Source organism: Hydrogenophaga sp., from assembly GCF_019264445.1.
GTDB lineage: Bacteria > Pseudomonadota > Gammaproteobacteria > Burkholderiales > Burkholderiaceae_C > Hydrogenophaga.
Window position 1 is genome coordinate 1 of record NZ_JAHVAB010000068.1, and the last position, 46,405, is coordinate 46,405.

At 66.2% G+C, this 46,405-nt stretch carries 47 protein-coding genes; 31 read left to right on the forward strand and 16 right to left on the reverse strand.

All coding sequences use genetic code 11. From position 1 onward, the window contains the following. Positions 1 to 3 precede the first annotated feature (3 nt). From KXJ60_RS14715 to KXJ60_RS14730, 4 genes are all read left to right on the forward strand, one after another. Positions 4 to 408, forward strand: coding sequence for a GreA/GreB family elongation factor (locus KXJ60_RS14715; RefSeq protein WP_291129568.1), 405 nt, complete (start codon positions 4 to 6; stop codon positions 406 to 408). Positions 409 to 608: 200 nt separating this feature from the next. Then, entirely contained in the window at positions 609 to 1,400 is a 792-nt protein-coding gene (locus KXJ60_RS14720) for a hypothetical protein (protein ID WP_291129448.1), read from the forward strand. A gap of 569 nt (positions 1,401 to 1,969) precedes the next feature. Further along, positions 1,970 to 3,094 carry an MBL fold metallo-hydrolase gene (locus KXJ60_RS14725; RefSeq protein ID WP_291129450.1) on the forward strand — a complete coding sequence of 375 codons (1,125 nt, stop codon included), beginning with the start codon at positions 1,970 to 1,972 and terminating at the stop codon, positions 3,092 to 3,094. Next, complete coding sequence (locus KXJ60_RS14730; RefSeq protein ID WP_291129452.1) at positions 3,091 to 3,990, forward strand: delta(1)-pyrroline-2-carboxylate reductase family protein; 900 nt, start codon at positions 3,091 to 3,093, stop codon at positions 3,988 to 3,990. The genes KXJ60_RS14725 and KXJ60_RS14730 overlap by 4 nt, the downstream gene beginning before the upstream one ends. A 15-nt stretch (positions 3,991 to 4,005) precedes the next feature. Here the strand turns inward: KXJ60_RS14730 and KXJ60_RS14735 are convergent, their stop codons facing one another. Genes KXJ60_RS14735 through KXJ60_RS14745 form a run of 3 tightly spaced genes read right to left on the reverse strand, consistent with a single transcriptional unit; the run spans position 4,006 to position 7,138 of the window. After that, a complete protein-coding gene (locus KXJ60_RS14735) occupies positions 4,006 to 5,532 on the reverse strand; it encodes a cryptochrome/photolyase family protein (RefSeq protein WP_291129454.1) in 1,527 nt (508 codons plus the stop codon). Beyond that, a complete protein-coding gene (locus KXJ60_RS14740; RefSeq protein WP_291129455.1) occupies positions 5,529 to 5,690 on the reverse strand; it encodes a DUF2256 domain-containing protein in 162 nt (53 codons plus the stop codon). Before KXJ60_RS14740 ends, KXJ60_RS14735 begins: the two co-directional genes overlap by 4 nt. Further along, positions 5,687 to 7,138 carry an FAD-binding domain-containing protein gene (locus KXJ60_RS14745; RefSeq protein WP_291129457.1) on the reverse strand — a complete coding sequence of 484 codons (1,452 nt, stop codon included), beginning with the start codon at positions 7,136 to 7,138 and terminating at the stop codon, positions 5,687 to 5,689. The genes KXJ60_RS14740 and KXJ60_RS14745 overlap by 4 nt, the downstream gene beginning before the upstream one ends. A 339-nt stretch (positions 7,139 to 7,477) precedes the next feature. On the opposite strand from KXJ60_RS14745, the gene mutS reads away from it, so the two are divergent. The 4 genes from mutS to KXJ60_RS14765 are packed head-to-tail and all read left to right on the forward strand — an operon-like array spanning position 7,478 to position 13,815. After that, complete coding sequence (gene mutS, locus KXJ60_RS14750; protein ID WP_291129459.1) at positions 7,478 to 10,132, forward strand: DNA mismatch repair protein MutS; 2,655 nt, start codon at positions 7,478 to 7,480, stop codon at positions 10,130 to 10,132. Further along, positions 10,129 to 10,956, forward strand: coding sequence for a proteasome-type protease (locus KXJ60_RS14755; RefSeq protein ID WP_291129461.1), 828 nt, complete (start codon positions 10,129 to 10,131; stop codon positions 10,954 to 10,956). Before mutS ends, KXJ60_RS14755 begins: the two co-directional genes overlap by 4 nt. Positions 10,957 to 10,989: 33 nt before the next feature. Next, complete coding sequence (locus KXJ60_RS14760; RefSeq protein ID WP_291129463.1) at positions 10,990 to 11,865, forward strand: alpha/beta hydrolase; 876 nt, start codon at positions 10,990 to 10,992, stop codon at positions 11,863 to 11,865. A 27-nt stretch (positions 11,866 to 11,892) separates the two neighbouring features. Then, positions 11,893 to 13,815: a PAS domain S-box protein gene (locus KXJ60_RS14765; RefSeq protein WP_291129466.1), complete on the forward strand. Its 1,923-nt coding sequence runs from the start codon at positions 11,893 to 11,895 to the stop codon at positions 13,813 to 13,815. A 15-nt stretch (positions 13,816 to 13,830) separates the two neighbouring features. On the opposite strand, the gene KXJ60_RS14770 is transcribed toward KXJ60_RS14765, so the two are convergent. From KXJ60_RS14770 to KXJ60_RS14780, 3 genes are read right to left on the reverse strand one after another with little or no spacing between them, the layout of a single operon-like run. Next, entirely contained in the window at positions 13,831 to 15,063 is a 1,233-nt protein-coding gene (locus KXJ60_RS14770; RefSeq protein ID WP_291129468.1) for an ABC transporter permease, read from the reverse strand. After that, complete coding sequence (locus KXJ60_RS14775; RefSeq protein WP_291129471.1) at positions 15,060 to 15,770, reverse strand: ABC transporter ATP-binding protein; 711 nt, start codon at positions 15,768 to 15,770, stop codon at positions 15,060 to 15,062. Before KXJ60_RS14775 ends, KXJ60_RS14770 begins: the two co-directional genes overlap by 4 nt. Before the next feature lie 9 nt (positions 15,771 to 15,779). Then, positions 15,780 to 17,087: an efflux RND transporter periplasmic adaptor subunit gene (locus KXJ60_RS14780; protein WP_291129474.1), complete on the reverse strand. Its 1,308-nt coding sequence runs from the start codon at positions 17,085 to 17,087 to the stop codon at positions 15,780 to 15,782. Positions 17,088 to 17,265: 178 nt separating this feature from the next. On the opposite strand from KXJ60_RS14780, the gene KXJ60_RS14785 reads away from it, so the two are divergent. From KXJ60_RS14785 to KXJ60_RS14800, 4 genes are read left to right on the forward strand one after another with little or no spacing between them, the layout of a single operon-like run. Beyond that, positions 17,266 to 17,697 carry a DUF2306 domain-containing protein gene (locus KXJ60_RS14785; RefSeq protein ID WP_291129476.1) on the forward strand — a complete coding sequence of 144 codons (432 nt, stop codon included), beginning with the start codon at positions 17,266 to 17,268 and terminating at the stop codon, positions 17,695 to 17,697. 25 nt (positions 17,698 to 17,722) lie between these two features. Then, on the forward strand, positions 17,723 to 18,862 hold the full coding sequence (locus KXJ60_RS14790; protein WP_291129479.1) for a dienelactone hydrolase: 1,140 nt from the start codon (positions 17,723 to 17,725) through the stop codon (positions 18,860 to 18,862). Beyond that, positions 18,859 to 19,941: a histidine kinase gene (locus KXJ60_RS14795; RefSeq protein WP_291129482.1), complete on the forward strand. Its 1,083-nt coding sequence runs from the start codon at positions 18,859 to 18,861 to the stop codon at positions 19,939 to 19,941. Before KXJ60_RS14790 ends, KXJ60_RS14795 begins: the two co-directional genes overlap by 4 nt. Continuing rightward, positions 19,938 to 20,738 (forward strand): LytTR family DNA-binding domain-containing protein, encoded by an 801-nt coding sequence (locus KXJ60_RS14800; protein ID WP_291129483.1) that lies wholly within the window; start codon positions 19,938 to 19,940, stop codon positions 20,736 to 20,738. Before KXJ60_RS14795 ends, KXJ60_RS14800 begins: the two co-directional genes overlap by 4 nt. A gap of 9 nt (positions 20,739 to 20,747) precedes the next feature. Here the strand turns inward: KXJ60_RS14800 and KXJ60_RS14805 are convergent, their stop codons facing one another. Further along, a complete protein-coding gene (locus KXJ60_RS14805) occupies positions 20,748 to 21,149 on the reverse strand; it encodes a hypothetical protein (RefSeq protein WP_291129486.1) in 402 nt (133 codons plus the stop codon). A 135-nt stretch (positions 21,150 to 21,284) separates the two neighbouring features. Here KXJ60_RS14805 and KXJ60_RS14810 point away from each other — a divergent pair, with 135 nt between their 5' ends. Together KXJ60_RS14810 and KXJ60_RS14815 are read left to right on the forward strand one after the other, a co-directional pair. Continuing rightward, positions 21,285 to 21,902 carry a DUF924 family protein gene (locus tag KXJ60_RS14810; RefSeq protein ID WP_291129488.1) on the forward strand — a complete coding sequence of 206 codons (618 nt, stop codon included), beginning with the start codon at positions 21,285 to 21,287 and terminating at the stop codon, positions 21,900 to 21,902. 88 nt (positions 21,903 to 21,990) lie between these two features. Further along, positions 21,991 to 23,874 carry a choice-of-anchor I family protein gene (locus tag KXJ60_RS14815; RefSeq protein WP_291129490.1) on the forward strand — a complete coding sequence of 628 codons (1,884 nt, stop codon included), beginning with the start codon at positions 21,991 to 21,993 and terminating at the stop codon, positions 23,872 to 23,874. A gap of 150 nt (positions 23,875 to 24,024) precedes the next feature. Here the strand turns inward: KXJ60_RS14815 and KXJ60_RS14820 are convergent, their stop codons facing one another. Then, entirely contained in the window at positions 24,025 to 25,311 is a 1,287-nt protein-coding gene (locus KXJ60_RS14820; protein ID WP_291129493.1) for a DUF2157 domain-containing protein, read from the reverse strand. Between the two features lie 127 nt (positions 25,312 to 25,438). Between KXJ60_RS14820 and KXJ60_RS14825 the strand changes: the two genes are divergently transcribed. After that, complete coding sequence (locus KXJ60_RS14825) at positions 25,439 to 27,271, forward strand: glutamine--tRNA ligase/YqeY domain fusion protein (protein WP_291129496.1); 1,833 nt, start codon at positions 25,439 to 25,441, stop codon at positions 27,269 to 27,271. A gap of 54 nt (positions 27,272 to 27,325) precedes the next feature. Here the strand turns inward: KXJ60_RS14825 and KXJ60_RS14830 are convergent, their stop codons facing one another. The 3 genes from KXJ60_RS14830 to KXJ60_RS14840 all read right to left on the reverse strand — a co-directional run bounded on the left by KXJ60_RS14830 (position 27,326) and on the right by KXJ60_RS14840 (position 32,974). After that, positions 27,326 to 28,741, reverse strand: a complete 1,416-nt coding sequence (locus KXJ60_RS14830; protein WP_291129499.1) for a DUF2130 domain-containing protein — start codon at positions 28,739 to 28,741, stop codon at positions 27,326 to 27,328. A 132-nt stretch (positions 28,742 to 28,873) separates the two neighbouring features. Then, positions 28,874 to 31,096, reverse strand: coding sequence for an AAA family ATPase (locus KXJ60_RS14835; protein WP_291129505.1), 2,223 nt, complete (start codon positions 31,094 to 31,096; stop codon positions 28,874 to 28,876). A gap of 63 nt (positions 31,097 to 31,159) precedes the next feature. After that, the gene (locus tag KXJ60_RS14840; RefSeq protein ID WP_291129511.1) at positions 31,160 to 32,974 is read right to left on the reverse strand and encodes a 3'-5' exonuclease; all 1,815 of its coding nucleotides are present in this window, start codon (positions 32,972 to 32,974) and stop codon (positions 31,160 to 31,162) included. A gap of 98 nt (positions 32,975 to 33,072) precedes the next feature. On the opposite strand from KXJ60_RS14840, the gene KXJ60_RS14845 reads away from it, so the two are divergent. The 6 genes from KXJ60_RS14845 (at position 33,073) to KXJ60_RS14870 (ending at position 36,617) form a co-directional block, all read left to right on the forward strand. Then, complete coding sequence (locus KXJ60_RS14845) at positions 33,073 to 33,381, forward strand: nucleotidyltransferase domain-containing protein (protein ID WP_291129513.1); 309 nt, start codon at positions 33,073 to 33,075, stop codon at positions 33,379 to 33,381. After that, entirely contained in the window at positions 33,371 to 33,715 is a 345-nt protein-coding gene (locus KXJ60_RS14850) for a HepT-like ribonuclease domain-containing protein (protein ID WP_291129516.1), read from the forward strand. The genes KXJ60_RS14845 and KXJ60_RS14850 overlap by 11 nt, the downstream gene beginning before the upstream one ends. Positions 33,716 to 33,984: 269 nt before the next feature. After that, entirely contained in the window at positions 33,985 to 34,392 is a 408-nt protein-coding gene (locus KXJ60_RS14855) for a phage holin family protein (RefSeq protein ID WP_291129519.1), read from the forward strand. A 173-nt stretch (positions 34,393 to 34,565) separates the two neighbouring features. Then, a complete protein-coding gene (locus tag KXJ60_RS14860) occupies positions 34,566 to 35,309 on the forward strand; it encodes a hypothetical protein (protein WP_291129522.1) in 744 nt (247 codons plus the stop codon). An 89-nt stretch (positions 35,310 to 35,398) separates the two neighbouring features. Then, complete coding sequence (locus KXJ60_RS14865; RefSeq protein ID WP_291129525.1) at positions 35,399 to 35,914, forward strand: helix-turn-helix transcriptional regulator; 516 nt, start codon at positions 35,399 to 35,401, stop codon at positions 35,912 to 35,914. Next, positions 35,907 to 36,617, forward strand: a complete 711-nt coding sequence (locus tag KXJ60_RS14870) for a nucleotidyl transferase AbiEii/AbiGii toxin family protein (RefSeq protein ID WP_291129527.1) — start codon at positions 35,907 to 35,909, stop codon at positions 36,615 to 36,617. The genes KXJ60_RS14865 and KXJ60_RS14870 overlap by 8 nt, the downstream gene beginning before the upstream one ends. A gap of 26 nt (positions 36,618 to 36,643) precedes the next feature. Here the strand turns inward: KXJ60_RS14870 and KXJ60_RS14875 are convergent, their stop codons facing one another. After that, entirely contained in the window at positions 36,644 to 37,054 is a 411-nt protein-coding gene (locus KXJ60_RS14875; protein ID WP_291129529.1) for a RidA family protein, read from the reverse strand. Between the two features lie 126 nt (positions 37,055 to 37,180). Between KXJ60_RS14875 and KXJ60_RS14880 the strand changes: the two genes are divergently transcribed. Both KXJ60_RS14880 and KXJ60_RS14885 read left to right on the forward strand, forming a co-directional pair. Then, positions 37,181 to 38,104 carry a LysR family transcriptional regulator gene (locus tag KXJ60_RS14880; protein ID WP_291129532.1) on the forward strand — a complete coding sequence of 308 codons (924 nt, stop codon included), beginning with the start codon at positions 37,181 to 37,183 and terminating at the stop codon, positions 38,102 to 38,104. A 26-nt stretch (positions 38,105 to 38,130) separates the two neighbouring features. Then, on the forward strand, positions 38,131 to 38,454 hold the full coding sequence (locus KXJ60_RS14885) for a hypothetical protein (protein WP_291129534.1): 324 nt from the start codon (positions 38,131 to 38,133) through the stop codon (positions 38,452 to 38,454). 22 nt (positions 38,455 to 38,476) lie between these two features. Here the strand turns inward: KXJ60_RS14885 and pcp are convergent, their stop codons facing one another. Together pcp and KXJ60_RS14895 are read right to left on the reverse strand one after the other, a co-directional pair. After that, a complete protein-coding gene (pcp, locus tag KXJ60_RS14890; protein ID WP_291129537.1) occupies positions 38,477 to 39,145 on the reverse strand; it encodes a pyroglutamyl-peptidase I in 669 nt (222 codons plus the stop codon). Between the two features lie 9 nt (positions 39,146 to 39,154). Beyond that, positions 39,155 to 39,943: a tRNA-uridine aminocarboxypropyltransferase gene (locus KXJ60_RS14895; protein WP_291129540.1), complete on the reverse strand. Its 789-nt coding sequence runs from the start codon at positions 39,941 to 39,943 to the stop codon at positions 39,155 to 39,157. Between the two features lie 118 nt (positions 39,944 to 40,061). Here KXJ60_RS14895 and KXJ60_RS14900 point away from each other — a divergent pair, with 118 nt between their 5' ends. Together KXJ60_RS14900 and KXJ60_RS14905 are read left to right on the forward strand one after the other, a co-directional pair. Beyond that, the gene (locus tag KXJ60_RS14900; RefSeq protein WP_291129543.1) at positions 40,062 to 40,442 is read left to right on the forward strand and encodes a hypothetical protein; all 381 of its coding nucleotides are present in this window, start codon (positions 40,062 to 40,064) and stop codon (positions 40,440 to 40,442) included. A gap of 105 nt (positions 40,443 to 40,547) precedes the next feature. Beyond that, the gene (locus tag KXJ60_RS14905) at positions 40,548 to 41,810 is read left to right on the forward strand and encodes a 7TM diverse intracellular signaling domain-containing protein (RefSeq protein WP_291129546.1); all 1,263 of its coding nucleotides are present in this window, start codon (positions 40,548 to 40,550) and stop codon (positions 41,808 to 41,810) included. On the opposite strand, the gene KXJ60_RS14910 is transcribed toward KXJ60_RS14905, so the two are convergent. Together KXJ60_RS14910 and KXJ60_RS14915 are read right to left on the reverse strand one after the other, a co-directional pair. Further along, positions 41,773 to 42,453 (reverse strand): SOS response-associated peptidase family protein, encoded by a 681-nt coding sequence (locus KXJ60_RS14910; RefSeq protein WP_291129548.1) that lies wholly within the window; start codon positions 42,451 to 42,453, stop codon positions 41,773 to 41,775. The genes KXJ60_RS14905 and KXJ60_RS14910 overlap by 38 nt on opposite strands. A gap of 10 nt (positions 42,454 to 42,463) precedes the next feature. Then, positions 42,464 to 43,108, reverse strand: a complete 645-nt coding sequence (locus tag KXJ60_RS14915; protein ID WP_291129551.1) for a hypothetical protein — start codon at positions 43,106 to 43,108, stop codon at positions 42,464 to 42,466. A 46-nt stretch (positions 43,109 to 43,154) separates the two neighbouring features. On the opposite strand from KXJ60_RS14915, the gene KXJ60_RS14920 reads away from it, so the two are divergent. The 6 genes from KXJ60_RS14920 (at position 43,155) to KXJ60_RS14945 (ending at position 46,155) form a co-directional block, all read left to right on the forward strand. Next, positions 43,155 to 43,769, forward strand: a complete 615-nt coding sequence (locus KXJ60_RS14920) for a DUF938 domain-containing protein (protein ID WP_291129554.1) — start codon at positions 43,155 to 43,157, stop codon at positions 43,767 to 43,769. A gap of 49 nt (positions 43,770 to 43,818) precedes the next feature. After that, positions 43,819 to 44,313 (forward strand): TerB family tellurite resistance protein, encoded by a 495-nt coding sequence (locus tag KXJ60_RS14925; protein WP_291129556.1) that lies wholly within the window; start codon positions 43,819 to 43,821, stop codon positions 44,311 to 44,313. A gap of 107 nt (positions 44,314 to 44,420) precedes the next feature. Next, complete coding sequence (locus KXJ60_RS14930) at positions 44,421 to 44,867, forward strand: RcnB family protein (protein ID WP_291129559.1); 447 nt, start codon at positions 44,421 to 44,423, stop codon at positions 44,865 to 44,867. 140 nt (positions 44,868 to 45,007) lie between these two features. Continuing rightward, positions 45,008 to 45,616 (forward strand): thioredoxin fold domain-containing protein, encoded by a 609-nt coding sequence (locus KXJ60_RS14935; protein ID WP_291129561.1) that lies wholly within the window; start codon positions 45,008 to 45,010, stop codon positions 45,614 to 45,616. A gap of 106 nt (positions 45,617 to 45,722) precedes the next feature. Then, the gene (locus KXJ60_RS14940; RefSeq protein WP_291129564.1) at positions 45,723 to 45,863 is read left to right on the forward strand and encodes a hypothetical protein; all 141 of its coding nucleotides are present in this window, start codon (positions 45,723 to 45,725) and stop codon (positions 45,861 to 45,863) included. 10 nt (positions 45,864 to 45,873) lie between these two features. Further along, positions 45,874 to 46,155 carry a DUF427 domain-containing protein gene (locus tag KXJ60_RS14945; RefSeq protein ID WP_291129565.1) on the forward strand — a complete coding sequence of 94 codons (282 nt, stop codon included), beginning with the start codon at positions 45,874 to 45,876 and terminating at the stop codon, positions 46,153 to 46,155. The last annotated feature ends 250 nt before the right edge of the window (positions 46,156 to 46,405 follow it).

The window sequence follows — 46,405 nt, forward strand, 5'->3', positions numbered from 1 at the left end:
CTCATGCACCACACCCCCCTTGCCCACGAGCGCCTGCTCACCGAACTCGACTTCGCCCGCCTGAACCACCTGCGCGGCGCCCACATGCCGGCCGAACTGGCGCACGCGCTGGATTCGCTGGACCTCGTGCCCTCGCGCGAGGTGCCGCCCGATGTCGTCACGATGTACTCGCAAGTCATCGTGGAAGACGTGACCACCGGCCGGCGCCAGAAGCTCACCCTGTGCTACCCCGCAGACGCCGAGCCCCACAACGGCTTCATCTCGGTGCTCTCGCCGGTGGGCGCGGGCCTGATTGGCCAGCGCCTGGGCACCACTGCGCGCTGGCGCACACCCAACGGCGACGAGGTGGCCGCTGTGATCGTGTCGCTGCTGTTCCAGCCCGAAGCCAGCGGCGACTACACGACCTAGACGGCCATCACAACGTTTCTTCGAGAAGGCTCGCACCTTTGGTGAAAGTGTCCGAGCCTGCTAGCACCGATGTCAAAATGTCACAAACTGCAACTCAGGGATACCTCGTGCGCCGTCTTCTGCTCGCCCTCCTACCGTGTGCCTTCATGCTCTTCGGATGCGGATCCTCATCTCACAAGAGCTACTTGGAGAACGCCGAAATGGCGATCGCGCAACGCAACTGGGAAAGGGCATATCTGTTCCTGGAGGATGGGCTCATTACCGAAAACTTGGCGAACAGGGAACGCGCATTGGCGCTGGTAAAGGCCAATCCACAGGTGCTTGTTGGCGCTGCAGCGACCTTCAACACCGACCGTCTCGTACGCATGATCGATGCCAACGGTCTGGTCGCAGGACCTAGGCAAGAGCTCAAGCGGCTGGACATGTACCGCGTGGTCGCGACGCCCGCGGCTGCTCTGCAAGCGGAACAGAATATCGCCGAGGCGTTTGCCCAAGTGAAGAGTAAGCGCGACTTGGAAGAGTTCAGGAGTTCAGAGAATCTCGCTCGGATTGAGCGGGAAAAGGCAGATGAGCTCGCCAGAATGGAGAAGGCCAAGGCTGATGAGCTCGCTCGCCAGGCGCAAACAGAGAAAGACCGTGAGGCACTTCTGCTGCGTATTGCGCAGGCGATTCCGATGGCCAAGGTCTCTTGCAAAGACGCGCTCGAGTGCAGCAAGACGTTTGCACTCACCCAGATCTACATCGTGGAGAACTCCAAGATGAAAATTCAGTCGGCTAACGACACGATCATCGAGACATTCACTCCAACGGATCCCCGAGCAATTGGCGTACGCGCAACCAAGATTCCGCGCTCAGGCACAACAGCTTTGATCTCTCTAGAAGTCTTCTGCAGCAGCCCAAGAGCTCAGGCAGATATCTACGGATGCATGAGTGCCTCTGTTGGCGTCTACGAAGGCTTTGCACCCTTCATTCAGCGCATGCTCGTCAAGTGAATCCGGCGTCCACCCGATTGGAATTTCGGTCTGCGAGCTGATCATCAGAACTACAGAAAACTATCAAGTTCGTGGCAATTTTTGTGCTTGTGTAATTGATAATCAGCAGCAACATTCAAGCAGAAATGACATGGGCCGATTCGAAGAGTGGCCACAGGAGTTAGCGGTCAATAGAAAGAAATCCTGCGACTCGTCGACGTATCAATCGCGTCCTAAAAATTTGCGGTCAGGGATCCTGCGAGACGCGAACTTCAAAAGACAGACCCCGGATGCCAGATAGTTGCTCAACGGCATCATTGACACTGCGTGTCGGAAACAATCAGACCCTCTGAGCCACCGCCAGCTTCGCAGCATCGAGATGGGGCCAGATCAGCGACTCATCGGCTGCCGCGGTCGCAATCAGAGTTCACGTGACCGAGGAAAACTTCTCCTGTGGATGAAAAGAACTCCATAGAAGGTCGCCCTGCCAAGAGCAGCTGAGAGTTCGGTTTTGATCGCTTAGTCTGTGCCTAGCGCAGCGCCACCCGGGGGCGACAGCGCCGCGCAGACCCTTCTGAAATAATCCGCCGATGCCAGAAGCCCCCACTTCCGACGGCCGCCCGGACGAGCCGGCCACCCCCTCCGACACCCCGTATTCGCTGCAGTACCCCTGCGGCGAACCGCCCGCGCCGGGCGAGGTGCGCGAGGTCGCGCCCGGCGTGCTGTGGCTGCGCATGCCGCTGCCGTTTGCCCTCAACCACATCAACCTGTGGGCCGTGGCCGACGAAGACGAACACGGCACCGGCTGGGCGGTGGTGGACACCGGCACCAAGACGCCCGAAGCCCTCGCCGCCTGGCGCCACCTGATTTCGCCCGAAGGCCCGCTGGCCGCCACCCCGCAAGGCGCGCGCATCACCCGCGTGTTCTGCACCCACATGCATCCTGACCACGTCGGCATGGCCGGCTGGCTCACGCGCAAGTTCCAGTGCCGGCTGTGGATGACGCGGCTTGAATACCTCACCTGCCGCACGCTGGTGGCCGACACCGGCCGCGAGGCGCCCGACGACGCCATCGACTTCTACCGCCGCATGGGCTGGAACGAAGCCGCGCTGGACATCTACCGCACCCGCTTCGGCGGCTACAGCAAGTACATGCACACGCTGCCCGACAGCTTTCGCCGCCTGAGCGACGGCGAGACCGTGCGCATCGGCGCGCACGACTGGCGCGTGATCATCGGGCGCGGCCACTCGCCCGAACACGCCTGCCTCACCAGCGAGTCGCTCGGTGTGTTGATCTCGGGCGACCAGGTGCTGCCGCGCATCTCGTCCAACGTGAGCGTGTTTCCCACTGAGCCCGACGCCGACCCGCTGGGCGACTGGATCGAGAGCATCGCGCGCCTGCGCCAGACGCTGGGCGACGAGCTGCTGGTGCTGCCCGCGCACGGCGAGCCCTTTCGCGGGCTGCACGCGCGGCTGGACCGCCTGGCCCATGGCCACGAGCGCGGCCTGCAGCGCCTGCGGCGCACGCTGGCTGAGTCGCCCAAGCGCACGGTGGACGTGTTTGGCGCCCTGTTCGCGCGCTCGATCGACAGCAACGGCGAGCTGCTGGGCATGGCCACCGGCGAAGGCGTGGCCCACCTCAACCACCTGCTCACGCGCGGTGAAGCACTGCGCGAAACCGATGCGGACGGCGTGTACCGCTACCGGATGAAATGAACGCCAGCGCGACAGGCGAAGCCCTGCCCTACCCCGCGCTGGCCGACGAGATCGAAGCGCTGCTGCGCGATGCCTCGGTGGTGGTGCCGCCGCGCATCGTGCAGGCGCTGCCCGGTGGCGGCAGCCTGTTCGTGATGCCGGCCACCGACGCGCGCGTGGCCATCACCAAGCTCATCACCTTCGTGCCCGACAACGGCACGCGCGGCCTGCCCAGCATCCAGGGCGATGTGGTGGTGTTCGATGCCGTCACGGGCGAGCGCACGGCGCTGCTGCATGGCCCCACCGTGACGGCGCGCCGCACCGCTGCGGTGTCGCTCCTGGCCGCGCGCCTGCTCGCGCCGCGACGCGACGGGCCGCTGCTGATCGTGGGTGCCGGTGTGCAGGGCCGCGCGCACCTGGAAGCGTTCGCCGCCGGCCTGGGTGTGCAGGAATGCTGGGTGCACTCGCGCAGCCCGGCCAGCGCCAACACGCTGGTGGCCCATGCGCAGGCGCTGGGCCTGAGCGCGCGCCGCGTCGACGACGCCAACGCCGCGCTGGCCGACTGCCCGCTGGTGGTGAGCGCCACACCAGCACAGCAGGTGGTGCTGCGGCACGCGCCGCGCGACGACGCCTTTGTGGCTGCGGTGGGTGCCTTCACGCCGCACATGGTCGAGTGGGCGCCCGGGGTGTGCCGCGAGCTGGCCGCGCGCGGCACGCTGGTGGTGGACACGCGCGACGCCGACCACGAAGCGGGCGATCTGCTGCAGGCGGGCATTGACGTGAGCGCCCTGCCCACGCTGGCCGACTGCGTGGCCTCGCCCCGCGCGGTGCGCGGGCCCGTGTTCTTCAAGAGCTGCGGCTGGGCCGGCTGGGACCTTGCCGCAGCGCGGCTGGTGAGCCGCCACACACCCCGCTGAACCGCGCCGGGGCCATCACCCCAGTTGACCGGTGCGCACCTCGTTCGCGCGCGCCACGATCGCGCTGCGCTCGGCGGGCTCGATGCGCGCCAGGTTCTTCACCTGCAGCGCCAGCCGCGGGTGCTTGGCAAACCGCGCCTCGTGGCGGATCAGGAAGTCCCAGTACAGCGTGGTGAACGGGCAGGCGCGCTCGCCGGTGCGCTGCCCCGGATCGAAGCGGCAGCCCCGGCAGTGGTCGCTCATGCGCTCGATGTAGCGGCCGGTGGCGATGTAGGGCTTGCTGGCGAGCAGGCCGCCATCGGCGTACTGGCTCATGCCCAAGGTGTTCGGCAGCTCCACCCACTCCACCGCGTCCACATACACGCTGAGGTACCAGCCATGCACCTGGCGCGGCTCCACGCCGTAGAGCAGCGCGAAGAGCCCGGTCACCATGAGCCGCTGGATGTGATGCGCGTAGCCGTGCTGCAGCGTCTGGCCGATGGCATCGGCCATGCAGCGCATGGGTGTGTGGCCCGTCCAGTAACACGCGGGCAGGTCGTGCCGTGCGTCCAGCGCGTTCTGCTCGGCGTAGTCGGGCATCTGCAGCCAGTAGATGCCACGCACGTATTCGCGCCAGCCCAGGATCTGGCGGATGAAGCCCTCCACCGCCGGCAGCGGCGCGCGGCCTTCGCGCCACGCGGCTTCGGCTGCGGCAATCACCTCGCGCGGGTGCAGCAGCTTCAAGTTCATGGCGGCAGCCAGGTGCGCGTGGTACAGCCAGGGCTCGCCGGTCCACATGGCGTCCTGCCAGTGGCCAAAGTTCGGCAGGCGTTCGTCGATGAACCCTTGCAGCGCCTGCAGGGCCTGCGCGCGCGTCACCGGCCAGCCAAAGGGCGCGGTCTGGCCCGGGTGGTCGGCGAAGCGGGTGCGCACCAGGTCCATCACCTGCTGCGTGAGCCCGTCGGGCTCGAAGCGCGTGGGCGGCGGTACAAAGCCCGGGCCGTTCGGGCCGAAGGCTTCGCGGTTGTCGGCGTCAAAGTTCCACTCGCCGCCTGCGGGCTGGTCGCCTTCCATGAGCACGCCGTGCTCGCGCCGCATCTCGCGGTAGAAATACTCCATGCGCAGCTGGCGCCGCCCGCGCGCGTGCCGGGCAAAACGCGCCGTGCTGCAAAGAAAGTGCCGGTCTTCCAGCACGTCCAGTGGTGTGTTGCCGGCGGCCTCGCTCAAGCTCTGCAGCACGCGCCAGTCGCCGGGCTGGGTGAGCCGCACGCGCGCTGGCCGGCATTGCGCAATGGCCTCGCGCAGCGCATCGCCCAGGCCGCCTTCGCGCAGCGTGTCGTAGTGCAGCGGCAGGCCTTCGGCCTGCAGCGCCTGGGCAAAGTGGCGCATGGCGGCGAGGAACTGCACGATGCGCTGCTGGCTGCTCCACACATGGGTGCTCTCATCGGATGCTTCGCACATCCACACGCGGTCCTGCGCCGGGTCGAAGCCGTCGAACGCGCTGGCGTCGCGGTCCAGCTGGTCGCCCAGCACCACCACCAGATGGCGGCACGACGCGCTCATGGCGCGCCCTTGCGGCGGCGGCAGGCTTCAGAGCAGTAACGCACCTCGTCCCAGTTTTTGGCCCAGGCGCGGCGCCAGCTCATGGGCCGGCCACACACCGCGCACGGCTTGCTCGGCAGCGCGCGTTTGTTGCCCTTGAAACCCTTGTCATCGTTCATCGAAACAGCTCCTGTTGTTCGGGGGCGGCCACGGGGGCAGCGCGCTCCCGTGCGCGCCGGCCGGTGGGCGGCAGGCCGGCCTTGCGCGAGCCGTGGCGCTGTTGCACGGCCTGGGCCTGCTCGCGCGCCTCGGGCGTGGCGCGCAGCGCATACAGGCGCTCCTTGGCCTGCGCCACGGCCGCGCGCTCGTTGACGATGGGCGCGGGATAGGCCGGTGTGCCGAACTCGGGCACCCAGCGGCGGATGAAGATGCCTTGCGGGTCGTGGTCCAGCGCCTGCTTGGTCGGCGAATAGATGCGCAAGGTGTTGATGCCCGTGGTGCCGCTTTGCATCTGCATCTGGCTCCAGTGAATGCCGGGCTCGTAGTCCAGAAACTGCCGCGCCAGAAACTGCCCGGGCTCGCGCCAGTGCAGCCACAGGTGGTAGGCCGCAAAGCTCACCAGCATGGCGCGCATGCGGAAGTTCAGCCAGCCCGTGGCGCGCAGGCTGCGCATGCAGGCGTCCACCATGGGGTAGCCGGTGCGGCCCTCGCACCAGGCCTCGAAGCGCTCGCGGTCAAAGTCGTTTTCGCGCAGGCCGTCGCACACGCTGGCGAAGTTGCGTTCCTCGATCTGCGGCTCGTCTTCGAGCTTCTGCATGAAGTGGCAATGCCAGCGCAGCCGCCCGGCAAAGCCGCGCAGGGCGTGCGACAGCGCGCGGTCGGGCGCGTGCGCGATGGCGGATTCGGTGGCCTGGTGAACGCTGCGCATCGACACCGTTCCAAAGGCCAGGTGCGGGCTCAGGCGGCTGCAGCCGTCGGCGGCGGTGAGCGGGCTGGAGAGCGCGCGGCGGTAGTCGCGCCCGCGGCCACCCAGGAAGTCGTCGAGCAAGGCCTGGGCGGCGCTTTCGCCCGCCGCCGGCAAGGGGCGCGACGCCGCCACGCCCAGCGAGGCCAGCGTGGGCAGATCGCCCAGCTCGGCCTGCACACCCGAAAAGCCGGCCGGCATGGCCACCTCGGGCGCGTCCATGCGCGCGCTCCAGCGCGACGCCCAGCCGGTGCGCTCGCGCAGGCGGCGCACCACCCCGGTCTGCGGCCATTCAAGCCAGGCCACCCCATGCGCCCGGCACCACCCCGCCACCGCCTTGTCGCGCGCGTAGCTCCAGCCCTCGCCGGTTTCTTCGTGACTGAGCAAAAAGCGCATGCCGTGCTCGCGCTGCAGCTGCGTCAGCACCTCCACCGCTTCGCCCACGCGCACCAGCAGCGGCAAGCCGCGCGCGGCCAGTTGCGCGCGCAACTCGGCCAGGCAGGCGAGCGTGAAGGCCAGGTGCTGCGGATCAAAGCTCGGGCTGGCCAGCCAGGTGGGCTCGATCACGTACAGCGCCAGCGCTTCTTCGTGCGCAGCGGCGGCCGCCAACGGCGCGTGGTCGCGCCAGCGCAGATCGCGTTTGAACCAGACAACGGCGGGCATGCGGCGGGCGCCTTCAGCGTGCGAAAGCGAAGACGCGCAAGACAACGGGGGGCGGGGTCCGCATGTCGATCTCCGGAACAAGTGGGCGCCGCAGCGGGCTGCGTGCGGTCGCGAGCCACGAGTTTATCCGCCGAAGATCAAAACAATACCGTTTGGTAACTTTTTTAACCGAAAGGTTTTTGAGCAGTGGGCAGCGCAGGCGATCACCCGCCGCCCCCGAATGGCGCCCATGACCATCCCATAAGATAGAGCCCGCCACGAGACCGGGCTGGGGAGACACGTCCTGGTGCACGCCGGCATGGGTGGCGCACCGCCCCAATTCGACCTTCAAGCCCCCAGATGGACACGGAAATCGCTCCCCACACCGCCCCGCGGCCCGACCTGTCTGCGCACACGCCCATGATGCAGCAGTACCTCGGCCTGAAGGCCGGGCACCCGAACACGCTGCTGTTCTACCGCATGGGCGATTTCTACGAGCTGTTTTTTGCCGACGCCGAAAAGGCGGCGCGCCTGCTCGACATCACGCTCACCCAGCGCGGCCAGTCTGCCGGGCAGCCGGTGGTCATGGCCGGTGTGCCGTTTCATTCGGTCGACACCTACCTGGCGCGCCTGATCAAGCTGGGCGAGTCCGTGGCCATCTGCGAGCAGGTGGGCGATGTCGCCACGTCCAAAGGGCCGGTGGAGCGCAAGGTGGTGCGCGTGGTCACCCCAGGCACGCTGACCGACAGCGAACTGCTGTCCGACAAGACCGAGGCCGTGCTGATGGCGGTGCACGCCGGCGCGCGCACGGGCTGCGGCCTGGCCTGGATGTCGGTCACGCAGGGCATCGTGTTTTTGGCGCAGTGCGCCAGCGACGAGCTCGCCGACTGGGTGGCGCGCGTGTCGCCGGGCGAGCTGCTCTACAGCGCCGACGCCACGCCCGCGTTTGAAAAATCGGTGCAGGCGCTGGCCAGCCAGAGCGCGGGCCAGGGCGTGCGGCTGGTGGCGGTGCTGCGCCCGGCCTGGGCCTTTGATGCCGCGCTGGGCCAGCGCAAGTTGCTGGAGCAACTGCAGGCCGCCAGCCTGGCCGCCTGGGACGCGCAAGACATGCCCGACGCGCACGCCGCCGCCGCCGCGCTGCTCAACTACGCCGAGCACACACAGGGCCGCGCGCTCACCCACGTGGCCAGCCTGCAGGTGGCGCGCAGCGGCGAGCGCATCGACCTGCCCCTGAACACCCGGCGCAACCTCGAGCTCACGCAGACGCTGCGCGGCGACACCAGCCCCACGCTGTTTTCGCTGCTCGATGTGTGCTGCACCGGCATGGGCAGCCGCACCCTGCGCAGCTGGCTGCTCGAACCCCGGCGCGACCGCGCACAAGCCCGCGCGCGCCTGGCCGCCATCGAGGCCTTGCGCGGCGGTCTGTGGCAAAGCCTGCGCGCCGCGCTCAAGGGCGCAAGCGACGTCGAGCGCATCACCGCGCGCACTGCGCTGCGCCAGGTGAAGCCGCGCGAACTCGTGGGCCTGGGCCAGACGCTGGAGCGGGCCCACCAGCTCGCGCTGCAGCTGGGCCCGCAGCCTGCCGGTGGGCTGCTGCATGGCGTGGCCGCCCAGCTCACACCGCCCGAGGGCTGCGCCGACCTGCTGCACGCCGCGCTGCTGCCCGAGCCCGCTGCGCTGGTGCGCGACGGTGGCGTGATTGCCGATGGCTTTGACGCCGAGCTCGACGAGCTGCGCGGCATCCAGAACCACAGCGACGCCTTCCTCATCGAGCTCGAGCAGCGCGAGCGCGCGCGCACCGGCATTGCCAACCTGCGCGTGCAGTTCAACAAGGTGCACGGTTTCTACATCGAGGTCACGCAAGGCCAGGCGTCCAAGGTGCCCGACGACTACCGCCGCCGCCAGACGCTGAAGAACGCCGAGCGCTTCATCACGCCCGAACTCAAGGCCTTCGAGGACAAGGCGCTCTCGGCACAAGACCGCGCACTGGCCCGCGAGAAATGGCTGTACGAACAACTGCTCGACCAGCTGCAGGCGTTCGTGGCGCCGCTCACACAACTGGCGCGCGCCATGGCCGCGCTCGATGCGCTGTGCGCACTCACCGAGCGCGCGCTCACGCTGAACTGGTGCGCGCCGCAGTTTGTGCCCGAGCCCTGCATCGACATCCGCGGCGGCCGCCACCCGGTGGTGGAAGCGCGCCTGAACGAAACCTCGGGCGGCAGCTTCATCGCCAACGACACCGTGCTCGGTGCGAAGCAGCGCATGCAGGTGATCACCGGCCCGAACATGGGCGGCAAGAGCACCTACATGCGGCAGGTGGCGGTGATCGTGCTGCTGGCCAGCATGGGCAGCCACGTGCCGGCCACGTCGTGCCGGCTGGGGCCCATCGACGCCATCCACACCCGCATCGGCGCGGCCGACGACCTGGCCAACGCGCAGTCCACCTTCATGGTGGAGATGACCGAGGCTGCGCAGATCCTGAACGCCGCCACGCCCGAGAGCCTGGTGCTGATGGACGAAATCGGCCGCGGCACCTCCACCTTCGACGGCCTGGCACTGGCAGGCGGCATCGCCAAGCACCTGCACGACAAGTCGCGCGCGTTCACGCTGTTTGCCACGCACTACTTCGAGCTCACCGAATTCCCGGCCCACCACCACGCGGCGGTGAACGTGCACGTGAGCGCGGTGGAGGCCGGGGGCAAGGGCGGCGGCATCGTGTTCCTGCACCAGATCGAGCCAGGGCCTGCCAGCCGCAGCTACGGCATTCAGGTGGCGCGCCTGGCCGGCGTGCCGGCGGGTGTGGTGCAACATGCGCGCCACGCGCTCGCGGCGCTCGAAGCCCAGAGCGAAGAAAGCCGAACGCAGGTGGACCTGTTCGCACCGCCACCTGCCACACTCGAGCCTGAAGCGCACCCGCTGCAGGCCGCCATGGAACGCATCGACCCCGACACCCTGAGCCCGCGCGAAGCGCTGGAACAGCTCTACACCCTCAAGAAACTCGCCGCCTCATCATGACTTACTGCGTCGCCGTCAAACTCAATGCCGGCATGGTGTTCCTCTCCGACTCGCGCACCAACGCGGGCCTGGACCAGATCAGCACCTTCCGGAAAATGATCGTCTACGAGAAGCCCGGCGACCGTTTCATGTGCCTGCTCTCGGCCGGCAACCTGAGCATCTCCCAGTCGGTGCGCGAGATCCTGCAGGTCGAGCAGCTGGTGGACCAGGAAGGCGGCGAGCCCATCACCATCTGGAACGCCAAGAGCATGTTCGATGCCGCGCGCGTGCTGGGCTCGGCGGTGCGCCACGTGTACGAGCGCGACGGCGAATCGCTGCAGCGCGCGGGTGTCGACTTCAACGCTTCCATGATCTTCGGTGGCCAGGTGCAGGGCGAAGGCATGCGCCTGTTTCAGGTCTATTCGGCGGGCAACTTCATCGAAGCCACGTCGGAAACCCCGTTCTTCCAGATCGGCGAATCCAAATACGGCAAGCCCGTGCTCGACCGCGTGATCTCGCCCGACACCCCGCTGGACGAGGCCGCCAAGTGCGTGCTCGTGTCGATGGACTCCACGCTCAAGTCCAACCTGTCGGTCGGTCTGCCGCTGGACCTGGCGGTGTACGAAGTCAACCGCCTGCAGTCCGACAAGATCACCTGCATCGACAACGACAACCCCTACTTCCGCATGCTGCACGACACCTGGGGCCAGAAGCTGCGCGAGGTGTTCGACAGCATCGAAGACCCCACCTGGAACGGCGCGCACACCGAGGTGCCCCTGCTCAGCGACAACCCGCGCAGCCAGCCCCTCAAGAAGATCACCAACGCCAACGAAAAGCTGATCTGAAAAACAAGCGGCGGGCCGCACCGGCTGTACTCCATGTCATTGATCGTCTTTTCCCACGCCAACAGCTTCCCTGCCAGCACCTACAGCCTGCTCTTCAAGTCGCTGCGCGCGCGCGGCCACGCGGTGCGAGCGGTCGACCGGTTCGGCCACGACCCGCGCTACCCCGTGAGCAGCAACTGGCCGCATCTGGTGCAGCAGCTCGCCGACTTTGCCGCCCCTGAAATCGAGCAGCACGGCCGGGGCGCGTGGCTCGTGGGCCACTCGCTGGGTGGCTTCCTCAGCATGATGTGCGCCGCGCGCCACCCGCAGCTGGGCGGACACCCGGTGCGCGGCGTGCTGCTGATCGACTCGCCCATCCTGGGCGGCTGGCGTGCCCGCACGCTGGAGCTGATCAAGCGCACGCAGCTGGTGGGCTCGGTGTCGCCCGGCAAGGTGAGCCGCTACCGCCGCCGCGCCTGGCCGGACACGGCCGCCGCACTGGAGCACTTCCGCCGCAAGAAGGTGTTTGCCGACTGGGAGCCGCAGGTGCTGAGCGACTACATCGAGCACGGCACGCTCGACGCGGTAGACCCGCAAGGGCGGTCACAGCGCGTGCTCGCCTTCGACCGCGAGATCGAAACCGCCATCTACAACACGCTGCCCCACAACCTCGACCGGCTGCTGCGCCGCCACCCGCTGCAGTGCCCGGTGGCCTTTCTGGGCGGCACGCGCTCGCTCGAAATGAAGCAGGTCGGCATGTCGATGACGCTGCGCCTGGTGGGCAAGGCCCACCCCGAACGCCTGCGCATGATCGAAGGCACCCACCTCTTCCCCATGGAGCGCCCACTGGAAACCGCCGCAGCCATTGACGAGATGCTCGGTGCCCTGGGCTCGACAGAACGACCGCCACCCCGGCGCGGCACGGTGTAAGCTGGACGCTCAAGCCCCACGCCCCGCATGACCACACCACAGCCCGTCAGCCCCTGGTATCAGCGGGTCTGGCTGCGCGTGATGAACTGGCAACCGCAAGAGCACAACCTGTGGTGGCGCTGCGCGGCAGCGGTGCTGCTCACGTTGGCAGCCGTGTGGTTGCGCATGGCGCTTGCACCGGCCGAGTCTGGCGGGCGCTTCATCACCCTGTCACTGGCCGCGGCGCTGGCTGCCCTGTACGGCGGATTTGCCGCCGGCATGATCAGCACGCTGCTGGGCATGCTGCTGGTCAACTTCTTCATGATCGAGCCGTACGGAAGCCTGGCGTTCGAGAAGCCGCTGGAAGCGCTCTGGCTCAACTTCTGGCATGCCTCAACGCAGCTGGTCGTGGTGGGTGCCATCGCCGCCATGCAACGCCAGAACCGCCACCTGCGCACCGCAACCGACCTCATCCGCCAGGGCAAGCAACAGCTGGAAGACACCTTCGAGCAAGGCGCTGCCGGCATGGCGCACAGCGAGCTCGACGGCCGCTGGATCCGCGTGAACCAGACGTATTGCGACATCGTCGGGTACACGAAGGAGGACATGCTGAAGATGCATTTCCGCGACTTCACGCACCCCGAAGACCTGGAGCTGGACATGCGCCAGCTCAAGCGCACGCTGGATGGCGAGATCACGCACTACAGCTTCGAGAAGCGCTACATCCACCGCCTGGGCCATGTGGTGTGGGTGCACCTCACCATCTCGCTGGTGCGCGCGGCCAATGGTCAACCCAGCTACCTGATCGCCGTGGTGCAGGACATCAGCGACCGCAAGAAAACCGAACAGGCGCTGCGCACCAGCGAACACCTGCTGCGCCAGGCGCATGGCATTGCCGGGCTGGCCAGCTGGCGCGCCGACCTCAGCACCCTGCGCTTTGTCACGCTGGCGGGTTCGCACCGGCTGCTGGGTCTGCCCCTGGCCGAGTTCAGCGTCGACGACATGATCGCGCTGACCCACCCCGACGACTACCCGTGGGTGCTCAAGCAGTGGTCGCTGGCCCTGCAGGGCAAGGCGGAGTACCGGCTCGAATACCGCATGCTGTTTGGCGGTGAGGAACACTGGTTTCTCGTGCAGGCCGAATTCGAGCGCGACGCCAACGGACGCGCGGTGAGTGCGCTGGGTGTGATCCAGGACGTGACCCCGCGCAAGCGCGCCGAGATGGAAATCCAGCAGCTCAACACCTCGCTGGAGCAGCGCATCCAGCGGCGCACCGAAGCCCTGAAGGCCGCTTACGACGAGCTGGAGAGCTACTCGTACGCCGTGGCGCATGACCTGCGCTCGCCGCTGCGCATCATCAACGGCTTTGCCCAGGCCCTGCACGAAGACAACCCCGGCATGAGCGGCGAGAGCCTGTCGCACCTGCAGCGCATCACCGCGGCGAGCAAGAAGATGGGCGAGCTCATCGACGGCCTGCTCAAGCTGTCGCAGTTTGCGCGGGGCGAGCTGCAGCGCACCTCGGTCAACCTCAGCGCCATTGCCACACGGCACCTGGAAGACCACGCCCGAGCCGAGCCCGAGCGCCAGGTGACGTGGACGATCGAGCCCGGGCTGCACGCCATGGCCGACGCCGCGCTGGTGGAGGCGCTGCTGCAGAACCTGCTGCACAACGCCTGGAAGTATTCCGCCCTCACGCCGCACGCGCACATCCGGGTGTACTCGGAGCACAGGAACGGGCAGCAGTGGTTCTTCGTGAGCGACAACGGCGCCGGGTTCGACATGGCGCGCGCGGCCAAGCTGTTTCAGCCGTTCCAGCGGCTGCACATGCCCCACGAATTCAGCGGGCTGGGCATCGGTCTGGCCACCTCGCTGCGCATCGTGCAGCGCCATGGCGGTGAATTGCAGGCCGACGCCGCACCCGGCCAGGGCGCCACCTTCCGCTTCACGCTGTCGGCCAGGCCCCTGGGCTGATCGCGCTGGCCGCGCTCACTCGTGGCGCAGGGCCTGAATCGGCAACAGCAGCGAAGCGCGCCGCGCCGGGTAAAAGCCGAAGAACACGCCCACCAGCGCCGAGAAGCCGGCGGCCAGCACGATGGAGTGCATCGTCATGCTCACCTGCCAGCCGGCAAACGCGCCCACCGCCCAGGTGGCCACCGCGCCGATCAGCACACCCAGGGCCCCACCGAGCAGGCTGAGCGTGACCGCTTCGATGAGGAACTGCGCCAGGATGTCGCGTCCGCGCGCGCCCACCGCCATGCGCAGGCCGATTTCGCGGGTGCGCTCCATCACGCTCACCAGCATGATGTTCATGATGCCGATGCCACCCACCAGCAGGCTCACCCCGGCCACCGCCGAGAGCAGCAGCGTCATGGTGCGGCTCGAATCGGCCTGGGCCTGCAGGGTCTCGGTGAGGTTGCGGATGCGAAACGGTTCGTCGCCGCCGGGCTGCACGCGCATGCGCTGGCGCAGCAGGTCGCGGATGTTGTCCTCGGCGGACTTCATGTCGTGGCCATCGCGCACCTTCACCACGATGCTGCCCACGCGCTTGAGACGGCCGGCCGCGTCGCCCTGCACGCGGTTGCGGAAGGTGCCCAGCGGCACGATGGCGATGTCGTCCTGGTCGGAGCCCCAAGAGTTCTGCCCCTTGCGCGCCAGCACGCCGATCACGGTCATGGGCACATTGCGCAGGCGCACCACCTGGTCGATCGGGTCCTGATCGCCGAAGAGCTCGCGCACCACCGTCTGACCCAGCAGCACCACCTTGGCGGCGCCCTGAATCTCAGCGTCTTCAAACACCCGCCCGGTGGCCAGCGGCCAGTCGCGCGCCTCCAGGTACTCATTGGTCGCGCCAAACAGCGGGGTGCTCCAGTTGGTGCCGCCATACACGGCCTGCACCGTCACGCGCGAGTTGGGGGCGGCCACCTGCACCTCGGGCACCTCCAGCGCGATGGCCTGCGCGTCGGCCTCGCTGAGCGCCAGCGCGGTCTGCGCACCCTGGCGCACACCGCCGGTGTTCACGCTGCCGGGCAGCACCAGCATGACGTTGGCGCCCAGCACCCGCATGTGTTCCTGCACGCGCTCGGTGGCGCCCTGCCCGATGGCGATCATGGTGATCACCGCGGCCACGCCAATGATGATGCCCAGCATCGTCAACAGGCTGCGCAAGGGGTTGGCGCGCAGCGCGCGCCAGGCGCTTCGCAGCGCAGCGGTCATGTTCATGCCGGCACCTCCGGCGCCGCGCGCCCGGGCTGCGCGGCGTCTTCCATCAGCCGCCCGTCGCGAAACACCAGCCGTCGCCGCGCCCAGTCGGCCACGTCGTGCTCGTGTGTCACCAGCACCACGGTGATGCCCTGCGCGTTGAGTTCGGCCAGCAAGCCCATGATGTCTTCGCTGGTGTGCGTGTCCAGCGCACCCGTGGGCTCGTCGGCCAGGATGAGCTGCGGCTGGTTCACCAGCGCGCGCGCAATCGCCACACGCTGCTGCTGACCGCCCGAGAGTTCGGCGGGCGTGTGCCCGGTGCGCTCGCCCAGGCCCACGCGCTGCAGCGCCGCGCGCGCGCGACGGTGGCGCTCGGCGGTGGGCACGCCGGCGTAAACCATCGGCAGCTCCACGTTTTCCTGCGCGCTGGTGCGCGGCAGCAGGTTGAACTGCTGGAACACAAAGCCGATGCGCCGGTTGCGCACCGCCGCCAGCGCGTCGCTGCCCATGTCCTGCACCGCGTCTCCGGCCAGGCGGTAGGTGCCGGTGTCGGGCACATCCAGGCAGCCGAGGATGTTCATCAGCGTGGACTTGCCCGAACCCGACGAGCCCATGATGGCCACGAACTCACCGGCCTCGATGTCCAGCGACACGCCGGCCAGCGCATGCACGGCCTCATGGCCCATGGTGTAGGTCTTGGTCAGCGACCGGGCTTCAATGAGCGGCATGGCGGGCGCTCAGAACGACATGCGCGGGCCGTTGGTGCGCGCGGGGCCGGCGTTCACGCTCACCCCGGTCACCACCTTCGAGCCTTCGGCCAGCGCGCCGGCGTGCGGCGACTGCTCGGACACCAGCAACTCGGTGGTGACGCCGTCGCTCACGCCCAGGCGCACCGCCTGCGCGGTGGGCTGGCCCTGGGCGTCGAGCAGGTAGAGCCGGCCTGGGCGGCCGGGGGCGGCCGGCGCGCCATCGGCGGGCGCTTCGTCGGCGCCAGCGGTCTGCGCGCCGGGCACGCGCACGCGCAGCGCGGCGTTGGGCACCTTGAGCACGTCGGTGCGGCTGTCGGTGACGATGCGCACGTTGGCCGTCATGCCGGGCAGCAGCTTGCCCGTGGCGTTGGAAAACCCGACCACCGCCACATAGGTCACCACGTTGGACACATTGGTGGCCGCCTTGCGCACCTGGCGCACCTCGCCTTCAAAGGTCTGCCCCGGGAAGGCGTCCACCATGAAGCTGGCCTTCTGCCCGACGCGGATGCGACCCACATCGGCCTCGTCGATGCTCGCGTCCACCCGCATGTCGGAGAGGTTCTGCGCGATCACGAACAGCTCGGGCGCCTGCAGGCTCGCCGCCACGGTCTGGCCCTTGTCCACGGTGCGCTTGATCACGATGCCGTCCACCGGCGAGGTGATGCGCGTGCGGGACAGATCCACCTGCGCCTGCGCGTGCGCCGACTCGCGCTGCGCCACGTTGGCCTGCGCACTCTGGATCTGCGCCTGGCTCACGCCCACCAGCGCCTGCAGTGCATTCAGCGACTCCTGCGCGGCGTTCACGGCAGCGCGCGTGCGGTCGGCCTCGCTCTGGGCGATGAAGCCCTGCGCCACCAGACTCACGTTGCGCTCGTGCGCGCGGCGCGCCTCGGCCAGCTCGGTCTGGGCGCGCGACACGTTGGCGCGGCTGGACGCCGCATTGGCCAGCGCAATCTGCACCGCAGCCCGCGCCGCGTCCACATCGGCCTGGGCCGAGCGCACCCGGTATTCAAACGTCTGCGGGTCGATCTCAGCGATCAGCTGCCCGGCCTTGACCTCGCTGTTGAAGTCCACCAGCACGGCGCGCACCTGGCCCGACACCTGCGTGCCCACCGACACCTGCGTGACCGGGTTCACCGTGCCGCTGGCCGACACGGCCACCTGCAGCGGCCCGCGCTCGATCGCGGCGGTGCGGTACTGCACCTCGGCCTGCGCCTGGCGCTGGCTCCACCACCAGCCGCCCGCCGCCGCCAGCGCCAGCACCACCGCGCCCGTCGTCCAAGTCCTTGATTTCATGGCGGCATTGTAGGAAGCGGGCCCCTTCCCGGGCCATTGCGGGGGTATCGGCGGTGCCGCATTTCACGCCGCGCCAGGCGCGTTTCGCGCCGGTTCGCGCGGGCTCCGTCGCAAACCGGTGGTGGCCGGCGAGGGGCGTCGGCACAGTGCGCCCATCGCCATCCCACCGGAGCCCGCCATGCAACTCACCCCCCTCATTGCCGTGCACATGAGTGCTGCCATTGCCGCCGTGGCCCTGGGCCCGGTGGCCCTGTGGGCCCGGCGCGGGCATGCCGGCCCGCAGCGGCACAGCCAGCGCCCGCGCCTGCACCGCGCGGCGGGCTATGCCTGGGTCACGCTCATGCTCGTGACCGCCCTCTCGGCCATCTTCATCCGCGACTTCAAGCTCCCCAACATCGCCGGCTACACCCCCATTCACCTGCTGGTGCCGGTCGTCCTGGGCAGCCTGTTCTTCTCGTTCCGCGCGCTGCTGCGCGGCGACATCCGCCGCCACCGCAGGCTCATGGTGTGGCTCTACATGAGCGCTTGCCTGGTGGCAGGCGCCTTCACGCTGCTGCCCAACCGCTATCTCGGCGGGTTGGTCGCCAGCCTGTGGGCGGCCCTGGCCTGAACCCGTCATGCACAAGGAGACTTCCATGAAAAACCATGCCTCGCCCACCACCCGTCTTGCAGCCGTCACCACGCCCTTGCGCTCCCTCCGGCTCAAATGGCAGCACCTGCTGGTGGCGGTCTGTGCAGTCGGGTCCACCGCTGTCCACGCCCAGGTCGGCATGCGGCAGATCCCGGTGGGCACCCTGCCCGTGACGCTGGTGTACCCCACCGACGCCACCGCCCAGCCCCTGAGTGTTGGCGCGTTCACGCTGAACGTCGCGCTCAACGCACCGCCCAAGGCCCAGCGCCACCGGCTGATCGTGATGTCGCACGGCACCGGCGGCAGCCCGGTGCCCGACCATGACCTGGCCGCGGCGCTGGCCCGCGCGGGCTTCGTGGTGGCCCAGCCACTGCACGAGGGCGACAACTACCGCGACAGCCGCCTCGCCGGCCCCGACTCCATGGCGCGCCGGCCGAGCGAAGTCGTCCGCGTGATCGACGCCCTCAGCCGCGACCCGCAATGGAGCAGCCGCCTGCAGCTCGACCGCGTGGGCGTGCACGGCATGTCGGCCGGCGGGGTCACGGGCCTGTCGCTGGCGGGCGGCCAGTGGCGCCTGCTCAACCTCACTCAGCATTGCAACGCCCAGGCCCAGGCCGACGAAGCCTTCTGCTTTCAAGGCGCCCAGACGCCCGAGAAGCGGGCCGAGCGGCAAGCCCGGTTTGACCGAGCCGCGCACTGGCCCGAGTTTGTGTTGCCGGCCGAGCTCAAAACCCTGCACGGAGGCCGCACGCCGACCGCCGAGCAACCCGACCCGCGCCCCGACCCACGGGTGGCCTCGGTCACGCTCGCGGTGCCGGTGGCCGTCATCTTCAGCCCCGAGAGCCTGGCGCGCATCCGCATTCCGGTGGGCGTGGTAAGCGCCGACCAGGACGAAGTGCTCGTTCCCCGCTTTCACGCCACCCGCCTGCTCACGCACTGCAAAGCCTGCACCCAGCTGGCCGACCTGAAAGGCGCCGGGCACTTCGACGTGCTCTCGCCCTGGCCCGCGTCGGTGGCCCGTGAAGTGGCCGCACAACAGGTGCGCGGCGGCCTGCCGGTGCCCGGGTTTGACGCCCGCCAGCGCGAAGCAGCGCATGCAAAAATCGTGGACTTCCACCGCCAGCACCTGCAGCCCCTTCCATGACGGTTTCCCTCAAAGACGCCCTGCTCTTCTGGCTGCCTCCCGACAGCCGCAGCGGCGTCGTGCGCCGGGCGCTGATCGTCTGGGCCGTGGCGCCGGTGATTGCCCTGCTGCAATGGGTGTCGCGCCCGCTGGAGCACCCGCTGGACCGCTCGCTGGTCTACAGCTTCGCCATCAGCACCTGCATCTGGCTGCTGTGCGACCCGGTGCGCATCCGCCTGCACCGGTGGCTGCGTGCCGCGCCGCCGCACTACTGGGTCTGGACCCCACGCAGCTTTATCTACATGCCGGTGTGCATCGTGCTGGGCTATGCGGCTGGCACCGCAGTGGGTGACGCCTACACCGGCCGCTCCACCTGGGAGCTCATGAGCCTCTCACCGCAGCGCTTCTGGAGCTTCGGGCTGTCGTCGCTGGGCATCAGCTTCGCCTTTCTTTTTTACTTCTACCAGCGCGAAAAATCGCTGGAGCTCAAGCGCCAGGCGAGCGAAGCGCGGCTCAAGCTGCTCGAATCGCAGCTGGAGCCCCACATGCTCTTCAACACGCTGGCCAACCTGCGCGTGTTGATTGGCACCGATCCCGCCCGCGCCACCGCCATGCTGGACCGGCTCAACGATTTCCTGCGCGCCACGCTGACCGCCTCGCGCACGGAGGCCACCGCCGGGCGCCACACCCTCACCGACGAATTCGCCCGCCTGCGCGACTACCTCGAACTCATGGCCGTGCGCATGGGCCCGCGCCTGCAGTACGCGCTGGAACTGCCCGAGGCGCTCGCCAGCCATCCCGTGCCGCCGCTGCTGCTGCAGCCGCTGGTGGAAAACTGCATCCGCCACGGGCTGGAGCCCAGCCTGCAAGGCGGCGAGGTGCGCGTGAGTGCCCGGCGCCAAGGCCAGCAGCTGGTGCTGGAAGTGAGCGACACCGGGGTGGGCAGCGCGCCCTCGCCCACCCCCGGTTTTGGCCTGGCGCAGGTGCGCGAGCGCCTGGCCACGGCCTACCCCGGCCAGGCCCACATGGACTGGCACGGCCAGCCCGGCGGCGGCACGCGCGCCGTGCTCACCTTGCCCCTGCACACCCCCGCGCCATGAACGCCACCGCCCTCATTGCCGAAGACGAACCCCTGCTCGCGCAGGCCCTGCAGGCCGAACTCGCGCGCGCATGGCCCGGCCTGAAGGTGCTGGCCACCGTGGGCGATGGCGACTCGGCCGTGGCCCAGGCCCTCGCACTGCGGCCCGACGTGCTGTTTCTCGACATCCGCATGCCCGGCCAGACCGGGCTGCAGGCCGCCGCCGAGCTGGCCGAAGAGTGGCCCGAAGGCGTGCCCTTCCCGGCGCTGGTGTTCGTCACCGCGTTTGACGCCTATGCGGTCGCGGCTTTCGAGGCGCAGGCGGTGGACTACGTGCTCAAACCCGTGCAGCCCGAGCGCCTGGCGCGCACCGTGCAGCGCGTGCAACAGGTGCTGGCGCAACGCACGCCCGCCAGCACCGTGGACGAGCCCACGCTGCAGCGCCTGCGTGCCCTGCTGGGTGGCGCAGACGCCACGGCGGGCGCCACGCCAGCGCGCCTGCAGGTCATCCCGGCGAGCGTGGGCCAGGGCATCCGCATGGTGCCGGTGGGGGAGGTGCTGGTGTTTGAGGCGGCCGACAAGTACGTGCGCGTACTGACCGCAGACAGCGAGGTGCTGATTCGCACCCCGCTCAAAGAGCTGATGCCGCAGCTGGATCCGGCCGTGTTCTGGCAGATCCACCGCGGCACCGTGGTGAGGGCCGACGCCATCGACAGCGTGACCCGAAACGAGGCCGGGCGGCTGAGCCTGCGCTTGCGCGGCAGGCCCGAAGCGTGGGCGGTGAGCCGGCTTTACGCCGAGCGCTTTCGCGCGATGTAAACGGCTGGCTCAGCGACGGTCGTACCGGCGGTCGTCATCGCGCCAGCCATGGCGGTGGCCATGACGATGCCCTTCCCAGCGGGGGGCCGGCCCCCAGCCCGAGCGGTACACCGGGCGGGGCGCGTAATACACCGGCGGCGGCGCGTAATAGATCGGGCGCGGCTGGTAATACACCGGCGGCGGGCCGTAGTACACCTGCGGAGGGCCGTAATAGACGGGGGGTGCGTTCGACACACCCACGACCACGCCGGGGGTGTTCACACCAATGGACCACTGTACGTCGCCGCGCGCGTGGGCCACAGAGCCCATCGACGACAGTGCCCAGGCGCCAGCGGCCAGGGTCACGATGGTGAGGCTGCGCGCCAGGCCCGACGTGCGGCTCCAGGGGGTTTTCAAGGTCTGCGTGTTCATGTGGGGCTCCTGTTGCGGGGCCGTTGCAGGTCCCGTGTGTGTATTACACGGAAAACCGCGCTAACCTCTTCCACACGCGCGGTCAAAGTCGTTGCCAGACGTAACGCCCGGGCCCTCTTTACCTGGAAAACCCCCATGAAAACCCTAGGTCCACCCACCGCCAAAGACGTGCTCGACTTCTGGCTGGGCGATGGCCTGGAGCGCGGCTGGTGCTCAGACGCCCGCGACGAGCTCTGGTTTGGCGGCGGCCCGGAGCTTGACGCCCGCATCCAGCAGCGCTTTGGCCATCTGGTGGAACAAGCCATTGCCGGTGGCCTGCGCGAGTGGGAAGACCGCATCGACACCCGGCTGGCGCTGGTGCTGCTGCTCGACCAGTTCACGCGCAACATGTACCGAGGCCAGGCGCGCGCCTTTGCGGGCGACGCGCGGGCGCAGCAGCTGTCGGTGCAGGCGCACGCCAGTGGCATGGACGCCGAGCTCGCCACCGTGGGGCGGGTGTTCCTCACCATGCCGCTGGTGCACGCCGAAGACCTGGCCCTGCAGGTGGAGAGCGTGCGGCGCTTCGAGCGCCTGCTCGACACCAGCCCCGCCGAACTCGAAGCCACCCTTTCGCGCAACCTGGAGTTCGCGCAGCTGCACCACGACATCGTGGAAAAGTTCGGCCGCTTTCCGCACCGCAACGCGGCGCTGGGGCGCACCAGCACGCCCGAAGAAGAAGCCTTTTTGAAAGACGGGCCGCGCTTCGGGCAGTGAGTGTCATGGCTTGGACACACAGGCGTCACGATGACGTCATGGCCGGTTTCTACAAACGTGGTTTTTCCACACCACAAGAGACCGACCGATGCGCGCCCAGCTTCCCCACACCCCTTCCACCCGCCTGTTCACCGCCTCGCTGCTCATGACCGCCGTGCTCGCCGCCTGCGGTGGTGGCGGCGACGCACCCGCCCCCGCACCCGGCCCCGTGGTGGAAGCCACGCCCGCGAGCCTGCGGCTGGAAAAGATCGGCAGCTACAGCACCGGCCAGTACGAGGTGAGCGCCGCAGAAATCCCCGCCTTTGATGCCGCCAGCCGCCGCCTCTTCGTGGTCAACGCTCAGCTCGGCGCGGTGGACGTGCTCAACCTCGCCAACCCCGCCAACCCGGTGAAGATCGGCACGCTCGACGCCACCGCCGTGCTGGCTGGCGCCTCCATCAACAGCGTGGCCGTGTTCAACGGCACCGTGGCCGTGGCCATCCAGGCGCCGGTCAAAACCGACCCGGGCCGCATGGCGCTCTACCGCGCGAGCGACCTGAGCCTGATCAGCTCGGTGACCATCGGCGCCCTGCCGGACATGCTCACCTTCACGCCCGATGGCACCACCGTGCTGGTGGCCAACGAAGGCGAGCCCAGCGACGACTACCAGATCGACCCCGAAGGCAGCATCAGCGTGATTGACGTGCGCAACCTGGCCGCGCCCGTGGTGCGCACCGCCAGCTTCACCGCCTTCAACAGCCAGGCTGCCGCCCTGCGCACCGCCGGCGTGCGCATTTACGGCCCCGGCGCCACCGTGGCGCAAGACCTGGAGCCGGAGTACATCAGCGTGTCGGCCGACGGCCGCACGGCCTGGGTGACCCTGCAGGAAAACAACGCGCTGGCCAAGGTCGACATTGCCTCGGCCACCGTCACCGACGTGCTGCCGCTGGGCTACAAAGACCACGGCGTGGCCGGCAACGAGCTCGATGTGTCCGACCGCGACAACACCATCAACATCCGCACCTGGGCCGGTGTGCGCGGCATGTACCAGCCCGACAGCATGGCGGCTTACACCGCGGGCGGCCAGACGTATCTGGTGACCGCCAACGAAGGCGACGCCCGCGCCTGGGGCGAAGGCAACCCCGACTACCTGGGCACGCAAAACCCGGCGCTGGGCTTCATTGAAGAGCTGCGCGTGTCGGCCCTGGCCCGCACCGCTGGCTGGCAGGTGGTGCCGCCCCAGCTGCGCAGCGTGGCCGGCGCGCCCACGCTGGCCGGCGCCCTGCTCGACCCCACCGTGTTCGGCTACTGCGGCGCGGTGGCTGGCAACCCCGGCACCTGCATCGCCAACGGCGAACTCGGCCGCCTCAACATCAGCTGGACGCAGGGCTACAAGACCGACGCCCTGGGCGCCCCGATCCGCTACAACGCCAGCGGCGTGCAAGACGCCGCCGGCGACCGCCTGATGTACGACCGGCTCTACAGCTACGGCGCGCGCTCCTTCAGCATCTGGAACGCCAACGGCGGCCTGGTGTGGGATTCGGGCGCAGAGATCGAGCGCTTCCTGGCCAGCAGCGACTGCCGCCTGGGCAGCGCCCGCAACACTCCGTGCGCCACGTACTTCAACTCCGGCCACAACGAAGGCAACGCGCTGGACAGCCGCAGCGACGCCAAAGGCCCCGAGCCCGAAGGCCTGGCCCTGGGCAAGATCGGCAACAAAACCTTCGCCTTCATTGGCCTGGAGCGCATGGGCGGCGTGCTGGTGTACGACATTACCAACCCCGCCGCGCCCACCCGCGTGGACTACCTGAACACCCGCGACGAGTGGACCACCCAGCCGGGCGCCGCCAACCTCGCCACCACCGGCGACCTGGGCCCCGAAGGCCTGGTGTTCATTCCGGCAGCACAGTCGCCCAACGGCAAGCCGCTGCTGGTGGTGGGCAACGAAGTGAGCGGCACCACCGCAGTGCTGCAGCTCAACCTGTCGTACTGACCCAAGCCCGTTCGGGCTGAGCCCCCACCCGTTCGGACTGAGCCCCCCACCGTTCGGCCTGAGCCCCCACCCGTTCGGGCTGAACCCCCACCCGTTCGGGCTGAGCCTGTCGAAGCCCTCACCCACACAGCGGCAGGCCCTTCGACAAGCTCAGGGCGAACGGACAGAGGCAGCCTCTGCCAGCGGCCGCAGCGCCGCTGGCAGCCAGCTGGCCAAGCGCGCATGAACGCGCGCCTCGTTGCGCTGCCACCAGATGCCCAGCGCCACCACCGCCAGCCCCAGCAGCGTGAGCGCAAACGGGAACAGCAGGCTGTCTTCAAACACACGGTGGGCCAGGTACCCCAGGTAACCCGCCACGCCCAGCCCGCCCAGCACGGTGAACACGCGCCGGCCAATGGCCGCGCCCAGAAACACCATGCCCACGTTGATCAGCGCATACAGAAACTTGTTGAGCTCCGAGTTGCTCTCGCGCAGGCTCAGCCCGCACCAGAACATGACCGCGCCAAACAGGTAAAGCCAGAAGGCGAAGTCTTGCCGGTCTTCGGCATTCAGGGCGGTGCGCGTGCGCAGGTCCACCCACATGGCAATAGCGCAAGTGGCCAGGCCAAACACCAGCGACACGTCGCGCGTGAACTGCCAGTCGAACCCTTCCTTTTGCATGAGCATGTGCGCCACGTCCATGCTGAGGTACCAGATGGTCACCGCCACCGGCATCACCATGAAAGGCAGCTTGTAGCGGTACAGCAGCACCACCGCAGCCGCCAGCGTGGCCAGCTCCAGCGTGAGCCAGCGCCAGTCAATGTAGCGGTGGTAGTCGCGGTAGCTGTCGTGCGCGCCGCTGGGCCACAGGCCCACGCCCGACTGAAACGCCCACACTGCCAGCGGCACCAGGCACACGGCCAGCGTGGCCAGAATGCCGGCCGGTGTGCGCAGACCCTTTTGCAGCAGGTTGCTCGCTACCAGCAGCGCCCCGGTGAGGTAGCCCACCGCCAGGGCAAACACGCCCCACGCGCCAAACAGCTCCCAGCCCAGCGTCATGAAAAGCGTCATGGCGCCAATGGCCAGCATGCCGCCGAAGTAATAGAGCGTGTTGGTGAAGCTGAACACCGGGCCGTGGTCCAGCGCGGGGCGCGTGGGCTGTGCGGGCATGGCCTGCAGGCCTTCAGCGGCGTCTTGCAGCGCCAGCTCGGCGGCGGTGGGCACGGCCGAGCCGCCGGGCACACCGGCCACCACCCGCAGCGGGCTGCCCGGGCTTGCCCAGTTGGCCCACAGGCCGTGGGCCGCGCTGGGGTGAATGGCGCCGCTCTCTACAGCGGCCTCCACATCGCGCCAGCCAATTTGCACCCGCACAGAGGGCAGAAACACGTCTTCGGCCTGCGTGACTTCCCAGCGCGTGGGTTCGTCGTTGGGCATGGTGTCGGGGTTGTCGGTGTTCATCTTCGGCTTCCTCTTCCTCTTCCACTTCCTCGTCCGGAACGGCCACGATAACGGAAAGCGCCGAAATGCCACCAAAGTAGCAGTGCGCGCGGGCCTTGGCGCAAGGCCTTGGTCAATAGAATGCGGCATGAGCTCCACCACCCCCAGCCACCCCGCACACAGCCCCGCCCCCGAAGGCGAACACAAGGTCAGCAACTTCCTGCGCCAGATCATCGAGAACGATCTGGACAAGGGCACCTACCAGAGCCGCCGCTGGGCCGGCTCCCCCGGCGACGCCGCGCACCACGCCGCCGGCCAGCCCGACCCCGCCAAGATCCGCACCCGCTTCCCGCCCGAGCCCAACGGCTACCTGCACGTGGGCCACGCCAAAAGCATCTGCCTGAACTTCGGCCTGGCGCGCGACTACGGCGGCGTGTGCCACATGCGCTTTGACGACACCAACCCCGAGAAGGAAGACACGGAGTACGTCAACAGCATCCTGGACGCCGTGCAGTGGCTCGGCTTCAACTGGGACGCCAACGGCCAGAGCCACCTGTACCAGGCTAGCGACTACTTCGACTTCATGTACCGCGCCGCCGAATACCTGGTGCAGGCCGGCCACGCGTATGTGGACGAACAGACCGCCGAGCAAATGCGCGTGAACCGCGGCGACTTCGGCAAGCCCGGCGTCGACAGCCCCTACCGCAGCCGCACCCCGGCGGAAAACCTGGCGCGCTTTCGCGAAATGCGCGACGGGAAGCACGAAGACGGCAGCATGGTGCTGCGCGCCAAGATCGACATGGCCTCGCCCAACATCAACCTGCGCGACCCGGCCATCTACCGCATCCGCCGCGCCACGCACCACCACACGGGCGACACCTGGTGCATCTACCCCATGTACACCTTTGCGCACCCTATTGAGGACGCACTGGAGCAGATCACCCACAGCATTTGCACGCTGGAGTTTGAAGACCAGCGCCCGTTTTACGACTGGCTGCTGGAGCGCCTCTGCGAAGGTGGCCTGCTGCAAAGCCCGCCGCCCCGCCAATACGAATTTGCGCGCCTGAACCTCACCTATGTGATCACCAGCAAACGCAAGCTCGCGCAGCTGGTGTACGACCACAAGGTGAGCGGCTGGGACGACCCGCGCATGCCTACCATCGTGGGCCTGCGCCGGCGCGGCTACACGCCCGAGAGCATTCAACTGTTTGCCGAACGCATCGGCGTGACCAAGAGCGACAGCTGGATCGACTACAGCACCTTGGAAGGCTGCCTGCGCGAAGACCTGGAAAACAAAGCCCACCGCGGCATGGCCGTGCTCGACCCCGTCAAGCTGGTGCTCACCAACTGGGCCGAGGTGTTTGGCTCAGACGGCTACACCGAAGACTGCACCCAGCCCGCCCTGCCCCACAGCGCCGTGCCCGAAGGCCAGACCCCACCGCCGGACCGCGTGTTCAAGATCGGCAAAGACGTGTGGATCGAGCGCGAAGACTTTGAGGAAGTGCCGCCCAAGGGCTACAAGCGCCTGTTTCCAGGCAACGTGGTGCGCCTGAAAGGCGGCTACGTGATCGAGTGCACCGGCTGCGCGAAAGACGCCAACGGCACCGTGACCGAAGTGCACGCCAAGGTGATCCCCGGCACCAAGAGCGGCACCCCCGGCGCCGACAGCGTGAAAGCCAAAGCCGCCATCACCTGGGTGAGCGCCGCCAGCGGCGTGAGCGCCGAAGTGCGCCTGTACGACCGCCTGTTCCTGGACCCGCACCCGGACGCCGGCGGCAAAGACTTCATTGAAGCGCTGAACCCGAACAGCTTGAAGGTGGTGACGGCTTATGTGGAGCCGTCATTGGCTGCGGCGAAGCCGGATGAGAAATTCCAGTTCGAGCGGCATGGCTACTTCGTGGCCGACCGGGCAGACCATGGGGTGGGCGGAAAAGTGGTGTTCAACCGGGTGACGGGGTTGAAGGATTCTTGGGGGAAATAAGAGCCCCACGCATGCCCGCACACATGCCAAAACCCTAAAAGCCCAACGTGGTGGTCAAAGTTCAGGTTTGAGAGGTCGCTCAGGCCCCTGCAACTCCGCAAACTTGGCCGCCATCGTGGGGTTGCCGCGTGTGAGCTTTTTGATCGTCAGGTCATCGGCCTTGTCGTTGGCCAGGCGCAGGTTGTTGGCGGACTTGTGCAGCGCTTCCTTGGTTTTCTCCAGGTCCTTGATGGCCTCGTCAATACGCTTCACTGCCTCTTCAAAGCCCTCAGACGCCAGGCGCCAGTTGCGGCCAAACGCAGTCTTGAATTCGTCGAGCTGGGTTTCAAACTTGGTGATGTCCACGTTTTGCGAGCGCACCAGTGCCAGCTCGGACTTGTACTTCACCGCGTTCAGCGCTGCATTGCGCAAGAGCGTGATCAGGGGCACAAAGAACTGCGGCCGCACCACATACATCTTGGGGTAGCGGTGCGATACATCGACGATGCCGCTGTTGTACAGCTCGCTCTCCGGCTCCAGCAGAGACACCAGCACCGCGTACTCGCACGCCTTCTCGGTGCGGTCTTTGTCCAGCTCTTTCAGAAAGTCTTCGTTCCGCTTCTTGGTAGCAGTCTCATCGCTCTCATTCTTCATCTCAAACATGATGGAAACGATCTCGGTGCCGTTCTCATCCATGTCGCGAAAAATGTAGTCGCCCTTGCTGCCGGTGCGGGCGTCGTTGTCTTTTTCAAAATGCGCGCGCTGAAACGCCGCCGCACGGATGCGGTTGAACTCAATCTCACAGTGCTGCTCCAGCGTCTCGCCCACCATCTTGGTCGATAGCCGCGCCTTCATTTCCCGCAGGCGCTCAATCTCGCCTTCGCGGTCGCGCAACTGCAGGGCGAATTGCTCCTTGATGGCTTTCTCTTCCAGCTGTTTCTTCACGGTGATGAGGCTGAGGTCATTCTTCAACGTATCCCGTTCCAGCGCGATTACACCTACGGCCTCGTTTACAGCCAGCTGCCGCGCCACGTCGCTGGCCTGCAGCTTGGCTTGCAGTGCCTGAATCTCGGCGTCCTTTTTGGCGGCCTCGGCCTGCAGCACGTTAGCCAGTTTGGCCTCGGCCAACTGGGCTGCGGCTTGCTGCGCACTGCGCGCTTGGGCCAGTTCGTTGGCCAGCGCATCGCGCTCTTGGCTCACCGTGCCCAAGGCCTCGGCTACCGCCAGCTTGCGCGCCACCTCGCCCGCGTCGAGCTGGGCTTTGAGTGCCTGAATCTCGGTGTCTTTGGAAGCCGCAGCTTTTTGCAGGGTGTTGGTCACTTCAGCCTTGGCCAAGGCAATGGCGTCGCGCTTTTCCCGCTGGGCCAACTCCAGCCGCTCGTGCAATTGCTGCTCAAACTCGCCATCGCGCACCTGCTTGAGGATGTCGGCATACCCCGCCTCGTCGATCTTGAAGGCTTTGCTGCAGTGGGGGCAGATGATTTCGTGCATGGGGTGTGGGATAGTTTTGTTGGCTGGGCTGCTATTCGGCCTACTTGTTGCTGGTCGTGCAGGGGCAGGGGCGCAGGAAATTGTTAATCGAAAAGGGCTGTAGTCATTACCAATGACACGTGCGATGGATGGCTAAGCAGACAGAGCTTCTGATTCATCTTCGTCTGCTCGCATCATCATCCGATAGTGAGCATCGTGCTTTAGTTTGTAGAAGATATCTTTGAAGACTTTTAGATAAATGGTGACTGCTGTGCCATCGGAGATGTAAATGTCGTCATGTGCAAAGTGAGACCCATCATTGACCCAAGAGAGCAGCGATCGGCAAATGAGTTTTTCTCTTCCCTCAAACTTTGCACATATGTCTTCAAAATCAACATTCCCCAAAATTTTGAAATAGTTCTCCAAGATTCTTCTCAGTGTGTTCTGAATGGTCAAATTCGAACGATCTGCACGTCTGAGTTCCGCCCATAAAAGTTCATATGAAGTTTTAATCGGATTTTCCGGATATGATTCGAGTTTCGTTACCCTATCCAATTTGCGAACTATCCAAAATGATTCATCGCCTTGGGCCTTTCCGTTTCTTCTTTTCGGACTAAACGTAATTTCCTTGTGAAAGTACACGTTGTGGGTTAATACAAAGATTTGCTTGATATGCCCCCGTTTTGCCCGAACCTCTTCAAACAGTCCTTTGATGAGGCTACTGACAATAAAAAGGATGTCGCTGTCAAGACTTGAAACCGGATCGTCAAATACCACAACTCGATCATTTGTCGTCCCACTTTCCGTTTCACTGCCTTTGATGAGCTGGACAAAATACAGGAATGTGAGGAAAGTCTTTTCACCTTCACTCATAGTTTTCATTGCTGCAGCGCCATCCTCTCTGACGAGCTTATAGAGTGTCGTATTCGGAATGTTTGCAATAGAAAATCCGTGAAAACCAAATGACTGCAGCAATCCATTGATTGCATCCACAGTGGCTTGGACGCTTGTAGCCAGCCGCTCAAGTTCGCGAATTTCCATCGCCTTTAGTGTTTGCTCTGCCTTTGCCAGTTGAATCTGGTCTTGGAGACCCTTAACGGCTTTGTTTAAATTCGCTTTTTTTGCTTGGTAGTCGGCGGTATCTGTTCGCAGCTCTTCAATCACAAACCGCCAGACTTGAGTCGTTAACTCTCGCTTTTCAGACGATAAGTTATTGACCATCCGATTGTGGTTAGCAATCAAGTCATTCGCATTAGAGATCAGGGTTTCGATAGCCGCAATGACATTTGCGATAGCCTCCAGTTCAACAGGTTGGCTGGACTCCTTGACTTTCGCCGCAATCCTCTGTGCATTGATAGTTAGCTTGCTGTCTAGAAGTTCCTTTTCCTCTTTTAACTTTGTCACATTAAGGACACTTCCAGGAGAAGCAATGATCGATGAAAGCTGCTGTTGAAGCCTTTCCGAGTCAGTCTTATAGCTGTCGGCCAAGTCGCGGATTGATTTCGACTCTTGCAGGAAAGTTTCATCGAAGTATTCGTTCAAACTTCTTGCAAAGGAGTCTTTTGTGGCTTGCTGACAAAAGGGACAAACTTTGTCGTTCTCATCAAAGTAATCTCGCCCTAGCTTTACCCAATCGCTGCTTCCAAGTTTGTTGATCATTGCAGCAATATCAACGTCACTCTTTCCAATTACTCTCTTCCTGAGAATTGGATTGCCTTCATGAGCCAATAGCCGCCCTGCATCTATAACTCGAACCACGGGCTCGATAACTGGCGCTCTACCAAAGACCGTTTCAGCTTTTTTGGTCAATTCATCTAAAGACAGAAGAGCTGCTGTGTTATTTATGTTTTCGAGAACTCTGTCTTTGAATTTTTCAGAATTGTTTCGCACACCTTCAAAGCCGCCTTGGAGTTTAGAGTCGTGCTTAACCTTCTGCGCCCAACACTTCTCTTTGAATACTGCCTCGAGGTTTGATACTTCGTACAACTTTCCACCGGTACCGTCGGCTCCTTGCAAAGCTTCATTCCATCCTTTAACTTTCTCGGAAAGCGTATTTCGCTCAGACTTTAGTTTGGCGATCTTCTCTAGAGTCTCGATCTCTTGCTCTCCGAGAGTAAAGACGCCTTTCAAGTCTTCCGAAGGTTTGAAGTTTCGATCTACGAAGTCCCTGTTGTAGACCAAGGTTTGCAAAGGTGCCCCGCCTTTCCAAGACAAGCTGCAATCCGATGAGAAAGTCGGATCGGAAATGACCTTGCCGATAGTGGTCTTACCCGCCCCGTTTGATCCATAAATGAAGTTCAAGCTTTTCAACCCATTCATTGCTTCGGGAGCATCTGGGTAAGTCGCAACCTTCGAAAACGAAATGGATTCAATCATTTTGATTTCCCAAGAAAAGATAATTTCGGTGCACGGGCATTAGGATCAGGTCTTGCCTTTTGCCTATAACCGCGCTGCGAACTTCCCGCTGCCACTCGCCCCAATCACCAACCGCTGCGTGGCCCGCGTAGCGCCCACATAAAACAGCTTGGCCTCTTCGCGCTCGTCTTCACCCTTTGCGGGCATGTTGCCCGCGCCCACCAGCGCCACCACTGGGAACTCCAGCCCTTTGCTGGCGTGCATGGTCAGCACCTTGATGCTGTCGGCGGCTGGGTCGAAGCTGCCTGTGCCTTTGCGCACCTGGTGCGGCAGGCCGCGCTGGCGCAGTGCGCTGGCGCATTCGTCCATCTCGCTGTAGTGGCGGCAGATGATGGCCATGTCGCCCCAGGCGTGGCCTTCGCGGTGGGCTGAGCCCAGCAGCTCGGCCACTTGGGTGGCTTCGGCCCGCAGGCTGGGCAAGCGGATGACGATGGGTGCCTCGCCATCGCGCCCGCAGCTCACGGGCTTCAGCATGGGGATGCCGTCTTCGTCTTTGTCTTCGGCGGTCAGCAGGTCGGCCGCCACGAGGCTGGCGGTTTGCAAAATCTGCCGCGTGTTGCGGTAGTTGATCTTGAGGATGGTGGTGCGCCCCTGGGCCTGAATGCCCACGCTCTTGAAGCTGAACTGCTTGCTGCGCGTGCGCTCGTAAATGCTCTGCGCGTCGTCGTACAGCACCAGCAGGCTGTTGGTGGTGGGGTCCACCATCTGCGTGATGAGCTTGAGCCACTCGGGCGCGAAGTCGTGGCCTTCGTCAATGAGCACGGCCTGGTATTGCCCGCTCGGGATCTGGTGGCGGTCCACACCGGTGATGACGCGCTGGACCATGTCGGCCATCTTGTCGGACACGGACTGGTTGTTGGCGGGCATCTCCTGCCCGTAGGCCTTCAGCTGGGCGTAGCACCACTTGTGAAAGTGCACCGCATGCACGCGGTCGGCAATGCCTTTGGCGGCCATCACGCTGGCGAGCTGCCGGGCCAGCGGCTCGTTGTAGCAAAGGATCAATATGGGTTTGCTGGCCGCCGTGTGGGCCTTGGCCAGGTGTTCGGCGCGGTAGCCGAGCAGCATGGTTTTGCCTGAGCCCGCCACGCCGTGAATGACACGGTGGCCGTCTCCCAGGCTGCGGGCCAGCTGCTCTTGCTGGATGTCCATCACGCGCATGATGCTGGGCAGTTCGGCGGCTTCGTCGTTGTCGTCGAACAGCTGGTTTTGCACCTGCACGCGCACTTCGGGGAACATGATCCAGCGCACCCGGTCCATCTGCGGCATCGACATGACACCACCCATCATGAAAGGGAACATGTCCCACAGGCGGCTTTGCAGCGCCTCGGGTTCAACGTGTTCACCCATCTCGTCTTGGCAGACAACGCGGTGCGGTTCGATGGCGCGGGCGAGTTCGGCCTTGTCGAATTGCGCGCGGGTGATGTTGGGCAGCACCACACCGTAACTCCACGGAAACGCCAGCTTGCCTTGGTGCCGGCCTTCGGGTTGCACCAGCTGCGGGTCGCGCTCCAGCGCGTTGACCACTTGGTGGGCGTATTGCCGGGCCTGCTCCAACGGGTTGGGGATGGTCTTAGGGCCAACGTCGCCGTGAATGTCCCAGGTCTGCTTGTTGGCCTGAATGAGGGTGGAGAGCCGGAAGTCCTTCACCTCCAGAACCAAGATGCCCCGGCGCGGATGCATGACCACGAAGTCTGGGTGCTGGTGCCGGGGGCCGACGGCCACGTCGTACCAGAGCAGGTAGTCGGCGTCGAGCTTGTCTTCCAGCCGCTCGGCGGTGCGGCGCTCGCCCGCCGTCATGCGCGAGACGCAACTGCCCAGCGCGGGTATCAGTGTGGCCATCTTTTGTCTCTTTGTTTCCCTGCGGCGCATGATGCACCAACTCACGGGGAATTCAGCGGTTCTCGCTGTCAACGGTGTCCATCGGTACACTCGCGCCCATGCATCAAGCCATCGCCCAACACCGCGCCTCCATCGCGGCCATCTGCCAGCGCTACGGCATCCGCCGGCTTGAGGTATTTGGCTCGGCTGCGCGCGGCGATGACTTTGCGGTCGAGAACAGTGACGCAGACTTTTTGGTCGAGTTCGCGGCGGACGCCCCGCCCGACCTTCGCAGCTTCTACGGAGCCAAAGCCGAGCTCGAGGAGTTGCTGGGCCGAGGTGTGGACCTGGTGGAGCCGGGCGCGGTGCGCAACCCCTACGTGCTCGCCAACATCAACCGCCACCGCGAGCCGGTCTATGCAGCGTGACCCTCGCGCCTTTCTTTGGGACGTGCGCGAGGCGGCGCTGGCGATCCAATCGTTCACGGAGGGTCTGGACGTCAAGACCTATGTGGGCAACGAGATGGCGCAGGCGGCGGTGGAGCGCAAATTCGAGGTGATCGGCGAGGCGCTCAACCAGCTGGCGAAGCTGGATGCGGCAATGGCCGCTCGCATCCCGGACGTTCCGCAGATCGTGGCCTTTCGCAACCAGCTGATATACGGCTACGCGACGGTCAACCCGGACACGGTCTGGAACATTGCGCAGAACGCTCTGCCGGGACTTCTGGCTGCTGTGCATGGCTTGCTGGACGAGTTGACGTAAGCCAGTGCGCCCGGCCGTCCTACCTGCTGCAGGATGGCCGAGCAGACCAAAAATGGTCGAATATGTTTGACATTTTTCCGGTCCATTGCTCCGCTCCAGCCCATGCACCTCGCAGACATCGGCCCACTCGTGCAAGCGAGACGGGAGGGACTGGGCCTTGCGTGGCCTCATGCATTGCATTTGCCGCAAACGGAGTGCAAGAGCTGTCAATCTGCGCCACCTACACTAAGTGAGCGCCTCTTGAGCGCCCATACCGAGGCTTTTGTCACATGCTTTCCAACCTGACCCCCTTCTTCCTCCACTGGGCCATTACCGCCCTCGCCCTCTGGGTGGCGAGCCATTTGTTCAAGGGCATCAAGTTCAGCAGCACCTCGGCGCTGGTGGTGTCGGCACTGTTGCTGGGCCTGGCCAATGCGGTGGTGCGGCCGCTGCTGGTGGTGCTGACGCTGCCTTTGACGCTGCTCACCTTCGGCCTGTTTCTTCTGGTCATCAACGCGCTGATGCTGATGCTGGTGGCCAAGCTGGTGGACGGCTTCAAGGTCGACGGTTTCTGGACGGCGCTGTGGGCCAGCCTGTTCATTTCGCTGCTGAGCCTGGTGCTCGGCGCTTTCGTGCTGGGTGGTTCACCCGAGTTCACCATCCAGACCAGCCCGGCGCCGGGGTCGGTCTGGCTTTGAGCGGGCTGGGCGCAAGGCCTCGCGCCCTGTCACACAGCACCCCCCGCCGCCCCGCCCTCCCCCACCTGAGGGATGCCGCCCAGGTGTGATCTCCCTAAGCTTTGAAGCGGCTGCCCACAGCGCGCCACCTGCGTGCGCTGGCAGCCGGTTCATATCTACATTCAGGAGGTCTCATGCACACAGGTACAAGGTTTTCCATGCGCAGTGGCGCGGTGGCTGCGCTGGGCGCGCTGCTGCTGACGGGTTGTGGCACGCCCATCTTGCGGGCCAACTTCGACACCAACACGCTGGGCACACACCCACCGCCCGAACTGCCGGGCGACCCGGTGGGCGACAGCTTTTACTTGTCGTCGCCCTCGTCGGGCAGCGCGGTGGTGGTGACCGCGCCCGCAGGCTTGTCGGGCCGCAGCTTGCGCTACCAGCACACGGCGCCGCAGTCGTACAACCGCTTTCTGGGCTTCGGGGGCAAAGAGGTGTCGGCCTCTTCGCTGCAGTACTGGGCGGTGTGGAACGCCATTCCGCAGCTCACGCCCAATGTGCCGCTGGACGTGTGGATGGGCAACGGCCACTTCGAGAGCTTCGGCACCATTCGTTTCCTGAACAACCAGGTGCTCGTGGCCACCGACAACCGCGGCGGCTTCACACCCGTGGGCAACTTCACCAACGGCCGCGTGCACACGGTGGTGGTGAAGGTGGACAAACCCAGCGGCACGTACCGCATTTCGGTGCTGGGCGGCGAAGCGCCGGTGAACACAGGCACCCGCCCGGTGCTCACCCCCGCCGCCCTGAGCACCACGCGGCCCTATGTGTACCTGTGGTTTGGCAGCGATGGCGTGTCTGCCAGCACCTACACGGTGGACAACGTTCTGATCACCGAAGCGTGCCCGACGGACCGGGGTGTGGGGGCTTGCGATTGAGGTGTAGGGCCGGGCGATGGCTCGGCCTTTCTTTTAAAAGTGTTTCTCATAATTGACATTCAATTGATATTGAACATAATGAGAAACAAATGCCTGCCAAATCGCCCCCACCCAGTGAGCAAAGCGCTGCCCAACTCAAGGAAGTGGGCAGCACGCTGCGCGCCCGCCGCAAGGCCCTGCAGGTGAGCAGCACGGTGGCGGCGGAAGCGGCGGGCATCTCCAGGGTCACGCTGCACCGCCTTGAAACGGGCGAGCCTTCGGTGGCAGCGGGGGCTTGGGCCAATGCCGCTGCGGCGCTGGGCATGTCGCTCGCGGCCATCAGCGCCCATGAACCGCTGGAGGCCGACCACGGCACCGCCCCGTTGGACCGCACTGCCTGGATCCCTGTGCGCGTGCGCTTGTCGGAGTACCCGCAATTGCAGGCGCTGGCCTGGCAGGTGCACGGCACCGACACGTTGTCGCCCATGGAGGCACTGGGCATCTACGAACGCAACGCCCGACACCTGGACATGGCGGCCATGTCCGCCGAAGAGCAGGCCTTGCTGCAGGCGCTGCGCACCGGCCTGGGCGACGGCTGGGCAGCCACAAAGGGCAACGATGTTTGAGCGCCCTCACCATCAACGCATTGCGCATGTGCTGGCTGCGCTGGACGGTGATGTGCTGCACGCCTTCGGCTGCTGGTTTGGGGGTGGCACCTGCATTGCGCTGCGCTATGGCGAGTACCGCGAGTCGGTGGACATCGACTTTCTGGTGTCTGACGCGGCAGGGTACCGGGAGCTGCGCCAGCGGCTCACGGGCGCCGCCGGACTGAATGCCGTGGTGCGGGCAGGCGCGCAGCCGCTGCAGACACCGCGCGAGGTCAGGGCCGATCAGTACGGTCTGCGCACCGCGGTGCACATGGACGGTCAGGTCATCAAATTCGAGATCGTCCGTGAGGCTCGCATTGCGCTCGAGGCACCCAGCCAAAGCGATGTGGTCTGCGGCATCAGCACGCTCACACCGCTGGACATGGCCACCTCCAAGCTGCTGGCCAATGCCGACCGGCAGGCAGACGACGGCGTGTTCAGCCGCGATGTGATCGACCTGGCCATGATGGCCTTGCCGCTGCCCCAGCTGCGCCAGGCCATGGCCAAAGCGGCCGAGGCCTACGGGCCTGCCGTGGCCCGGGATCTGGCCAAAGCCATCGACCGCATGCAAGAGCGCGCAGGTTGGCTGGAGCGCTGCATGCAAGCCATGGCCATGACGTTGCCCAAGGCGGTGCTGTGGCAAAACATCCGCGCGCTGCGCCGGGTGCTGAAGCCCGCTTGAGATGGCCCTTTTGGGGCAAGCGCGGGTCAGGCTGCAGCGCTCGCCGCATCAGGCAACTTGGCGATCACCTTGATCTCGAACTGAAACCCATAGAGCCAGGTCACGCCAATGCCGGTGAGGGTCGGGTACGGAGCATCGCCCCAGTATTCGCCCACCACCTGCCAGGCGGGCTCGAAACTGGATTCCGGGTTGACCAGGAACACGGTGACGTCCACCACGTCTTTGAACGTGCAACCGGCCGCCGTCAGGATCGCGTTGAGGTTGTCGAACGCCAGCCGCACCTGCGCCTGCAAGTCGGGCTCAGGCGAGCCATCGGGCCGGCTGCCCACCTGGCCCGAGACGAACAAAAATCCATTGGAACGAATGGCGGGCGAGTAGCGGTTTTGGTCGTAAAGCGCTTGGCGCCCGGCAGGAAACACAACATCGCGTGCAGACATGAAGGACCTCTTTGAAATGGATGGAACAGAGGGACTCTAGGCACGCAAGGCAGGCAGATAAACAGGCGAGTCGCACAATGACTGTTTGAATATTCCAAACAATCTTGCGCAAAAGGAGCCATCCCCATGGACCGCTTTGACGCCCTGCAGGCCTTTGCCCGCGTGGTGGAAGCCGGCAGCTTCACCAAGGCAGCGCACACGCTGCACATGAGCAAAACCACGGTGACGCAGCTCGTGCAGCAGCTCGAAGCACGGCTGCGCGTGAAGCTGCTCCACCGCACCACGCGGCAAGTCAAGATCACGCCCGACGGTGCCGCGTACTACGAGCGCGTGGTGCGCCTGCTGGCCGATCTGGAAGATGCGGACACCAGCCTCTCCAGCGCTCTGGCCGCGCCCAAAGGCCGCCTGCGCGTGGACGTGCCTAGCCCGCTGGCCCGGTTCATCCTCATGCCCGCGCTGCCCGCCTTTCACGAGCGCTACCCCGACATCCAGATCGACATGGGCGTGAGCGACCGCGTGGTGAACCTCATCGGCGACAACGTGGACTGCGTGCTGCGCGGTGGCGAAGTGACTGAGCCGTCGCTGGTGGTGCGCCGCGTGGGCGACCTGCGCCTGGGCGTGTACGCCGCGCCGGCCTATCTGCAGCGCGCAGGCCAACCTGCGCACCCCGGCGAGCTGCAAGACGCCCACCACCGCACCGTCGGCTTTCTGCGTTCACGCAGCGGTACGGTGGCACCCATCACCATGCAGCGCGACGGCCAACAGCTGGAAATACACGGGCGCCACGTGGTGACCGTGGACGACGGCAACGCCTACCTGGCCGCAGGCGTGGCAGGCATGGGCGTGCTCTGGCTACCGCAATACATGGTGCCAACCCACGTGGCCCAGGGCGAACTGGTGCCACTGTTCGAAGACTGGCAGATCGAGCCCATGCCGATGTACGTGGCCTACCCACCCAACCGCCACGTGAGCGCCAAGCTGCGCGCGTTTATCGACTGGGTGGTGGAACTGATGGCGCAGCATGCGCCGTTGGTGAGGCGTGGTGAGTGACATCAAATGTCAAACTCCCACGCACCATGCCCCGCCCCCACCACCACGTCTACGTCATCGAACTCTCCAAAGACGTTCTGCTGGAGAGCAAGTTCAGGAAGAACAACCCGGGCTATGTGGCGGGCAAGCCGTGTGTGTATGTGGGCATGACCGGGCTGGACCCGGACGTGCGGTTTGACAAGCACAAGGCTGGCATTCAGGCCAACGCGTATGTGCTGAAGTACGGGCTGCGGCTGCTGCCCGACTTGTACGAGGGCTTCAACCCGATGCGCTACGAGGACGCGGTGGAAAAAGAGATCGAGGTCGGCATCGACCTGCGCTCGGCCGGCTTCGGTGTGTGGCAGGCGTGAGGGTGAGCCTCAGCGCGTGGGGTCAGTGCGTGGTGCCTGCGCCCAGCGCCTGGTCTTGCTGCACCTGCAGCGCGCAGCGCAACGCGGCGCGCAGCCCGCGCACGATGTCGTCCAGCGCCATGTGGGGTGTGCCTTGTTCGGGCAGCCAGGGCACGTGCACGAAGCCGCCGCGCGTGTGGCGCAGCTGGGGTTGGGTGGCCAGCTCGCGCATGAGGCCATAGAACACGTGGTTGCAGACGAAGGTGCCGGCGGTTTGTGAGACCTCGGCGCGCACGCCCTCTGTTTGCAGCGCGGCGAGCATGGCTTTGATGGGCAGGCTGGTGAAGTACGCCACGGGTGCGCCGTGCGCCACGGGTGTGTCCACTGGCTGGGCGCCGGCGTTGTCGGCGATGGGCGCGTCGTTCACGTTGATGGCCACGCGCTCCAGCGAAATGGCCTGGCGGCCACCGGCCTGCCCCACGCACACCACCAGCGCGGGCTGGTGCTGCTGCAGCAGCGCACGCAGTTCGCGCAATGACGCGTCAAACACGGTGGGCAGCTGGGCCGCTACCACGGTGTGCCCCAGCATCTGGCGGCCATGCAGCGCTTTCACGGCGAGCCAGCTGGGGTTGAGCGCGGCGCCGCCGAAGGCGTCAAACCCGGTGAGCAGGATTTTTTTCCGGGGTGGCGCTACAGCGTTGGGCGGTGTCATCGGGGTGGCCTATCGCAAAGGGTGGCAGCGGGCGGCGGCGAGTTGCCGCAGCAGGTGGTGCGCGGGTGTGTCCTGGTCCAGGGGCGCGCTGCGCCGCACGCTGAGGTAATGCGTCGTGAAGGCGTCGAGCCACGCCGCCAGCGCCTGCGCGGCATGCGCTTCGCCAGCGAGCGCCAGGCACAGCGCCGCCACTTCCGAGGTGCAGAAGTGCCCGTCGTGCGTGGAGCGGCGCAAGCGGTAGTTGGACGCGACCTGCTCGGGCTGCAGGCTGAGCACGGGGAAGGCATCGAGGTACGGGCTCTTGCGAAACATCTTGCGCGCTTCCGACCAGGTGCCGTCGAGCAGCACGAACAGCGGCTTTCTGGCGCCTGCGGACGCATTGGCATCCACGGGCTCAGGCAGCGCATTCACCACACGCTCGGGCGCCACGAACTCGCCGGGGAACACCACATAGGGTTGCCATTGCGGATCGGCCAGCAACGCGAGCAGGGCCGGGTCCACCGCCGTGCGGGACCAGCCAAAGGCCCATGTGTCGGCCACCACGTCGGCCACGAGCCAGCCGGTGTTGGTGGGTTTGAGCGCCTCCACATCGCCCATCAGCAGGCACATGCCGGCCTGCGTGGGCACCTGCGGGCGCAGGTCGCACAGGCAGTGGCTGGCGAGCAGCCGGCAGCCCACACAGCGCACCAGACCCGAGCCGCGCGCCAGGTAGGGCTTGGAGCTGGCGGCCAGGCGGGTGGTGCGCAGGCGAGACACCGCGTGATCGGGTGCGGGCCGCGGGTTTTCAACAAGGGTCATGGCAGGAATGTAGGCGCTTTGTACGCACCCATCTCACGGCCAGCCGGCGATCGCTCCGTTTGTCGCCCTGCGGCGTGGGGGGCAGCGGGTTGGGGTCATGATGCTGGGCAGCTTTCTCATGAACAAGACCTCCAGCTCCAAGTCCCCGTCGCGCCGGCGCCGCGCCCACCGACGCAGAACCCAGCCCCTGCTCTTCAACGGCCTCGGTGCCGTGGTGGCCGGCGCTCTGTTGTGGGTCATGTCCTGGGCCATGGCGGTCGAGGAATCGCTCAAGGCGGCCTCCAAGGCCCTGCTGGCGCCCGCCTGGATGGCGCTGGTGCTGGGTGCGGGGTTGCTGGTCTTGCATGTGCTGTCCCGGCGGCGCGCGCAAGCCGAGGCGGCCACGCTACTGCGGCAGCATTCCACGTTCCTGGAGCCCATGCCCCGGCTCAAACAAAAGCACCGGGAAAAGCCCGCGCTCGCCGCGTCTCGGCAGCGGCCGTCGGCCACTGGCCGCTGACGCGTTCACCGGCTTTCACCAGCAAGGCGCACACCAGCGGGTTGCGCGTGACAAAGTGGACGGCGCACGCCCGAACCTGCTCGGGGCACTGCCCATAATCGGCGCATGTCCATTGCCGAAACCGCCATCTGGTCCGCCATGCTGGGTGGCCTCCTCACCCTCGTGGGTCTTTCGCTGGCCGACGCGCTCGTCGGCCGCAACATCGGTGCCGTGCGCAACCTGCTGTTTGTCCTGATCACAGGCGCGAGCTGTGTGGTGATGACGGGTTTGCCCGAGGTGTTTTTTCCAGATCTGCCGGCACGGCTTCTGATCGTGCTCAAGGCCAGCCTGGGGCCGGCAGCCGGCGCAATGGGCCTGTACTTCGTGGGCACCTGGCTGGGCGGCGCGCGTGAAGACGGGCGCGTGCACCGCCTCACGGCGTATGGCGGTGCGGTGCTGCTGTCTGCGGCGGTCATTCTGGTGGTCACGGCCACGCAGATCGCACCCGAACACTTTCACGGCCTGCTGCTGGCCACGGCGGTGGTGAACATGGTGCCGGTGCTGCTGGCCATGCTGGCGGCCGTGCGCGCGGCCAGGCTGGGCGACCCCTTGGCGCGCTGGATGGCGGTGGCGCTGTGCCTGCTGGCGCTCACCATCGTGGGCCACTACCTGCGCGGGTTCGATGTCGCTGGCTTCGGCGTGGGCACCTGGCTGCTGACCGCCACCGTCACGGTGCTGTTCTTCCTGATGGCCTCGGTGCTGGGCCTGCTGCGCAACCGGCAGAACCGCGCCATGGCGCGGCTCGCGCGCCTGTCGCACAGCGCCGACCCGGCCACGGGCCTGTCCACGGGCTCGGCGCTCATTGCCGATGTGGAGCACGCGCTGTGGCGCGCGGCGCGCCTGGATTGCGAGTCGGCCGTGCTGTGCCTCTACGTGAGCAACCTCTACGAGATGGCCGATGCCATCGGTCCCAGTGCAGAGCACCAGATTTTGTCGACGGTGGCCGCGCGCATCCGCCGCGCGGCGGGCTTTCGGTGCACGGTGGGCCTGTACCACCCGCGGTGCTTTGTGGTGGTGCTCACGATGGACCCCCACCAGCCACCCGTTCGCGCCACGGCGGCGCGCCTGGCCCTGACGGTGTCGCACCCTATGGCGGTGTTCAACGAGAAGCGCGACCGCCTCCCTTTCCGCCCACGCGTGGGCTTGGGCGTGGTCACGGTGGACCCGACGCACACCGTGCCCATCGAAGCGATCCATGAAGCCGAGCGCCAGGCGCTCGCCATGGCCAGCGACACGCCCGCCGAGAGCCCGCACGCGATCGACACGGCGCCCGCCCCGCTGAGCCTCGCGGCTACTGCGCCTTCTTCCGCTCCACCGGGTTCGCTGTGAGCGATTGCGCCGGATAAGCGCGCATGAACTCGCGGGCTTTCTCGGGATGCGCGGTCAGCCACGCGCCGTAAGAGCCTTCGTTCAACACCGCGAGCATGCGTTTTTCGCTGCCGGGCTGCTGGTAGCGGTGCATCAGCGCGTGGCTGTTGGCGTTGACCGTGAGCAGACAGAAGCTCACGATGACCGTGCCATCGGCATCGGCCCAGCGCTCCCACAAACCCGCCACGCCCATGGGCTTGCCGTCCACCCGCGCAATGCGCGTGGGCACGGCCTTGCCGCTGCGCCAGTCTTCTTCCTGAAACGACATCATCGGCACGATGCAGCGCTGCGCACCCAGCCACGCGCTGCGGAAGTTGTTTGAGGTGGTCACGGTTTCAGAGCGCGCATTCACCAGCTTGGTGGAACGCAGCTTGGCGTCGGATGCCGACTTGACCCACGGTGGCACGAGGCCAAACTGCCCGACCATCAGCTCCCGCGCGGGCAAGCCGCCCTCGGGGGCAACATCTCCCGGCGCGAGACGAATGAACGCGCCCGGCCTGCGGGGCCACACCTCGCGCCCCACGCCGGAGGCAGCAGGTGGATCTACATCGAAAACCTCGCGGTACAGGGTGTCGGGGCGAAGGCTTTCGAACTGGGTGCTCATGCGGGCGATGCTAGCGCACCATGCCGCCACACAGCTCGCGCTCCAGGGCGGGCGCATCGCCGCGCCATCGCTCCACCAACCGGTCGCCCATCGGCATACCGGGCTGGTGCTGCATCAGGCGCTTGGTCTGTCCCGGCGCTTCGGCGGCGTCGTCGGTCACCCTGAACGCATACCGCACTCCGCGCGCGGTGTACTGCGTGCCCGTGCTCAGCCGCACGTCTTCAACATAGCTCGTGCCCTCCAGGCGCAGGTGCCCCACGTACACCGTGGCACCCGGCGCGCGCGGCACGCACAACACCACGCGCGGCCAGTCAATGCGTGTGTCGTCTGTGTACGTGCCCATGCCGATGCTGGAGATCACGTACGCACCGGGCGGCACCGCCCAGCGAAAGCGCCCGTCGGTGTTGTCCACTTGCCCGAACACGTGGGGATCGCCCGTGGTCAGGCTCAGCGCCATCATGGGCGGCGCCTGCCAGGCCGGGCGAAAAGCGCCGTAGGGTGTTTTGAATTGGCCGTCGATGACGTAGTTCACCTGGCCCGTGATGACGGTGAGCGCCTCGCTGGAGGCCTGGCCTTCACCGGCCCGCGAGACGCGCTGCAGTGCGCAGGCCTGCAGGCCCGCCACCGCCACCAACACCAGCAGAAGCGTTTTCATGATGGGCCGCATTCTCGCCACAACGGCCGTGCCGGACAATGCCCGCATGACCGCCAACATCCTGCGCCTGAGCCCGGCTGCCGAACGCAACAAGCACCCCATCCTTGAACAACTGCGACAGCACCTGCCGGCGCAAGCCCATGTGCTGGAGATTGCTTCCGGCACCGGGCAGCACGCCGCGTGGTTCACCGGGCAAATGCCGGGCTGGCGCTGGCAGCCCACCGATTTCCAGGCCGACGCCCTGCCCTCCATCCGCGCCTGGGCGGCCGAGGCCAGCGCGGGCCAGGTGCTCGCGCCCTTGCAGCTGGACGTGCTGGCGCCGGCATGGCCTGTGGAGCCCGCCACGTTTGACGCCATCTATTGCGCCAACATGCTGCACATCGCGCCCTGGGCCACGTGCGCCGCGCTCATGCAGGGCGCATCACGCTGCCTTGCGCCACACGGCGTGCTCGTCACCTATGGGCCCTACCTCGAAGACGGTGTGCCCACGTCGCCCGGCAACCTGGCGTTTGACGCCAGCCTGCGCAGCGAAAACGCGCAATGGGGCATCCGCCGCCGCGAGGACGTGGAACAGGAAGCCCATCGCGCGGGCCTGCGCCTGAAAGCGCGCCATGCGATGCCTGCCAACAACCTCTTGCTGGTGTGGGGTCGGGAACCCTGAGCCACGCACGGGCTCCATCCTGCATTGCCCTGTGCCGACGGACGCCGACATGCTCAGAAACCTCAAAGACCTTTTCGACCAGCTCACCACCCACCTCACCGCACCCGCCAGCGCGCAAGGGCCCGCCGAGCAGGAGCACACCTTGCAACTGGCCACCGCCGTGTTGCTCGTGGAGGTGATGCGTGCCGAGCCCGACCTGAAAGACGACGAGCGCGATGCCGTGCTGAGCGCCCTGCGCCGCAAGTTCAACCTCACCGACGACGAACTGCAGCGCCTGCTCGAGCTGGCCCACGAAACCGCTCGCACCGCGTACGACTACCAGCGCTTCACGGCGCTGATGAACGAGCGCTTTTCGCAGGAACAGAAGATCCGCGTGGTCGAGGCCATGTGGGAAGTGGCCTTCGCCGATCAGCACCTGGATGCCAACGAGCACCACGTCATCAGCAAGGTGGCCGGGCTGCTGCACGTGACCCACGGGGAATACATCGCCGCCAAGCTGCACGCGCAGGCGGCCATGAAGGCGCGCGAACAGCCAGCGCCCTGAGGCGCACAAGCCGGTACAGAACTTTGCGCCACCAAAGCGCGGCGTTTACCGGGCGTTCACAAGGGGCGCACACGATGGAGGCTCACCAACCCCAAGGAGAAACCTCCATGAAATCCCGAAACCTTGTTGTGTATGCCCTGGCTGCCGCCTCGCTGGGCGTGAGCTCACTGTCCTTCGCTCAAGGTGGCCGATTCGAGCCAGCCCACATGCAGCGCGTGGACGACCGGCGCGATGACCGTCGGGACTACCGCCAGGACCGCCGCGACGACCGCCGCGATTTCCGTCAGGAGCGCCGCGAAGATCGCCGCGACTACCGCCAGTCGCGCAACGACCGGCACTACCACCACTACTACTACAACGCACGCGGCCCCGAATTCCGCCGCGGTGGCTACATCCCCTACGAATACCGCAACCGCCAGTACGTGGTGGTCAACCCCCAGCAATACCGTCTGGCGCCACCCCCGCGCGGTCACCACTGGGTGCAGGTCGGCACCGACTATGTGCTCGTGGCCATTGCCACCGGTCTCATCGCCAACCTGATCCTCAACAACTGAGCCACCGCGCCCAACGGCGCGCAGGGCGCAGCGCACCCGGCAGCCGGGGCGCTGCGCCTTTTGTCCATCTGCCTCGCGCGATGCGGCGGCGCGGCTTCTCTGCGATGATTCGCCCCAGCAAAAACCACCCTCGCTGCGCCATGAACATCCGCCATTTCACCCTCCCCCTGGTCGCTGCTGTTGCACTCTCACTGGCCGCCTGCTCCAAGGAAGACACCACCGGTGCGCCAGGCACGGCGAGTGCCAGTGCGGCCGACAAGGCGCCCATTGCCGCCGCTCAGGCTTACGACGTGTTGAGCGCCCAGGGCAAAGGCTTCACGGCCGGTGCGCTCATGAGCGCCAACACGGTGTTCGTGCTGTTCGATCCGCAATGCCCGCACTGCGCCCACCTGTGGCAGTCGTCGGTACCGCTGCAGAACAAGGTGAAGTTCGTCTGGTTGCCGGTGGCGATCATGAACGCCAAGAGCGCGCCCCAGGGCGCGGCCATCATGACCGCCGCCAACCCGGTGGACACCATGACCGCCCACGAGCAGCAGTTGCTCGCTGGCCAGGGCGGCATGTCGGCGTCGTCGAGCATCGCACCCGATGTGCTGCAGACCATCAAGACCAACACCGAACTGCTCGAACGGCTGGGGGCCTCTTCGGTGCCTTTCATGGTGGCCAAGCACCAGAAAAGCGGCGCGGTGATCACGCAAAGCGGCGCCATGGGCACCGAGGCACTGGCGGGCTTCCTGGGAATGAATCCGTAAGCCGCAGGGCGCCGTTTCGGGCCCGCGTGGCGGGCTGAAATGGCGCGTTTTGTGGCTTACCATCTGCGCTTCAAGCCGCGCGTCGCGGCAGTCAATGGAGAGTGCCATGGGCAAGGAACAACGCAACGAAAAAATGGCCAAGAAACCCAAGAAGGACTCCTCCGTCCCGAAGGGCCCGGTCACCTCTGACCGGCCAGTGCCACCGGTCACCGCCGTCATGCCGCGCGGCAAAGAGAAAAACAAGTGAGCGCGCCCGCATGAAGGCCACCTGGAACGGCGTGACCATCGCCGAAAGCGACGACACCGTGGTGGTGGAGGGCAACCACTACTTCCCCGAGAGCGCGCTCAATCGGGACTACGTCACCTTCAGCAACCACCGCACCAGCTGCCCCTGGAAGGGCCAGGCGAGCTACTACTCGTTGCTGGTCAACGGTGAACTCAACACCGACGCCGCCTGGTTCTACCCCGATCCCAAACCCGAGGCCGAGATGGTCAAGGGCCGTGTCGCGTTCTGGAAGGGCGTGAAAGTCGCGCCCTGAGCGCCCTGCGCGCCAGCGCCGCAAAGCCCCCGACCGGCACTGGGCGACTGCCCTTGCCCGCCCCGTCAGGGGCGTATCCTGAGTGGCACAACAACCCACTCAGGAGACACCCCATGATTCGTTCATCCCGCACAGCGCCGCTGGCCCTGCTGGCTGGCGGCCTCCTGGCACTGGCCGGCTGCGCCGGCCCCCACCCCCCCGCCAAGCCCCCCCGGGGCATGATGGCCACAGCGGCCCCCCCCCCCCCCCC

Excerpts from the sequence above, each read along its gene's own strand:
- KXJ60_RS14925 (WP_291129556.1), top strand. The coding sequence starts at position 43,819 with ATGCTCAGAAACCTCAAAGACCTTTTCGACCAGCTCACCACCCACCTC.
- KXJ60_RS14715 (WP_291129568.1), top strand. The coding sequence starts at position 4 with ATGCACCACACCCCCCTTGCCCACGAGCGCCTGCTCACCGAACTCGAC.
- KXJ60_RS14815 (WP_291129490.1), top strand. The coding sequence starts at position 21,991 with ATGCGCGCCCAGCTTCCCCACACCCCTTCCACCCGCCTGTTCACCGCC.
- KXJ60_RS14760 (WP_291129463.1), top strand. The coding sequence starts at position 10,990 with ATGTCATTGATCGTCTTTTCCCACGCCAACAGCTTCCCTGCCAGCACC.
- KXJ60_RS14850 (WP_291129516.1), top strand. The coding sequence starts at position 33,371 with ATGCAGCGTGACCCTCGCGCCTTTCTTTGGGACGTGCGCGAGGCGGCG.
- KXJ60_RS14905 (WP_291129546.1), top strand. The coding sequence starts at position 40,548 with ATGTCCATTGCCGAAACCGCCATCTGGTCCGCCATGCTGGGTGGCCTC.
- KXJ60_RS14910 (WP_291129548.1), bottom strand. The coding sequence starts at position 42,453 with ATGAGCACCCAGTTCGAAAGCCTTCGCCCCGACACCCTGTACCGCGAG.
- KXJ60_RS14765 (WP_291129466.1), top strand. The coding sequence starts at position 11,893 with ATGACCACACCACAGCCCGTCAGCCCCTGGTATCAGCGGGTCTGGCTG.
- KXJ60_RS14810 (WP_291129488.1), top strand. The coding sequence starts at position 21,285 with ATGAAAACCCTAGGTCCACCCACCGCCAAAGACGTGCTCGACTTCTGG.
- KXJ60_RS14800 (WP_291129483.1), top strand. The coding sequence starts at position 19,938 with ATGAACGCCACCGCCCTCATTGCCGAAGACGAACCCCTGCTCGCGCAG.
- KXJ60_RS14825 (WP_291129496.1), top strand. The coding sequence starts at position 25,439 with ATGAGCTCCACCACCCCCAGCCACCCCGCACACAGCCCCGCCCCCGAA.
- KXJ60_RS14870 (WP_291129527.1), top strand. The coding sequence starts at position 35,907 with ATGTTTGAGCGCCCTCACCATCAACGCATTGCGCATGTGCTGGCTGCG.
- KXJ60_RS14865 (WP_291129525.1), top strand. The coding sequence starts at position 35,399 with ATGCCTGCCAAATCGCCCCCACCCAGTGAGCAAAGCGCTGCCCAACTC.
- KXJ60_RS14940 (WP_291129564.1), top strand. The coding sequence starts at position 45,723 with ATGGGCAAGGAACAACGCAACGAAAAAATGGCCAAGAAACCCAAGAAG.
- mutS (WP_291129459.1), top strand. The coding sequence starts at position 7,478 with ATGGACACGGAAATCGCTCCCCACACCGCCCCGCGGCCCGACCTGTCT.
- KXJ60_RS14935 (WP_291129561.1), top strand. The coding sequence starts at position 45,008 with ATGAACATCCGCCATTTCACCCTCCCCCTGGTCGCTGCTGTTGCACTC.
- KXJ60_RS14875 (WP_291129529.1), bottom strand. The coding sequence starts at position 37,054 with ATGTCTGCACGCGATGTTGTGTTTCCTGCCGGGCGCCAAGCGCTTTAC.
- KXJ60_RS14770 (WP_291129468.1), bottom strand. The coding sequence starts at position 15,063 with ATGAACATGACCGCTGCGCTGCGAAGCGCCTGGCGCGCGCTGCGCGCC.
- KXJ60_RS14845 (WP_291129513.1), top strand. The coding sequence starts at position 33,073 with ATGCATCAAGCCATCGCCCAACACCGCGCCTCCATCGCGGCCATCTGC.
- KXJ60_RS14880 (WP_291129532.1), top strand. The coding sequence starts at position 37,181 with ATGGACCGCTTTGACGCCCTGCAGGCCTTTGCCCGCGTGGTGGAAGCC.
- KXJ60_RS14835 (WP_291129505.1), bottom strand. The coding sequence starts at position 31,096 with ATGATTGAATCCATTTCGTTTTCGAAGGTTGCGACTTACCCAGATGCT.
- KXJ60_RS14725 (WP_291129450.1), top strand. The coding sequence starts at position 1,970 with ATGCCAGAAGCCCCCACTTCCGACGGCCGCCCGGACGAGCCGGCCACC.
- KXJ60_RS14720 (WP_291129448.1), top strand. The coding sequence starts at position 609 with ATGGCGATCGCGCAACGCAACTGGGAAAGGGCATATCTGTTCCTGGAG.
- KXJ60_RS14730 (WP_291129452.1), top strand. The coding sequence starts at position 3,091 with ATGAACGCCAGCGCGACAGGCGAAGCCCTGCCCTACCCCGCGCTGGCC.
- KXJ60_RS14735 (WP_291129454.1), bottom strand. The coding sequence starts at position 5,532 with ATGAGCGCGTCGTGCCGCCATCTGGTGGTGGTGCTGGGCGACCAGCTG.
- KXJ60_RS14805 (WP_291129486.1), bottom strand. The coding sequence starts at position 21,149 with ATGAACACGCAGACCTTGAAAACCCCCTGGAGCCGCACGTCGGGCCTG.
- KXJ60_RS14745 (WP_291129457.1), bottom strand. The coding sequence starts at position 7,138 with ATGCCCGCCGTTGTCTGGTTCAAACGCGATCTGCGCTGGCGCGACCAC.
- KXJ60_RS14930 (WP_291129559.1), top strand. The coding sequence starts at position 44,421 with ATGAAATCCCGAAACCTTGTTGTGTATGCCCTGGCTGCCGCCTCGCTG.
- KXJ60_RS14755 (WP_291129461.1), top strand. The coding sequence starts at position 10,129 with ATGACTTACTGCGTCGCCGTCAAACTCAATGCCGGCATGGTGTTCCTC.
- KXJ60_RS14860 (WP_291129522.1), top strand. The coding sequence starts at position 34,566 with ATGCACACAGGTACAAGGTTTTCCATGCGCAGTGGCGCGGTGGCTGCG.
- KXJ60_RS14855 (WP_291129519.1), top strand. The coding sequence starts at position 33,985 with ATGCTTTCCAACCTGACCCCCTTCTTCCTCCACTGGGCCATTACCGCC.
- KXJ60_RS14840 (WP_291129511.1), bottom strand. The coding sequence starts at position 32,974 with ATGGCCACACTGATACCCGCGCTGGGCAGTTGCGTCTCGCGCATGACG.
- KXJ60_RS14885 (WP_291129534.1), top strand. The coding sequence starts at position 38,131 with ATGCCCCGCCCCCACCACCACGTCTACGTCATCGAACTCTCCAAAGAC.
- KXJ60_RS14775 (WP_291129471.1), bottom strand. The coding sequence starts at position 15,770 with ATGCCGCTCATTGAAGCCCGGTCGCTGACCAAGACCTACACCATGGGC.
- KXJ60_RS14790 (WP_291129479.1), top strand. The coding sequence starts at position 17,723 with ATGAAAAACCATGCCTCGCCCACCACCCGTCTTGCAGCCGTCACCACG.
- KXJ60_RS14780 (WP_291129474.1), bottom strand. The coding sequence starts at position 17,087 with ATGAAATCAAGGACTTGGACGACGGGCGCGGTGGTGCTGGCGCTGGCG.
- KXJ60_RS14895 (WP_291129540.1), bottom strand. The coding sequence starts at position 39,943 with ATGACCCTTGTTGAAAACCCGCGGCCCGCACCCGATCACGCGGTGTCT.
- KXJ60_RS14785 (WP_291129476.1), top strand. The coding sequence starts at position 17,266 with ATGCAACTCACCCCCCTCATTGCCGTGCACATGAGTGCTGCCATTGCC.
- KXJ60_RS14900 (WP_291129543.1), top strand. The coding sequence starts at position 40,062 with ATGAACAAGACCTCCAGCTCCAAGTCCCCGTCGCGCCGGCGCCGCGCC.
- KXJ60_RS14915 (WP_291129551.1), bottom strand. The coding sequence starts at position 43,108 with ATGAAAACGCTTCTGCTGGTGTTGGTGGCGGTGGCGGGCCTGCAGGCC.
- KXJ60_RS14740 (WP_291129455.1), bottom strand. The coding sequence starts at position 5,690 with ATGAACGATGACAAGGGTTTCAAGGGCAACAAACGCGCGCTGCCGAGC.
- KXJ60_RS14830 (WP_291129499.1), bottom strand. The coding sequence starts at position 28,741 with ATGCACGAAATCATCTGCCCCCACTGCAGCAAAGCCTTCAAGATCGAC.
- KXJ60_RS14820 (WP_291129493.1), bottom strand. The coding sequence starts at position 25,311 with ATGAACACCGACAACCCCGACACCATGCCCAACGACGAACCCACGCGC.
- KXJ60_RS14945 (WP_291129565.1), top strand. The coding sequence starts at position 45,874 with ATGAAGGCCACCTGGAACGGCGTGACCATCGCCGAAAGCGACGACACC.
- pcp (WP_291129537.1), bottom strand. The coding sequence starts at position 39,145 with ATGACACCGCCCAACGCTGTAGCGCCACCCCGGAAAAAAATCCTGCTC.
- KXJ60_RS14795 (WP_291129482.1), top strand. The coding sequence starts at position 18,859 with ATGACGGTTTCCCTCAAAGACGCCCTGCTCTTCTGGCTGCCTCCCGAC.
- KXJ60_RS14920 (WP_291129554.1), top strand. The coding sequence starts at position 43,155 with ATGACCGCCAACATCCTGCGCCTGAGCCCGGCTGCCGAACGCAACAAG.